The organism is Adlercreutzia muris, assembly GCF_008831045.1.
GTDB lineage: Bacteria > Actinomycetota > Coriobacteriia > Coriobacteriales > Eggerthellaceae > Adlercreutzia > Adlercreutzia muris.
This window is the reverse complement of sequence record NZ_WAJS01000024.1, coordinates 1-44224: the sequence shown is the minus strand read 5'-3', so window position 1 is coordinate 44224 and position 44224 is coordinate 1. Positions and strand designations below refer to the sequence as shown.

General features: G+C 64.4%; 32 protein-coding genes. 8 read left to right on the top strand and 24 right to left on the bottom strand.

All coding sequences use genetic code 11. From position 1 onward, the window contains the following. Window positions 1-170: 170 nt before the first annotated feature. From F8D48_RS08255 to rlmD, 9 genes are all read right to left on the bottom strand, one after another. Window positions 171-2618, bottom strand: a complete 2448-nt coding sequence (locus F8D48_RS08255; RefSeq protein ID WP_170272779.1) for a molybdopterin-dependent oxidoreductase — start codon at window positions 2616-2618, stop codon at window positions 171-173. A gap of 776 nt (window positions 2619-3394) precedes the next feature. Then, the gene (locus tag F8D48_RS08250) at window positions 3395-4366 is read right to left on the bottom strand and encodes a slipin family protein (RefSeq protein WP_151431133.1); all 972 of its coding nucleotides are present in this window, start codon (window positions 4364-4366) and stop codon (window positions 3395-3397) included. Continuing rightward, window positions 4269-4802, bottom strand: coding sequence for a GntR family transcriptional regulator (locus tag F8D48_RS08245; protein ID WP_151431131.1), 534 nt, complete (start codon window positions 4800-4802; stop codon window positions 4269-4271). Before F8D48_RS08245 ends, F8D48_RS08250 begins: the two co-directional genes overlap by 98 nt. Next, the gene (gene nrfD, locus F8D48_RS08240; protein WP_151431129.1) at window positions 4790-5926 is read right to left on the bottom strand and encodes an NrfD/PsrC family molybdoenzyme membrane anchor subunit; all 1137 of its coding nucleotides are present in this window, start codon (window positions 5924-5926) and stop codon (window positions 4790-4792) included. Before nrfD ends, F8D48_RS08245 begins: the two co-directional genes overlap by 13 nt. A 180-nt stretch (window positions 5927-6106) precedes the next feature. Further along, complete coding sequence (gene ftsH / locus F8D48_RS08235; RefSeq protein ID WP_151431127.1) at window positions 6107-8428, bottom strand: ATP-dependent zinc metalloprotease FtsH; 2322 nt, start codon at window positions 8426-8428, stop codon at window positions 6107-6109. Window positions 8429-8443: 15 nt separating this feature from the next. Next, window positions 8444-8992 carry a hypoxanthine phosphoribosyltransferase gene (hpt, locus tag F8D48_RS08230; protein ID WP_151431125.1) on the bottom strand — a complete coding sequence of 183 codons (549 nt, stop codon included), beginning with the start codon at window positions 8990-8992 and terminating at the stop codon, window positions 8444-8446. A 272-nt stretch (window positions 8993-9264) separates the two neighbouring features. Then, window positions 9265-9945 (bottom strand): Maf family protein, encoded by a 681-nt coding sequence (locus F8D48_RS08225; RefSeq protein WP_151431123.1) that lies wholly within the window; start codon window positions 9943-9945, stop codon window positions 9265-9267. A 52-nt stretch (window positions 9946-9997) separates the two neighbouring features. Further along, window positions 9998-11173 (bottom strand): tRNA lysidine(34) synthetase TilS, encoded by a 1176-nt coding sequence (gene tilS / locus F8D48_RS08220; protein WP_151431121.1) that lies wholly within the window; start codon window positions 11171-11173, stop codon window positions 9998-10000. After that, entirely contained in the window at window positions 11170-12729 is a 1560-nt protein-coding gene (gene rlmD, locus F8D48_RS08215) for a 23S rRNA (uracil(1939)-C(5))-methyltransferase RlmD (protein WP_151431119.1), read from the bottom strand. The genes tilS and rlmD overlap by 4 nt, the downstream gene beginning before the upstream one ends. A gap of 44 nt (window positions 12730-12773) precedes the next feature. On the opposite strand from rlmD, the gene F8D48_RS08210 reads away from it, so the two are divergent. Continuing rightward, window positions 12774-13145: a phage holin family protein gene (locus tag F8D48_RS08210; RefSeq protein WP_151431117.1), complete on the top strand. Its 372-nt coding sequence runs from the start codon at window positions 12774-12776 to the stop codon at window positions 13143-13145. A gap of 838 nt (window positions 13146-13983) precedes the next feature. Here the strand turns inward: F8D48_RS08210 and F8D48_RS08205 are convergent. Then, window positions 13984-17211 (bottom strand): ABC transporter ATP-binding protein/permease, encoded by a 3228-nt coding sequence (locus tag F8D48_RS08205; RefSeq protein WP_151431115.1) that lies wholly within the window; start codon window positions 17209-17211, stop codon window positions 13984-13986. A gap of 181 nt (window positions 17212-17392) precedes the next feature. Between F8D48_RS08205 and F8D48_RS08200 the strand changes: the two genes are divergently transcribed. The 3 genes from F8D48_RS08200 (at window position 17393) to trhA (ending at window position 19618) form a co-directional block, all read left to right on the top strand. After that, window positions 17393-17908, top strand: a complete 516-nt coding sequence (locus tag F8D48_RS08200; protein ID WP_151431113.1) for a ferritin — start codon at window positions 17393-17395, stop codon at window positions 17906-17908. A gap of 12 nt (window positions 17909-17920) precedes the next feature. Then, window positions 17921-18769 carry an epoxyqueuosine reductase QueH gene (locus F8D48_RS08195; protein WP_205717361.1) on the top strand — a complete coding sequence of 283 codons (849 nt, stop codon included), beginning with the start codon at window positions 17921-17923 and terminating at the stop codon, window positions 18767-18769. Window positions 18770-18877: 108 nt separating this feature from the next. Further along, entirely contained in the window at window positions 18878-19618 is a 741-nt protein-coding gene (gene trhA, locus F8D48_RS08190) for a PAQR family membrane homeostasis protein TrhA (RefSeq protein ID WP_240806286.1), read from the top strand. Window positions 19619-19865: 247 nt separating this feature from the next. Here trhA and F8D48_RS08185 read toward each other — a convergent pair whose 3' ends face one another. From F8D48_RS08185 to argF, 5 genes are all read right to left on the bottom strand, one after another. Continuing rightward, entirely contained in the window at window positions 19866-20705 is an 840-nt protein-coding gene (locus tag F8D48_RS08185) for a deoxyribonuclease IV (RefSeq protein ID WP_151431109.1), read from the bottom strand. A 113-nt stretch (window positions 20706-20818) separates the two neighbouring features. After that, on the bottom strand, window positions 20819-21802 hold the full coding sequence (locus tag F8D48_RS08180) for an NAD(P)-dependent oxidoreductase (RefSeq protein WP_151431107.1): 984 nt from the start codon (window positions 21800-21802) through the stop codon (window positions 20819-20821). Window positions 21803-21935: 133 nt separating this feature from the next. Next, entirely contained in the window at window positions 21936-22829 is an 894-nt protein-coding gene (locus F8D48_RS08175; RefSeq protein ID WP_201757614.1) for a dimethylarginine dimethylaminohydrolase family protein, read from the bottom strand. 85 nt (window positions 22830-22914) lie between these two features. Continuing rightward, window positions 22915-24471, bottom strand: a complete 1557-nt coding sequence (locus F8D48_RS08170; RefSeq protein ID WP_151431105.1) for a YfcC family protein — start codon at window positions 24469-24471, stop codon at window positions 22915-22917. A 33-nt stretch (window positions 24472-24504) separates the two neighbouring features. After that, window positions 24505-25521 carry an ornithine carbamoyltransferase gene (argF, locus tag F8D48_RS08165; protein WP_151431102.1) on the bottom strand — a complete coding sequence of 339 codons (1017 nt, stop codon included), beginning with the start codon at window positions 25519-25521 and terminating at the stop codon, window positions 24505-24507. Window positions 25522-25827: 306 nt separating this feature from the next. Between argF and F8D48_RS08160 the strand changes: the two genes are divergently transcribed. Next, window positions 25828-27333, top strand: a complete 1506-nt coding sequence (locus tag F8D48_RS08160) for a sodium:solute symporter family protein (RefSeq protein WP_151431100.1) — start codon at window positions 25828-25830, stop codon at window positions 27331-27333. 116 nt (window positions 27334-27449) lie between these two features. Here the strand turns inward: F8D48_RS08160 and F8D48_RS08155 are convergent, their stop codons facing one another. Next, entirely contained in the window at window positions 27450-28634 is a 1185-nt protein-coding gene (locus F8D48_RS08155; RefSeq protein ID WP_151431098.1) for a PucR family transcriptional regulator, read from the bottom strand. A gap of 145 nt (window positions 28635-28779) precedes the next feature. On the opposite strand from F8D48_RS08155, the gene F8D48_RS08150 reads away from it, so the two are divergent. Next, complete coding sequence (locus F8D48_RS08150) at window positions 28780-29724, top strand: AEC family transporter (protein WP_151431096.1); 945 nt, start codon at window positions 28780-28782, stop codon at window positions 29722-29724. An 84-nt stretch (window positions 29725-29808) separates the two neighbouring features. Here F8D48_RS08150 and F8D48_RS08145 read toward each other — a convergent pair whose 3' ends face one another. Next, a complete protein-coding gene (locus F8D48_RS08145) occupies window positions 29809-30936 on the bottom strand; it encodes an aldo/keto reductase (RefSeq protein WP_151431094.1) in 1128 nt (375 codons plus the stop codon). A gap of 363 nt (window positions 30937-31299) precedes the next feature. Here F8D48_RS08145 and amrA point away from each other — a divergent pair, with 363 nt between their 5' ends. Beyond that, on the top strand, window positions 31300-33021 hold the full coding sequence (gene amrA, locus F8D48_RS11995; protein WP_240806285.1) for an AmmeMemoRadiSam system protein A: 1722 nt from the start codon (window positions 31300-31302) through the stop codon (window positions 33019-33021). 34 nt (window positions 33022-33055) lie between these two features. On the opposite strand, the gene F8D48_RS08135 is transcribed toward amrA, so the two are convergent. The 4 genes from F8D48_RS08135 to F8D48_RS08120 form a co-directional block, all read right to left on the bottom strand. Then, on the bottom strand, window positions 33056-34231 hold the full coding sequence (locus F8D48_RS08135; RefSeq protein ID WP_151431092.1) for a galactose-1-phosphate uridylyltransferase: 1176 nt from the start codon (window positions 34229-34231) through the stop codon (window positions 33056-33058). Further along, a complete protein-coding gene (locus F8D48_RS08130) occupies window positions 34228-35631 on the bottom strand; it encodes a galactokinase (RefSeq protein WP_151431090.1) in 1404 nt (467 codons plus the stop codon). The genes F8D48_RS08135 and F8D48_RS08130 overlap by 4 nt, the downstream gene beginning before the upstream one ends. Further along, a complete protein-coding gene (locus tag F8D48_RS08125) occupies window positions 35612-37543 on the bottom strand; it encodes a glycoside hydrolase family 2 protein (protein WP_135969710.1) in 1932 nt (643 codons plus the stop codon). The genes F8D48_RS08130 and F8D48_RS08125 overlap by 20 nt, the downstream gene beginning before the upstream one ends. A 153-nt stretch (window positions 37544-37696) precedes the next feature. Further along, the gene (locus F8D48_RS08120; RefSeq protein ID WP_135969711.1) at window positions 37697-38317 is read right to left on the bottom strand and encodes a TetR/AcrR family transcriptional regulator; all 621 of its coding nucleotides are present in this window, start codon (window positions 38315-38317) and stop codon (window positions 37697-37699) included. A gap of 363 nt (window positions 38318-38680) precedes the next feature. Between F8D48_RS08120 and F8D48_RS08115 the strand changes: the two genes are divergently transcribed. Then, the gene (locus F8D48_RS08115) at window positions 38681-39796 is read left to right on the top strand and encodes an endonuclease/exonuclease/phosphatase family protein (protein WP_151431088.1); all 1116 of its coding nucleotides are present in this window, start codon (window positions 38681-38683) and stop codon (window positions 39794-39796) included. A 67-nt stretch (window positions 39797-39863) separates the two neighbouring features. Here F8D48_RS08115 and F8D48_RS08110 read toward each other — a convergent pair whose 3' ends face one another. The 3 genes from F8D48_RS08110 to F8D48_RS08100 form a co-directional block, all read right to left on the bottom strand. Beyond that, a complete protein-coding gene (locus F8D48_RS08110) occupies window positions 39864-40604 on the bottom strand; it encodes a TorD/DmsD family molecular chaperone (RefSeq protein WP_151431086.1) in 741 nt (246 codons plus the stop codon). A gap of 99 nt (window positions 40605-40703) precedes the next feature. Continuing rightward, entirely contained in the window at window positions 40704-41330 is a 627-nt protein-coding gene (locus tag F8D48_RS08105) for a 4Fe-4S dicluster domain-containing protein (RefSeq protein WP_151431084.1), read from the bottom strand. A gap of 14 nt (window positions 41331-41344) precedes the next feature. Further along, on the bottom strand, window positions 41345-44005 hold the full coding sequence (locus tag F8D48_RS08100; protein WP_151431082.1) for a molybdopterin-dependent oxidoreductase: 2661 nt from the start codon (window positions 44003-44005) through the stop codon (window positions 41345-41347). Window positions 44006-44224: the final 219 nt, after the last annotated feature.

Below are 44224 nucleotides of genomic sequence, written 5' to 3'. Positions count from 1 at the left end.
GCAGCGCCGAGGCCCTCTCGAAGGTGTGGTAGGATGCTCCCGTCGACGAATGCCCCGGCCGGCGCCCTCCAAGGGCAGGCTCCGGGGCCCTCTGGGAGCACCGCTCCGGATTCATGTAACTCACACCACCGCTCTTGGTCAATTGCGAATCCATAATGCATGATATCACCTTACCTCTTCTTTACGTCGACGCGAGTATCGTAGAAATTGAAGGCCACCGACCACTCATCGTTGTGTGGATAGGTGAGCTCCTGATAACCGCCTTCGATGAATTGGTCGCGCTGCCAGCCCTTGGGCATACGGGTCATACCCTTTGGCAGGCTCGGGTCAATGATGGCCTGCACCACCATATGTCCGCGATCATTGAAAACCTCGACAACGTCTCGATTGACGATTCCGCGATCAGCTGCATCTTCGGGACTCATCTTGAAGAGCGGTTCAGGGTCGAGTTCCCTCAAGATGGGAGAGTTGAACCACTGAGAATGAGTGCGCCAGCGCGTGTGCTCCTGAATAAATGTGAGCGGATAGGTCTTAGCGGCCTCGCTGCGCTCGCTTACCTCAGCAGAAGGCTGATAATACACCAGATGCTCCTTGGGGAAGCGCTCTGTGACATCCTGGCCGTACATGACGCGCGGCGCCGGCTTCTCAGTATAGAGCTGAGCCAGGCCAGATTCCGTGGGGAATTTGTCGCGACCGACAATGCCGGGCTTTCCGGGCTCTGTGCGCAATTCGATATAGCCTTCCTCGCGAAGGCGATCGAGGCTAACGCCGAACGCCTCTACTGCGGGACCCGACAACAACATATTTGCGTAGTCGTCGAACGTATATTCCGCAGGAAACGCGTCAGTGTAGCCCAACGCGCGGCCAATTAAGCCCGCGATCTCAACATCGTCCTTTGCCTCAAAGAGGGGATCGATCACCTTGTCCTGATGCACGATATATGGCAGGTTATGAGCCTTTCGGAAGTCCTCGTTTTCATAGAACGAAGCGATGGGCAGAATCATGTCGGCGTAACGGGCGGTGTCTGTCATCTCCATGTCCATGGCCAAAAGGAAATCAAGATTGGGCAGCAACTCCTCAAGATAGTTGGTCTGCGACGGCCAGTTGCTAGCCGAATTGGAGAGAATAGCCACCATAGCCTTAATCGGATATGGCTCGCCGTTGTACTCTTGATCGCGTGCCACCTCATGCAGCAACGTCATCGGAAATGCTGTGGTCATCCCCTTGAATCCAGGCGCGCCCCACAAACCAACGATATTTAAATTAAGAGCAGTGTTCAGATAGATACCCGTGAAACCAGCGCCATCGCGACCCACGTTGCCCGTCAGCGCCATCAGAATGGCGATTGCCCAGCAGGACTGATAGCCGTTATTGTAATGATCCATACCGAAGGAGATGTTCACCGAAATGGCGTCGCCCTCCGCAAACATGCGGGCCAAATGCTCAATGACCCCCTCCGACATGCCCGTTTCCGCGGCGGCATCGGCCACGGTGTATTGAGACAGCTGCTCTTTCAACAGGGTATACGATGTGGTTACCGCAATCCCCTCATACTCGTAAGAGCCCTCAAGTACCGGATTGGCGACGGTGCCATGCAACACGGCCGTCTTCTTCTCGGGATCCCATACGTAGAACTCATCCTCGACACCCTCGGGCAGTTCCTCAAAATCGCTCTTGCGCAAAAGCATACCCGTGTCCTGGCGTACCAGGAAAGGCGCCGTAGTGCGGGCTTCGATGAACTCAGTGTCCTGCAGGTCATTCTCGATAATATAGTTCGACATAGCCAGTGCGAGATAGCCATCAGTCGTGGGCTTAATGGGATAGTACTCGTCGGACTTCATAGCGGTAGCCGATTTCACCGGATCGATGGTGATAATGCGCGTGCCCTGCTCTTTGGCGCGCTGCATCCATCGCCAGTTCTGCGGCGTGCTGTGCACAGGATTCGAACCCCAGACCACGATGTGCGAGGAATCCAGCACACTCTTTGCCTCATTGGCGAAATACATAAGGCCAGTGCCTAGCACGCGATCGATGCCATAGCCAGTGGAGAGATCGTTCATACCCGCAGGCTTCGACACGCCCATAACTCCACCCAGACGATTGAAAATGCCCGTTTGACCCTGAATCTCGCCATAGTTGCCCGTCCCGAAGTCGAAAACCACGGCCTGAGGGCCGTATTTCTCGGCAATGCCGGAAAACGTTTGGGCAATTTCATCGATAGCCTCGTCCCACGTGATGCGTTCCCACTCGCCAGCACCGCGTTCAGTGCCTTCGACACGGCGCAGGGGATACTTGATGCGGTTTTCCCCGTAGATGCGGTGCATATACGACATACCGCGCAGGCAGCTACCACGATAAAGATCTTCACCGTAATCGGCAGGCTCCAAGCGAGTGATCTTACCGTCGCGCACATGGACGGCATAACGACAAGACTGCATGCAGTTGGAGCGACAAACGCCGTAGCCAGCAATTTCTTCTTCGGACGACTCTTCGGCGTTCGCAGTGCCAAAAACACACCCAACCAGATTAGAACCGACAGCGGTAGCGCCAGCAGTCACTCCCGTTGCCTTCAGGAAACCTCGGCGAGTAAGACCAGAGCGTTTTTCGCTTCCAGACATTCTCTCCTCCTCTTCATGCTGAGAGCCCGGACAGCCGCAGATTGAGAATTTCTGCAAGTCCTTTTCGCTCCCCCTTCCCATCCCCCATGGGCGAATCCAGTTGCATGCTCGCGGCACGATTGATGGGATTCCAACATAGTCTTCGAGAATCGGCCGGATTCTGTTGCTGTCAGTTTGTCATACTCTGTCATAGACTGTCAAGAGAAAATATAGGACAAAGTATGACAAAGCTAGAGGGGCTAAGAATTTTCGCAGGTTAATTGCCTATTCTGCTAGCTAAAAATAATTCGATTCAAAATGCACGATTCGGCAATGTCAAGTCTTGAAAACAGAATATTTGTTTGTATTATAGTTGATAAGCGGGGAGCAGGACTCCCTGCATACACCTTCCCTATCACCAATTCTAGATGCGGGAGGGAGGTGATGCAGGTGAGCGTTTTCCTGGCCCTGGTCCAGACTTTGATTGGAGCCGCCACTCTTGGGGTCGCGCTTTTGGCCCTGAATAGCGGAGATCCGCCGCAGAACGGCGGATCCCACTCCAAACAAAGCGAGGACTAGGCACCCTCGCTACCGGGACGTCCTTGCGGCGTCCCGGCCCCTCGGGGCCAAGTTCTCTAGGCGTTGCCCATTGTAGCACGTTTGCTGCTATCCCGCTTTGCCATCGTCCGCCAGAACACTCAGCGGAACCGTTATTTATACTTTTTCCCAAATCGTATAATAACGGTGATTTCGAGTGCTCCTTATTTGTACTTTTCACCCAATTGGATAAGGAAGCGCTACCCCCTTTGTGCAGCTTTTGCCAGGGCTTCGGCGGCGTCGGGGTCGGTGAAGCCCTCGCTGAAGGCGCTGGGGATGACGAGCGTGCCACCGGATTGCTTCACCGACTCGTAGGCCAGATGCATAGTGCGCAGGCGCATGGCCTCCGGATCGCCCTCGTAGTTGGCGCTCGCGTCCTTCAGCATGTCGGAGATGTCCGCCTCGGCCTCGGCCAGGATCATGCGGGCGTCGCGCTCACGGGTGGCCACAGCTGCGGCGGCCATGGAGGCCTGCAGCTCGCGGGGCACCACGATGTCGCGCACCTCCACGTCGATGACGTCGATCCCCCAGCCGTCCAGCTTCTCCTCCAGCGCGTCCTTCAGTTCGGCGTCCAGCTGGTCACGACGACACGCCACCTCGGCCAGGCTCGCGCGGCCGATGGCCTTGCGCAGCGTGGCCTGGGCCATCCACGACACGGCGCTGCCGTAGTCCTCCACCTCGCAGGCGGCCTTCTTCGGCGAGAACACCATCCAGAACACCACCGCGTCCACGTTCACGGGCACCAGATCGGCCGTGAGCGTCTCCTCGGCGCCGAAGTAGGTGGCCGCCACGCGCTGGTCGATGCGCACGGTGTAGAACTCCACGATGGGCCAGGTGAACACGATGCCCGGCCCCGCCACGCGGTTGAAGCGGCCGAAGCGCATGACCACGGCCTTCTCCCATTCCATGACCACGTGCACCGAGCTCGCTGCCAGAGCTCCGGCCACCACAGCGCCCACGACAGCCGCAAGCCCGATGGAGCCTGCGGCAAGCTGCGCCAAGGCCAGCACCGCGGCCACTACGACGGTGAACACGATGAGCGTGAAGGCCACGGCCCCGTTGCGCGAGGTGCGGCTACGCCCCGTTTCCAGTCGAGCGCTCGGCGCTGCTGCTGCCCGTTGCGGGGTCGGGGAACTTGACGAGGCGTCCGCGCCGCGATTCCTGCGTGTCATATCCTGCTCCTTCGCTCTTGTCGCGCTTGGCCTTGGCCGCCACGAGGGCGGCGGTGAACTGCGCGTCGATATCCTCCAGCGACATGCCCAGCTCCTGGCAGCGCTGCAAATACTCGGCCGTCACGATCTCGGCTGTCACCTCGGCCGACACGCCGGGCTTGTTGGACACGTCGGCTACGAAGGCGCCCTGACGGCGCTTCGAGACAATGTAGCCATCCTCCTCCAGGCTCTGGTACACCTTGCTCACGGTGTTGTAGTTCACCTCCACCTCGGCGGCGAGCCCGCGCACCGTGGGCAGCTGGTCGCCCGGCAGGTAGAACCCCGAGGTGATGAGGTAGATGAAGCGGTTCTTCAGCTGGAGCCAGACGGGAATGGAGCTGGCATCGTCCAGCGCGAACAAGTCGCCGGCCGGAATGGTGCGCCCTAGCTCGACCATAGGGAAAGGTCCTCTCTCTTTTGGGAAGATGCCGGGCTACCGCCGAACGCCCCGCCCTCGACTGCCACGGCGGGGGCTTCGTCGGCCGGTCCGGGGCCGATCGGCTCAACCTCCGCGGCATCTCCCACACTCTGCAATTCCAAGGGGCGCTGCGTCCCGGCTTCCACCACAGCCCAGCGCAGCCCCGCGCCTCCCACGAGCACGGCGAGCGCCAAAGCGACCAAGACCGCGGGCGGCGCGTCGAAGGCGGGCGCGGGAGCGGCTATGGAACCGCGGGCCCTGGCTCCGACTGACGCGATGGCCCGCGTGCCGGCGCTCCTCCGCTCGCGCACCCACAGCGCGCCCTCGATGGCAAGGGGCGCCGCAAGGCCGCACAGCGCAAAGCCGCCCCACCAGGGCAGCGCCGCCGCACCGCGCGAGAGGCTCGCGACCGACGCGATAACGCCGGGGTGTCCGCTGGCCGCCGCTTCGCCGAAGAACAACGCCGCCGCGACAGCCTCTGCCACGACGACGGCTGCATCCACCCGCAGAATCGCGTGGCCGAGCGCCACCGTGCGCTCGTCGGCCTCCACGAACAGCGAGCAGCCCGCGAACAGGACGCAGCCGCACGACGCAGCCGACAGCACGAACAGCACGGGAACCCACGGGCTCGCCCACAGGCGCACGCCGGCAAGGCCCTGCAGCAGAAGCCCCGCATACACCGCCACCACGCAAGCCAGCGCCACCGCTACCGCCTCGAGCGCCGCCACTGCGCGGCGGCCGAGCCAGGGCAGGTACGCGAATCGCCCGAGCACCAGGACCGCGCCGACGGCCAAAAGCCCCGCAAGCGCCCACGCCCCCACGTTCATGAGCGTGAACGCCGGTGTGAGGAACAGCGCGAGCACCCGGTCGACGCGCCCCAAGTCGGCCGCCAGGCAGCCGACGCCCATGGCGAGCGCGCCGAACGCTGCCGCGAATACCAAAGACACGAGCCGCTCGGCTGCGGGGGCCTCAGCCACCGAGCTTTCCGCCGCCGCTCCGAAGGGCGCCCGCACGAAGAGCAGGTCGGCCAAGGAGGCGGCAGCTATTCCGCCAGCACCGACGCCAGCCAAAAACAGGTAGGCTGCCACAAGCTCGCCGAACACCGATCGCCCCCTTCTCCGCTTCGCATGCTTTCGCAAAGTATGACACAACCGCGCAGAAAAGTATATGACAGCATGAGACAGAAAGCAGGGGGGTGAAAACGGCAAAGCCCCCACAGCAAGAGAGCGCCCCGCAGGGCGCTCTCTCAACTGGAAGGGGTCTAACCGGGGTCGCGCAGGCAACTAGTCGCGCTTATCGGAATCGGGCGCATCGGCCGAGGAGTCCATCTCGTCCTCGCGGTCGATCTCGGCATCCACCTCGGCCTGGGTGGGCATATCGGCGCGGTCGGCACCCTCGGCGGCGGGCCGGTACGGCGCATTCGGATCCTGGTCGCCCGGCTCCACCGGCTCGGTACGCCAGTTCGGGTCGGCCAAGGTCTCCCCCGCATCGGAACCACCGGCAACCACGGCCTGGGCGCCTTCCCCGTCGCCCTGGGCCGCGAGCATCTCGGCATCCTTGGCGCGGGCGGCGGCCTCCTCGGCCTCCTTCGCGGCGATGATCTCGTCCTCGCGAGCCAGGTACTCGTCCCACTTGTTGTCGAGCAGCGCCTCGCAGGCCTCGCCCTCCACGGTCTCGCGCTCCAGAAGCACGCTGGCCATGAGGTCCATCTGATCGGCATGGTCGGCGAGGATCTTGTGGGCCCGATCGTGGGCCTCCTTCATGATCTTCGCCACCTCCTCGTCGATGCGGCGGGCCGTCTCCTCGGAGTAGTCCTGAGTGTTGCCGTAGTCGCGGCCCAAGAACACCTCGTGGTTGGGCTGGCCGAACACCTGGGTGCCCAAGGGGCTCATGCCGTACTGGGTGACGATGGCGCGGGCCATCTTGCTCGCGCGCTCCAGGTCGTTGGAAGCGCCCGTGGTCACGTCGTCGCAGAAGATCTCCTCGGCCACGCGGCCGCCCATGAACACCGCCAGCTCGTCCTTCATCTCCGAAAGCGAGTTCAGCACCTTGTCCTCATCGGGGATGGACAGCGTGTAGCCGAGCGCGCGCCCGCGGGAGATGATCGAGATCTTGTGCACCGGGTCGGCATGGTCGAGCAGGTGGCCCACCAGGGCATGGCCGCTCTCGTGGTAGGCAATGGTGTGCTTGGTCTTCTCGTTCATCACGCGGCCCTTGCGCTCCGGGCCGGCGATGACGCGCTCCATGGACTCGCTCACCTCGCGCATGGTGATGATCTTCTTGCCGCGACGGGCCGTGAGCAGGGCGCTCTCGTTCATGAGGTTGGCCAAATCGGCACCGGTAAAGCCCGGGGTGATCTTCGCGATCTTGCTCAGATCCACATCCGACCCGATGGGCTTGTCCTTCGCGTGCACGGTGAGAATCTTCTCGCGGCCCTTCACATCGGGGGTGTCCACCACGATCTGCCGGTCGAAGCGACCGGGACGCAAAAGCGCCGGGTCCAGCACGTCGGCGCGGTTCGTAGCGGCGATGAGCACCACCGAGTCGTTGGACTCGAAGCCATCCATCTCCACGAGCAGCTGGTTCAAGGTCTGCTCGCGCTCGTCGTGGCCGCCGCCGAGGCCCGTGCCGCGCTGGCGGCCCACCGCGTCGATCTCGTCGATGAAGATAATGGCGGGCGCGGCGTCCTTGGCCTGCTGGAACAGGTCGCGCACGCGGGAAGCGCCCACGCCCACGAACATTTCCACGAAGTCGGAGCCGGAAATGCTGAAGAAGGGCACGCCGGCCTCGCCGGCCACGGCGCGGGCCAGAAGCGTCTTGCCGGTACCGGGAGGGCCCACGAGCAGGCAGCCGCGGGGAATCTTCGCGCCCATGGACTGGTACTTCGCCGGATTCGCCAGGAAGTCCTTGATCTCCTGCATCTCCTCCACGGCCTCATCCACGCCGGCCACATCGGAGAACTTCACATCGGGGCGCTCCTCGGCGGCCTTCTTCGTCTTGGCCTTGCCGAAGTTCATCTGGGAGTTGTTGGCCTGCTGCATCTTGAAAAAGAAGAAGAACAGCAGTCCTCCGATGATGAGGATGGGCAAAAGCGTGGCGATGATCTCCAGGAAGGGGCTCGGCAGCGTGACCTGATAGGAGATATCGGGGTGCGCCGCCAGCAACTCACCGAGGGAATCACTGCCCACGTAGGTGGACGTGTAGTTGTGCTCCTTGCCCAGGGTGGCCGGATCCAAGGTGGTGGTGCCCACGCCGGCCAGGCTCTTGCCGTCGGCGTCCTTCTCAGTGGCCATAAGGGCGTTCATGGCGTCGAAGGCGCCGTTGAAGGCATCGGCCGCCGTGGCTCCGGCGGTCACAGCGGGGAAGTAGGTGCCCGACACGGTGTAGTCGCCGGCCGAGTAGGTAACCGATTTTACGCGACCCTGCTCCACGGCCTGGGTGAACTCGGAGGTGATAAGCTGGTCGGTGACCGTGGTGCCCATGGCCCCGGTGCGCATGAACTGGCTGCCCACGAAAAACGCCACGGCCAAAAGGATGACGACCATGACCATGGTGGTACGCGACGACGAGGGCGGAGTGGGGAGTTTCGAATTGTTGTCTGCCATAGTGTCTCTCTGTCTTTACTGGTAAATCTCGGGCTTCAGCACACCGATATAGGGAAGGTTGCGGTAACGCTCGGCATAATCGAGGCCGTAGCCGACGATGAACTCGTCGGGGCATTCGAAGCCCACATAGCGGCACTCGATATCGGCCTGGTTCTCCGTGTTCTTCTTCATGAGCGCGGCCACCGTCATGGACGCCGGTCCCCGGGACTGCAAGTTCTGCATGAGGTACTTCAACGTGAGACCGGAATCGATGATGTCTTCGGCGATGATGACGTGGCGGCCGCGGATATCGGTATTCAGGTCCTTCAGAATGCGCACCACCCCGGAGCTCTTCACGCCATTGCCGTAGGAGGACACGGCCATGAAGTCCATCTCGAGGGGCATGTCGATGGCCCGCACGAGATCGCAGGTGAAGATGGCGCCGCCTCGCAGAATGGAGATGACCACGATACCCTCGGGGCCGGCCATCGCGGCGTAATCGGCCGTGATGTTCTCGCCCATCTCGCGCACGCGGTTGGCAAGATCCTGCTCGGAGAAGAGAATCTTCGAAATGTCGTTATGCACGTGAACCACTTTCTTCCCATATCCGGGATGTTTCCCGCGGATAATCCTTGATCGCAGTTCAGTGTACCATTGCCCTCTCCCCCTGCGCCCGCCATGCGAGAACGCAACACAATTGTTTCGTTCGATCTGGGCGCATACCCGAAGGGACTGCCGCAGCGCCCGAGACCCCGCGTCCGGCGGGGCCTCCTTAGATGCGAGCCGGGAGGTGGGGCGGGGCGGCAAGGCCCCCGCGGCGGGCGAGGCGGCCGCGGGGCCCGGCGAGACGCGTTTTGCTACTTCACTTCCGCCTGAAGCAAGTCCGGGAACTCCCGGATGAGGCGGTCGGCGGGCAGGCCGATGATGGTGTCGAGGGCTCCGTCGTAGTGATCCACGAGCGCGGCCCCCTCGCCTTGGATGGCGTAGGCGCCGGCCTTGTCGAAAGACTCGCCCTTGCCAAGGTAGTCGGCGATTTCCTCGTCGGTCAAGTCACGGAAGGTGACGTGGCTTATATCGGCGAAGGTGCGGAAGCCGAGCGAGATGTCGTCGGTCGCGGGCGCGGAGATCATCCACACCGATACCGCCGTGATGACCTCGTGGGTGCGGCCCGACAGCTGGCGCAGCATGTGCTTCGCATCCGACAGGCTGCGAGGCTTGCCGAAGATCTTCCCGTCGAGCACCACCATGGTATCGGCGCCGATGACGATGAGCATGCCCGTGTAGTTGCCGGCCAGCACTTCCTGCACCACGGCCCCCGCCTTGCGCTCGGCGAGCTTCTTCGCCGCTTCCTCGGGGTTGGCGGCCAGGTCGGGCTCGAGGCTCTCGTCCACCGGGGCTTCGGGCGTGTGCACGATGAATTTCACGCCAGCCTGCTCCAGCAGCTCGCGGCGGCGAGGGCTTCCGCTGGCGAGCACCACCTCGAAGGCGGGGGCGGAAGTCGGGGCGGCGGATTCAGACTGAGGCGTTTCTTCGGTCATGGGGACGTCCTTTCGGGAGGGGTCGGATGAGTGCGGGAGTGCAGGCGCCGCCCTACGAGGCGGTCTCGGGGGATCGGGGCGCGACAGCACGTTCGCCGGCCTTTTCCTTGTCGCGCTTGCGACGGGCGCGGAAGTAGGCCATGGGCTCCACGAGCACGCCCTGCTTGTTGGCGCTCACGGCCAAGTCGTGCTGGATGTTGGCCACATACCCGCCGTGCGGCTTGCCCTCGGCAAAGCCGTCGAGCACTGCCTCCACGCTGGCGGTGTCAACCCGGGCGTCGGAGCCGAGCATGGCCTGCAGCAGCTGCAGCACGGCCCGGCGCTGCAGGGGGCGCTGCGCGGCACCGAAGGAGGGGCGCAGGCGGAAGCCCTCGGAGCGGTCGATGCCGAAGGTGTCGTCCTCGGCCACCCACTCGCTGTCGCGCTGCGCCAGCTCGCCGGCCATTTGCTCCAGCATGTCGTCCTCGTCGGCGATGAGGTTCATGGATCGCACGAGCACCTCGGGCAGCGCCTCGTTCCATTCCTTGCACGGCGGCACCACCTTGTGGCGCACATAGGCGCGGAAACGATCGGTGTGGGCGTTGGTGGCGTCCTCGCGCCAGAGGTTGCCGGCCGCATCACACGCGCAGGGCTCGCCGGCCGCCTCGCGGGCAGCCAGGAAGGCCCGCAGCTCATCGCGGGTCGCATCGAGCAACGGGCGCACCACCGGGCCGTTCTCGTAGCGCATGGAGCGAAAGCCCCCCGGACCGGTGCCCACGATGGAGCGCATGTAGAAGTTCTCGATGCGGTCGTCGGCGGTATGGGCCGTGAAGATGCGCGCCTCGGAAAGCGGGCAGCCCTCATGCTGGCACATCGAGCGCAGCGCCTCATTGGCAGCCAGGTAGCGCTCGCGCCGCGCCACGGCTTCCACGTTCTCACGGGAGCGAGCGGCTTCGGCGGCGATGTCGATGGAGCAGATGAACAGCGGAATGCCCAGCAGCTCGGCCAACGATGAGACGAAGCGCTCGTCGCCGTCGGCTTCCTCGCCGCGCAGCTGATGGTTCACGTGCAGCATGGCCACGGGGCCGATATCGCCCGCGTCGCGCAGGGCCGCGCCCAGGTAGGCCAGAGCCGTGGAGTCGGAACCCCCCGACACCATGAGCAGCACCGCTGCATCGGAGGCGGCCAAGTCGCGGGCCGCGATGGTAGCGCGGGCTTTCTCAAGCGTCTTTTCCAAACAGTCGGTCATTTCTCTTCCTCTCGCAGCGGCTCCTCGGTCGGAGCCGCCGGGTATTCCGATTCGCTCAGACAGTCCTCGCTTTGGGAAAGTGTCCACTGGGCGCTTCCCGTCGCCGCGGAACTCGCTCGGCCGGAACACCCGCCGTCTCCTCCGCGCACGGCTCCCACTGTGGTGGAGCGCTTGGCTTCCCGTTCCAACATCACGATGGATTCCACGTGGTCGGTGTGGGGAAACATGTCGACGGGGCGCACGGTGCGCACGACGTAGCCGGCATCCACGAGCTGGCGCACGTCGCGGGCCTGGGTGGCGGGGTTGCAGGAAATGTACACGATGCGCTCGGGAGCCAAGGTTGCGGCGGCGGCGAGGAACGCGGGCGTCGAGCCGGCCCGGGGCGGGTCCATGAGGAGCACGAGCGGACAGGGACGCTCCCCCGACGCGGCGAGCTCTTCCATGAACGCCGTGGCGTCCTCGGCGACGAACGCGGCGTTTTTCACGCCGTTGTGGCGGGCGTTGCCCGCGGCATCGCAGATGGCCGATTCCACCGCATCAACGCCGATGACGCGGGCAGCTCCCCGCTTGGCGGCCACCAGGCCGATGGTGCCCGTGCCGCAGTAGGCATCGATCACCGTCTCCGCCCCCGTGAGCCCGGCCAAGCGGATGGCCTCGTCGTAGAGCACCTCGGTCTGCGTGGCATTCACCTGGTAAAACGACTGGGATGAGATGCGGAAGCTGAGACCGCAGAGCGTGTCCAGGATGAATCCCGGGCCGTAGAGCACCCGCTCCTTCTCGCCGAGGATCACATTGGTGGCCCGCGTGTTCACGTTCTGCACGATGGTGGTGATCTCGGGCACGCGGCGCACGAGTTCGCGGCAGAAGGACTTCGCCGAGGGGAACTCGTCGCCGTTGGTGACCACCGTGACCAGCACCTCGCCCGACTCGTGGCCCACCCGCACCACGGCGTGACGCACGAAGCCAGTGCCGGCGTCCTCATCGTAGGGCTCCATGCCCCAGCGGGCCATGATGTCGCGGATGGCCAGGGTGACGCGCTTGGCCGTTTCGTTCTCGATGGCACAGGCATCGGTGGGAATGAGGCGATGGCTGCCCGGTGCGTACATGCCCGTGAGGATGTCGTCGCGGGTCAGCCTGGCATCGCCGCCCTTCCCCTTGCCGCCGGCCCGCCGCGCTTTCCCCTTGGCGGGCGCATAGGGCGAGATGACCTTGTTGCGGTAGTGGAAGGACTCTTCCATGCCGATAATCGGCAGCATCACATCGGCCGGAGCAAGGCCCTCGAAGAGCGCGGCCACGCGTTGCTGCTTGGCCGCCAGCTGCGCCTCGTAGGGCACATCGAGCTGACTGCAGCCGCCGCAACGGCCGAACACCGGGCAGAGCGCGCAGGGGCGGGCGGCGGGGCCGCGTCCCGCTGGGCGAGCCTCCTTGCACCCTTGCGCATCGCCGCGCACCGCTGCGCGGCCGCGATTGACCCCCCGCTTTGCCCGAGGGGCCTTCCCCACCTTGGCGGGGCGGTTACTGGCGCGTTTCGGCTTGTTGTCATGTTTTCTCGTCATAGTCTCATTTTGACATAATGGGGCCATCGGAAAAGGAGGTAATCATGAACTTCATCATTCGCTGGATCGTGACCGCCATCGCCGTGGCCGCCGCCGTGTGGATCGTGCCCGGCATCGACATCATCAGCGCCGATGCCTCATGGGTGGGCATCGCGCTGTTCGCGCTCATCCTGTCGCTTGTCAACATGTCCATCAAGCCGATTTTGCAGGTGCTGTCGCTTCCGGTGACGGTGCTCACCCTGGGCATCTTCTACCTCATTGTTAACACGTTGCTGCTCTACCTCGCCGCCTGGCTCGCCAACGGGCTGTTCGGCGCCGGCTTCTACATCGCCAGCTTCGGCAGCGCTTTTGTGGCCTCCATCGTTATCTCCATTGTATCGGCCCTCGTGAACGGCCTCGTGGGCAACGATGCGTAAATGCGATTCCGAATTCGCCCAAGGGAGTTGGCGAGACTGATCAGGCCGCGAGAGCGGGGGCTCCGCGCGCAGCTCCGTAGCGACGGGAGGTGCCCAGCGGGCGTCTCCCCAACATGAGGGGCTGCCGAACATGGAGGCATGGTCCGCCCTCGCGGCCGCACACCCCTGCTCGCTGAGCAGGTGAGCCGTTCGTCTCCGCGGTCTCGAAGGGCCATACCGGTCCCGGGGAGGGCACCAAAGAGGGGGCATCCGATCCTGGGGAGGGCACCGAAGAGAGGCCCTGTCGGTCCCAGAGAAAGTGCCAAAGAGGGGCCGTACTGGTCCCGGGAGAACACCAAAGAGGGGTTTTCGGCCCTAGGTTTATCATTTTTTGTCCGAAATGACTTCTTTGGTGTCACTTGCGGCGAATTAGTTCGCCACTGGAGCAGTTTGAACTGGGCTTTCTTCAAGTCCTTGTCCCAAAGAGCCCTTTTGCGGCACGGCCAAAAGCACCAAATCGCCCTTCTCGGACATTTTTATCGTCAGACTCGTCTCAAAGGCCCTCTTTGGTGCTCACCGCACGCCGAACCAGCGCCGAACCCGTCCCAAACCCGCGCCGAGCTCGCGCTGAATCCGTGCTGAGCCCACGCCAAACCGGACTTTGGCGACTAGAAAAACCTTCTGCGCTCGTCGCAAACCCCGTTTGGTTCCCGGGTGTCGGAGAGACAGTCCGTTCCGAGTGCAAGGCCCGCGCCGCGTGCCGCACCTCATGAGCGGCCGCGCCCGGGGCCGCGCCAGGGCTCGGGCGCAAGGCCCGCGCCGCGTGCCGCACCTTATGAGCCGGCCCCGACGAAACGGCCTATTCTGAGCGCAGGGCCTCCACCGGGTCCTTGCGGGCGGCGGCCATGGCGGGGAACAGGCCCGCTACGAAGGACAGGAACACACTGATGCCCACGAGGATGGCCGCGGCAGTCCAGGGCAGCAGCGCCACATCGGGCACGTCGAGCAGCGAGTACACGAGCGCGTTCACCGGAATGCACACCAGTGCCACGAACCCGACGCCGATGAGGCCCGCCACCAAACCCTCGATAATGGTCTCGGCGTTGAACACCCGGGAGATGTCGCCCTTGCTGGCGCCGATGGCCCGCAGAATGCCGATCTCCTTCTTGCGCTCGAGCACCGATATGTAGGTGATGATGCCGATCATGATGGACGACACCACGAGCGAGATGGCCACGAAGGCGATGAGCACGTAGCTGATCATGTCCACGATGGTAGTGACCGACTTCATGAGCGTGCCCACGAAATCGGTGTAGGAGATCTTCCGATTCTCCTGGCCCTCTTCGATCATGCGATCGTTGTAGCCGTCCAGGATGGCGATGACCCGTTGCTTGTCCTCGAAGTTGTCCGGATAGATGGCGATCTCGGAGGGCTTGGCCAGATCGGCGTAGCCCAGCTTGGCCAAGTTGCCGTCGAAGGAGCGCGTGCCGTCGGTCATAAGCGACAGGATGAGCTCGCGCAGCTCGTCCTCGGTCATGGCCATCTGGAAGGCGTTCTGGAAGGCGTCGGCATCCACGGACATGGCCAGGGGAATGTTCGCCTGCAACTGTCCGATGACCCCCTGAACCGCCCTCTCAGTCTTGGATCCGATGATGCCCATGGCCTCTTCCATATAAGAGCCCATGGATTGCTGGACGGCCGCCGAGATCTTTTCTGCCAGCTCCTGCTGCAGGGCGTTGGCATCCACGATCTGGCCGGCGTACTGGCCCGCGAGGGCCTGGAACTCGGCACTGCCCATGTAACTTTGCAGGGTGTCCTGGGCCAGCTGCTGGAAGTCCGGCGGCGCGGCGCCCTCGGCCATGCCGGCCATGGCCTCCTGGTAGGCCGCGCCGAGGGCCTGGGCGTAGCCGGCCATGGCGGCGGCCATCATCTCGCCCATGGCCTCCTGGCTGAACGCCGAGGCCATATCCACATCGAGATCGCTCGGATCCAGGGAGGGCGGAGATGGCAGGTCGCTGGCGGAAAGCCCCCCGCTGATGGAGCTCGTGTCCACGGCGATTTTCGACTCGTCGAACTTAAAGGCATCCTGCAGGGCGTCCTCATCGACCGTGAACAGGGAATCCATATTGAAGCCCGAGGCGTCTTCCTCGTCCTCGGCATCGAATTCCCGGCCGTTGAACACATCGACGGCCGGATCGGCCAGCTGGGCCTGCACGATGGCGGTCTCGCGAGCCTGGTCGATGAGGTGGCGGGTCAACTCGGGCGTGTAGTAGATGCCAATGGACAGCGCCGTGGCCTTCGCGTCGGGCCTGGGCTGCACGACGCCCACGATCTTCAGATCCTCGCCGGCATCCACAAGGGCGCGCATGTAGTCCTCGTCGTCGGTCTTATCCACCCACACCGCATTCTCCTCATCGTAGGTGTAACAATCGGCGGCGGCCACCATCTTGAGCGGCACAGCCATGAGTTCCTCGTAGGTGAACTCCAGCTTGTCGTCGGGGGATACCACCTCCTCCTCGTTCATGAACTGGTCGATCATGTCCTCCAGCACGGCGTGATCCCGCAGACCGAGGGCGTAGGTGACCAGATCGGGCAGAGTGCCGCGCGAGGTGAGCACGATGACGCACTCGTCGTAGGCCTCGGGCCATCGGCCGGCCTTCACGTCGTACTGGCCCTCCACGATGGCGGAATTGCCCATCATCTCGTTGAACACGTTGGTGCTGTACATCGTGGACATGAGCGAGTTGGACGACGAGCCGCCGCCCATACCGAAGGCCTCGAAGGTGGTATCGGGGTTGATCTGGCGCACCTCTCCTTCTGTGTTGCCGGAGAACACCTGGGGCGTCACGTTGTAGCGGTACTCGATGGAGCTCACATAGTCGCCGATGCCGTCACCGCCCTCGTCGAAGAACTGCTTGAGCGCGGCCAGGTCGTTGTTCTCCAGACTGGCGAACATGTCGGTGACCATGCGGGTCTCGGGCACCGTGGTGCGGGCCGCCGGGTCGTTCTCGTCACCGTAGGTGCCCCCTTTCACGCCGGCAGCGGCCAGGGCAGCGACCCCGTCGCCACCGGCGCCCGAGGCGTCGTCGGCAGCCCCTTCCCCGTCATCCGCATCGCCGCCCGTGGACATAGTCATGAGCGCGCTCATGTCGAAGCCCGTGGACATGATTTGGAGCGGGTACACCGACAGCGTCTCCTCCTCGGTCTTCTCGATGTAGTTGTCCACGCCGTTGGCCAACGCCAGAATGGCGGCGATGCCCATGATGCCGATAGAGCCGGCGAAGGCCGTCATGATGGTGCGGCCCTTCTTGGTCATGAGGTTGTTGAATGACAGGGCGAGCGCCGTGAGAAAGCCCATGGAGGTCTTGCGGATGGGCTTTTGGGACAGGTGCATCTCCTCTTCCGTGGGGAGGTAGGGGTCCGAATCGCTGCGGATGACGCCGTCGGCCAAGTTCACCGTGCGCGTGGCGTACATGGCCGCGAGCTCCGGATTGTGGGTGACCATGATGACGAGTCGGTCCTGGGCGATCTGGGTGAGCAGCTCCATGATCTGCACCGAGGTCTTGGAATCCAGGGCGCCGGTGGGCTCGTCGGCCAGCACGATCTCCGGGTCGTTGATGAGGGCGCGGGCGATGGCCACGCGCTGCATCTGGCCGCCCGACAGCTGGCTTGGCCGCTTGTTCACGTGGTCGGCGAGCCCCACCGAGGCCAGGGCCTCCTTTGCCCGGCGCGTGCGCTCGGTCTTCCCCACGCCCGACAGGGTGAGGGCCAGTTCCACGTTCTGCAGGATAGTCTGGTGGGGGATGAGGTTGTAGCTCTGGAAGACGAAGCCGATGCGGTTGTTGCGGAAGGTGTCCCAGTCGCGGTCCTTGTACTTGTGGGTGGAGATGCCGTCCACGATCATATCGCCGGAATCATAGTGGTCCAGGCCGCCCATGACGTTCAAAAGCGTGGTCTTGCCCGAGCCCGAGGGGCCGAGGATGGCCACGAACTCGTTATCGCGGAACGAGATGGACACATCGTCGAGAGCTACTTGGGTGAAGTCGCCGGTCCGATAGGATTTGCAGATATTCCTCAGCTGCAGCATAGGTCGCACGCTCCCTCTTCTCAAAAATTTCACCCATGGTGCCACAGCGGCGGAGCATGGCCCCAAATAGGACGGATTTTCTCATCGAATTACCGCTTATCTTCACATGATTGAAGCGCTTTGGGGTATCCTGATTGCCGTTTATCAGACCGACCAGCCCTCGGGCTCAGAAAGGACTCCCATGGACGCCAAGGTGTACGAACTCATCAACGACCAGATCAACAAGGAGCTCTACAGCGCCTACCTGTACCTCGCTTTCGCCGACTACTACGAGGAGGAGGGCCTGTCTGGCTACGCCAACTATTTCGAGATCCAGGCCGCCGAGGAGCGCGACCACGCGCTGATCTTCCGCAAGTACCTGCACGAGAACGGCGAGAAGGTGCGCTTGCTGGCCATCGACCAGCCCGAGGTGACCTTCTCGAACTTCCTGGAGCCGCTGGAGGCTGCCATGGAGCATGAGCAGTACGTGACCTCGCTCATCCACGACATCTACGCCGCGGCGCTCGAGGCCCACGACTACCGCGCCCAGAAGTTCTTGGGCTGGTTCATCGACGAGCAGATGGAAGAAGAGGACAACGCCGACACCATGATCACCAACATGAAGCTGTTCGGCGGCGACCCGAAGGGCCTCTACGACCTGGATCGCGAGTGCGCCGCCCGCATGTACTCGACGCCGAGCCCCCTGGCCGCCGAGTAGAGCCGGGCACTCTTGCAGCGCATCCTGCTACATGCCTGTTGCGGACCGTGCTCCTTGGAGCCGGTCCGCATTTTGCGTTCGGAGGGCATCGAGCCTGTCATCTTCTACGCGAACTCGAACATCCACCCCGCTGAGGAGTACGCTCGGCGCCTGGCCACCCTGCGCGCATGGGCTGCGGAGGAAGAGGTAGCGGTGGCGGAAGGTGCCTACGACGCGAAGGCCTGGGAGGCCGCGGTGGGTCGCATCGGAAACGCGGCCGAAGCCAAGTTCGGCGTGATCTGCGACGAGGAGGGCGACGGGAGAGGCGAGACCGACTCCGAGGCCCGGGCGGCCCGGGAAGGCGACGGGGCCGCAGCCGACGGCCCCTCCGAAGCCCGCATTGCCCGAGAGGCCCGCTGCCGCGCCTGCTACCGACTGCGCTTTACGGAGGCGGCCCGCTACGCCGCCGAGCACGGTTTCGCCGCCCTGGGCACCACGCTTTCCGTGAGCCCCTACCAGTACACCCGCATCATTCGGGAGGAATTGGAGCGGGCCTGCGCACGCGAAGGCATTGAGGCCCGGTTCGTGGACTACCGCCCCTTCTACGACGAGGCCACGCGCCGCTCGCGGGAGGGCGGCATGTACCGCCAGAACTACTGCGGCTGCCGCTTCTCCGAGGCAGAGGCCGCCGCCGAGCGGGAAGAGCGCGCCGCCGCCCGCCGCGCCGCCCGCGAGGCCGCGAAGGCGGCCCGGGCCGATGAGCGCGCCGCCGAAGAGGCCGAGCGCGCCCGCAAACGGGCCGAGAAGCGGGCCTACGCCGACAGGCAGGCGAGAAAGCGAGCCGCCCTGAAGGCCCTGCGGGGGCAGCGAGGGGACGAGTAGGACGAGTGGGGGCAGCCCACGCCTTTCCCCTGCGGTTTACCAATCGTCACCGCGAAAACCGGCCCGCTGGTCTATGATGCGAGGATGCCCCTGCGCAAAGGAGTTTCCATGCCCAACGTCGCCCTCGCCCACCCCCAACTCTCCCCCAACGCCTCGGCGGCCGGAGCCAAAGTCGCCCCTGAGATTCGGGATCTGCTGCGCCGCTCCGGCAAGAAGCCGGTACGCGAGTACACCTTGGGCGAGGAAATTTTCAACGCTGTCACCCATGGCATCGGCGCGGGCCTGGCCGTGGCGGCCCTCGTAGTGCTCATCGTGAAGTCGGCGGCCGACGGCGGCGGCATCCTTTTGGCCGCGGCCCTGGTCTACGGCATCGCCCAGCTGGTGGAGTACCTCATGTCAACCCTGTACCACGCCCTGGCGGCCGATGCGGCCAAGCGCGTGTTCAAAGTGCTCGATCATGCGGGCATCTACCTGCTCATCGCCGGCACCTATACTCCCTACTGCCTCATCACTCTGGGTCATGTGGGTGGTCTATGGCTCGCCGTGTTCGTATGGGCGGTGTCCCTCATCGGCATCGCCTGCGAGGCCTTCTGGACCTACCGTCCCCGCTGGATCTCCTCGGTGCTCTACGTGGCCCTGGGCTGGTCTATCGTATTCTTCCTCCCCACCCTGTACGCCCAGCTGCACCCCGTGGGCTTTTGGCTTCTGGCCGCAGGCGGTATCAGCTACACCGTGGGCGCGGTGTTCTACATCTTCAAGAAGGTGCGCTACCTGCACTCCATCTTCCACCTGTTCGTGCTGGCGGCCAGCATCCTGCAGTTCTTCAGCGTGTACTTCTTCGTAATTTAAAACCCGCGACGCTTTTCAACGATGTGACAGGGCGCACCGTGGAAAAGCGTCGCGATCTGCGGCCCTGGGACCTTCTCACCCTTCTTTTCTGCCCCTTTTCTACGATGTGACCGAGCGCATCGTAGATTTGCGGCAGCAGGAGCGCCCCACGCCTCCGCAAACCCTTGCAGCCTGCCCCATATCAGCGATGCGACCGGTCGCATCGGGAAAAAGCGGCAAACAAACCGACGCGGGGAGGCAAAAGCTGTTACCCCCTGGTGCGGGCCGTGCGCAGGGCGACGATCTCGGCGCCCCAGCCGGCCAGATCGTCCTGGGGCGTTTCCAGGAAGAAGGGCAGGTCGCGCAGGGCCGGATGATTCGTCACCGCGGAAAGGGCCTCGAAGCCGATGTGCCCCTCGCCGATGGGGGCATGGCGATCCTTGTGGGCACCGAGCGGGTTCTTGGAGTCGTTCAGGTGGATGGCGTGCAGGCGATCAAGGCCGATCACGCGGTCGAACTCCTCCAGAACGCCGTCCAAATTGCCGGCGATGTCGTAGCCGCCGTCCCACACATGGCAGGTGTCCAGGCACACGCCCACCTTGTCGGAGAGCTCCACCCCATCGATGATGGCGGCCAGCTCCTCGAAGCGACCACCCACTTCCGTGCCCTTGCCGGCCATGGTCTCCAGCAGAAGCGTGGTGGACTGATCCGGGGAAAGCACCTGGTTCAGGGCATCGGCAATAAGGGCAACGCCCGCTTCTGCGCCCTGGCCCACATGGCAACCCGGATGCATGTTGTACAGCTGGCCGGGGGTGTTCTCCATGCGCATGAGGTCGTCGGTCAATAGCTCGATGGCAAACTGGCGCGTCTCGGGCTTGGCCGCCGCCGGGTTCATGGTGTAGGGCGCGTGAGCGAGAAACGTCGCGATGCCGTGGTCGGCCGCAAAGGCGTGGAAGGCCGCCACATCGGCCGGATCGATGGCCTTGGCACGACCGCCCCGCGGGTTGCGCGTGAAGAACTGGAAGGTGTTCCCGTCGATGGACGCGGCATCCTCGGCCATCTTCAAATACCCCTTGGCAGACGACAAATGACAACCGATGGTGAACATGGCCTTCCTTTCGACGGGGCTAACGCAGCGGCCGCCTAGTATACGCCCTCCACAATGCCGCACATAAAAAGAGCGCGACTTCGTAGCCGCGCTCCGTTGCCCCGTCGCACCCGCTAGTTCACCAGCTTGAACACCTTGTCCTTCTCGCCTTTCAGGTAGTGGACGATATTCTGGCAGGACAGGCGCTCCAAATCTTCGATGGACGACGAGGAATAGAACGCAGAATGGGGTGTGAGCATAACGTTGTCACGGCCCACAAGGGGGCTTGAGGCCAAATCCGGCGTCTCATCATAGAGCACATCGGCCCCAAAGGCTCGCAGCTGACCGGCATCCAGAGCCGCTACCAGAGCTCCTTCGTCCACGCACAAGCCGCGCCCCAAATTGATGAAGATAGGACGACGCTCCATGGCGGCGAAGGCGGCCTCGTTGAAGTAGTAAACGTTGTCCTCGGTGAGGTTCATGTGGTTCACGATGATGTCGGCCTGGGCAAATAGCCCCTCGGGCGTCACCCGTTCCACGCCCAAGGCCCTGAAGGCTGCATCGTCGCCCGCAATGTCGGTGGCAATGACGCGACCGACCAGACCCGCCGCCTTGCGAGCCGTGCACTTCCCGATCTTTCCGAAGCCCACAATGCCCAGTGTCTGATCCTGCAGGCGCGGCCACTGGGGGGCGGCAGCGTAGTCCCATTTGTGGTCGTCGTCAATTTCGCGCTGGTAGAATTTGAAGTGCTTGTTCAGCGCGCACATGTAGGCGATGGCGCTCTCGGACACGTCCCAGGTGCAGTACTCCCCCACCGGGCACACGCCGATGCCCCGAGCCGTGGCCGCCGCCAGATCCACGTTGTCGTAGCCGGTGGCGTTGATGGAGATCACTTTCAGGTTGGCCGCGGCCGCCTGGGCCTCGTCGTCCATGGGAATGAACGCGGTGAGCAACGCATCGGCATCGGCCAGATGCGCATAAAACTCCGCCCGGGCGTCGTCGGCGTATGGCAAGATATCGATAACCGTATCAGGCCCAAGGCCTTCGACGAGAGTGCGTATCTCCAGCGTGTGATCGGGCATCATGGAGTCGGGGTAGTCGCTGATGAGAACCTTCATGGGAAATCCTCCTGGGAACAAAGGGTGGCAAGGGCGGCCCGGCGGTCGGCGGCGCGAGCGGAGGGCCCGCGCTCCTTCACCAGGCGAGGCCAACAGCCGGCACAAACCGCAGGCCTCGCCGAAGGTGCGTCGGTTACGGACGATAGATAGGCTGGGTCAGGCAGTGAGGGCCACCGCCGGCGTGCAGGATCTGATCCAGCGGCACGTCGATGACATCCAAACCGAGTGCGCGCATCTTATCGTTGATGTGCTTGTTCTTCTGGATGGCCACCACCTTGCCATCGCCGATGCACTGCACATTACAGCCATGTTTGTACATGTCCTCGCTGGCCACGGGAATAAGCTCGAAGTTGCGGCGCTTCAACATCTGCAGGAAGTTGTAGGGCAGCTGGTCGATGCAGGCCAGGGCCACCTGGGGTGCCACGATGTTGAAGATCATGTCCAGGTGCAGGTTATCGGGCGGGCAGGGCACGCCCACCACCGTGTAGCCAAACTTCTGCAGCTGGTCGCGCAGGTTGTCGACGCCAGCCTGGTCGGTGCGGTCAACCTGGCCGAAAGCTAGAGTGTGATCGTCGATCATCCAGAAGTCGCCGCCCTCCATACAGCCAGCGTTCACTCGGGCCACGATGGGCACGCCCATCTCCTTCAACTTCTCCTCGTAGGCCACGGTCTCCACCTGGCGCACCGGATGGCGGAACCGGCCGATCACGGCGCCCTCCTTTACCATGCAGCCATAGTCGCGGGCGAAAGTCATCACCTCGAACTCGGGTCGAGGTTGCACCTGCACCACCTCGATGCCGTTGGCCTCGTAGGCATCCACAAGCATCTGCCACTCGGCCACCATCACATCGTTGCGCTCCTCATCGCCCTTGCGCATCCACTCAGCGGTAATAACGTTGATGCCGTTGAACTTGTAGAAGCGCGGCGAGCACATCATCACCTTCTTCAAGGGATTGGTGGCGTTGCGCACGAACACCTGCTCGCCGGGCTCGTCGAACACGGTCTCGGTCTTCTTCTCTTCAGTCATGGGTTTCTCCTTTCGGGGGGCTGCGACCGCGGAAGTCGCGGTTCGAAGCCGACAAAACAGCAGTGCAAAGCGAATGGGTGAAGGACTACAGAATCACCAGCACGCACAGGAACACGCAGCAGAATGCGAACAGCACGCCGAAGATGGGCAGTACCTTCTTCACCCAGTCGCCGTAACTCATATGGGCCGCAGATGTGCAGGTCATCACCACAATAGAACAGGGGGTTATCATCTTCGCGAGCCCCAAGGCCATGCAGTAGATGATGACCATAATGTACACCTCCACGCCGGCGAACTGCGACAACGACGCCATGATGCCCATGGTAGCCGCCGCCAAGCCCGTGGACGAGGGAATGAGGCAGGCGATGAGCGTGTACAGAACCAGAGCCACGATGACAAAGGCGATGGGCGGCAGGGCCGAGAGGGTGGACTCGCAGGCGTTCAGGATGCTCGGGGTAATCTGGCCGTTGTCCATGACCACCTGTATGCCCCGGGCGAGCGGTACCACGAAGGCCGTGGACACAAGGCCGGCCGCCCCGGCGATAAGCGTGTCGATGATGGTGTCGGCGTCGTAGCGCATGACTAGGCCGATGGCGAGAGTTGCCACCATGACCAGCATGGAAATCTCGGGGAAGTACCAGGAGCCGAAGGGCACCATGTCGCAGCCGAGCAGCTCGCGCAGCACCGGGGTAACCCCCACCCAGGCGGTGAATTGCTCGAAGAACGTCCAGTCAGGGTTCAGCGAGGTCCAAGGCACCAGGCCGACGATGAGGACAACCCAGGTGAGGCAGAATACCACCAGGGCGCGCTTCTGGCGCGGCGACAGGGACAGGTCGCCTTCCGCGGCCGCCGGGAATTCCAGCAGATCCTGCTGGCGACGGAAGAACTGCACCGACTTCTCAGGATGCGCCTTCACCTTGTCGGCGTAGCGGCAGATAATGAAGATAACGAGCGCCGTAGAGACGGCGAACAGCACCAGGCGCACGATCATGCCCTCGCCGGCGGAAATGCCGCCGATACCCGAGGCAATGCCCACGGAGAACGGGTTCACCACCGAAGACAGACAGCCGATCTGTGTGCCCAGCACCACAATGAGGATGGCAGTCACCGTGTCGAGCCCCAGTGCCAGCATGACCGGCACAAACATGAGGAAGTACACGATGCCCTCCTCGTAGGCCCCTTCCAGGGTGCCGAAGAACGCCATAATAACGACTAGGATGGCAATGAGCAGATGCATGTTTTCGGCATGCTTGGTGGTGATGCGCTTGATAGCGGTCTTCAAGGCGCCGGTGCGATCCATCATTTCCAGGAAGCTGCCAAACAGCAGGATGGTGAGCGAGATGGAAATGGCGCCGCTGATAGCACCCGAACCCAGCATGCCGGTGATGGGCGCCATGAACACGTCCCACAGGCCCTGGGGGTTCGATGCCACTGTGTGGTAAGTGCCAGCAATGGCGTCGCCGTCTTCGGTTAGGTCGTAGGCGCCGCCGGGCACGAACCATGTGAGCACAGCGATGAGGCAGATCACGCCGAACAGGATGACGTAGGTGTTCGGCATCTTAAACTTCTTTTTGTCCTTCTCGGGCTCGTCGAGCGTCTGGGCCGCCTCAGGCTCGGGCTCGATTACGACAGTTTCGGACATGGGACACGCCCCTCTCTTCCGGTGCGGCGAGGCCTACACGCTGGGCACGTACAGATTGCCCAGGGTAGCCGCCATAATGGCCTTGATGGTGTGCATGCGGTTCTCAGCCTGCTGGAACTGACGACCGTGGTCGCTATAGAACACGTCGTCGGTCACTTCCATGGCCGAGATGCCGTGCTTGGCCTCAATGTCGGCGGCGTAGTCGGTCTCGGCGTTATGGAAGGCCGGCAGGCAATGCAGGAAGATCCAGTCCGGGTTCTTGATGTGGCTCACAAGCTCAGCGTTCACCTGGTAGGGGCTCATGAGGCGCACGCGCTCAGCGAACTGGCCCTCCTCGCCCATGGCGGCCCACACATTGGTGTACACCACATCGGCGTCGGCGACGGCCTCCACAGGATCGTTGGTCACGGTGATGGTGGCGCCGCTTTGCTCGGCCAGAGCCTTCGCCACAGCCAGAATCTCGGGATCGGGCTCCAGTTCGGCCGGGGTGGCGTTCACATAGTTCACGCCGAGGATGGCGCTTGTGATCATAAGGGAGTTCTGCACGTTGTTGCGGCCCTGGCCGATGTAGGCCAGCGTGACACCTTCCAGGGTGCCCAGGTTCTCCTTGATGGTCATAAAGTCGGCGAGCATCTGAGTGGGGTGCTCCTTGTCGGTGAGCCCGTTCCACACCGGCACGCCGGAGTACTCGGCCAGTTCTTCCACGTTGGACTGCTTGAAGCCGCGAAACTCGATGCCATCGAACATGGATCCGAGCACGAGCGCAGTGTCGCGCACCGTTTCCTTCTTGCCGAGCTGGATGTCGCCCTTGCCCAGGTACTCCGGGTGCGCGCCCAAATCGATGCAGGCAGTGGTGAAGGCGGCGCGGGTGCGGGTAGACGTCTTCTCGAACAAAAGCGCGATGTTCTTGCCCTCCAGGTAGTGATGGGCGATATTCTGCCGCTTCAGGTCCTTCAAGTGTTCGGCGAAGCCGATGAGCCACATCAGCTCGTCTTTGGTGTAGTCGCGAGTGGAAAGAAGGCTGCGACCCTGGAAGACCGAATCCGTCATGGTGATGCTCCTTTTCTTTGCTGGCCGAATCCCCTCCGACGGCCCTCGCGCCTCGACGGAGCGGCGGAGGGGAAGTGAACGCTGCCATGGTACGAAGAGGACGAGGTGACACCCCCTGGACGCGGTGACAAAACCTGCGAACCCGTTTTTGTTCCGCGGAACAACAGCGCTGCGGTTGGCGCGACCTAGCATAGGTGGCGCTGGAACTGCGGCCTTCGGGCCGTCCCCTTCTCCGAGGGACTCGATGTACGGCCTCTGCTCCAGTGCCGGCCCATCATCTTTCAATGGAAGGATCGGAGGCACACCATGGCCCTCTCGCCCATCGACTACGCGATCATCGCCGTGTACTTCATCGTCATCGTAGCCATCGGATTCATAGCCCTGCGATTCACCAAAACCAAGGAGGACTACCTGGTGGCCGGCCGCCGACTGTCCTTCCCCCTGTTCTTCGGCTGCATGGCCGCCCTGGCCCTGGGAGGAGGCTCCACCGTGGGCAGCGCCGAGCTGGGCTACCGGTACGGCTTCGGCGGCGTGTGGCTGAACGTGAGCATCGGCTGTGGCCTCATTCTGGCCGGGCTGCTTATTACGAGCAAACTGTCAAAGTTGCGGGCCCTCAGCGTGAACGAGGTGGTGGAAGGCAGCTACGGCCCTACAGCGCGGCTATTCAGCACCGTACTCACCCTCGTGTACACGGTGACGTTATCGGTGGTGCAGGTCATCGCCATCGGCACCATCATCAACGGAGTGCTGGGGCTCGATGTCACGTTTTCCATGATTGCCGGGGGTGGCATCGTTATTGCCTACACTTTCGCCGGGGGCATGTGGTCGGTCACCATGACCGATATCGTGCAGTTCGTGGTGAAGACCGTGGGTATTCTCATTCTCGCGCCCATCTTCTGCTTGTCGGCCGTCGGCGGCTGGGATGCCTTAACCTCTCAGCTGCCTGCCGACTTCCTGTCCGTGGGCAATATGGGCTTCGACCAGAGCTTCGCCTATGTTTTGCTATACGTGCCGGGGCTCATCATCGGCCAAGACATTTGGCAGCGTATCTTCACCGCCAAAAGCGAGCGCGTGTCGAAAGTGGGAACCATCTGTGCCGGCGTGTACTCTATCGCCTACGCCTTCGCCACCGTCGTCATCGGCATGAGCGTGGCAGTACTCATGCCCGCTATGGCCGACCCCCAAAACGCCTTCGTGGTGGGAGTGACCACATTTCTGCCCGTGGGCGTACGGGGGCTCGTGCTGGCCGCCGCCATGGCTGCCACCATGTCAGTGTCGAGCGGCACCATTCTGGCCGCCTCCACCATTGCCTACAATGATCTGTACTGCCGGTTTGCGCCAAGCCGTCGGAGTCTCCGCGCCCCCAGTACAGAGACGCAGGGCGCCGACGAGGATGCGGGCGGGACGAGCCAGCGCCGCGGCCTATCGGAAGTGGCCGTCACGCGGCTGTTCGCGGCCCTCATCGGAGTTGTGGTCATGGTGTGCGCTCTGGCGATCAACGACGTGCTGGTGGGCATCGATATTAGCTACGGTTACCTGTCCGGCTGCGTGTTCGTACCCCTGGTTGCCAGCTTCGTGCTGAAGCGGTTCAGCCCCAAAGCCGGCCTATACGCGCTGGGATTGTCGGCGGTGACGGTTACGGCGGCCTTCGTTTTGCTGGGTACGGCCAGCTCGCTGCCCATTCTCATCGGCATGGCCACGGGACTTGCAGCCTACGTCACTGCGAGTCTCATCGACAAGACGCGTACCGATTCCCAATTCATCGACGCGGCTGCCGCAGCCTTGAAGGATCGGGAGAACGGGGGCCAGTAGCACCGGAAAACCCCAACAGCGAAGACGTCCCGCGGGCCGGGAGATCACCTGGTCAAGGGCGTCCGCTAACCTCCGGAGCCGGTCCGCAGACCGCAAGGCCCAGCAACCTGGAAAGCTCAGCAGGACGGAGCCTCTTCATCAAGATCGCCCAGCTCCGGCAGAAAAACGAGTCCCAGATAGCTGATGAACAGCCGGTCCGACATGCCTTCCATGGCCATGAGCGCCTTGGCCCTCCGCAGTCGGTAGCGAATGGTGTTCGGGTGCTGGAACAGGTGCTCGGCCACTTCGCGCACATCGCCCTGGGTACGCACGAGGGCCCGCCCGGTTTCCACCAAGTTCGTGCCATGCTCCTCGTCATAAGCCGACAGCTTCCCCTTACAGTCGTCCACCATGCTCTGGTACAACCGGTCAGCCCGCACGGCCTGGGAGGCGGCCGCAAAACGCATGTCGCACCACCGCTGCACCGGAACGCCGCTTTCAAGGGCGGCATCGGCCGCGGCCAGAGCCTGGCGCACAGCCACGTCACCGTTGTCGATCCACAGGGTATCGCTCATGCCGCAGTGCAGGGAATGCACCGTGGTCAGCAGCTTCGAGCAGCGCTCTTCTAGTGCCTGGCGCTTCTCCTCGTCGGAGGACACGCAAGAGATGAAGGTCAGGATCACGTCGCCGTAACGGCAGGTACTCACGGTTTCCACCAGGCGACGATCGTCGCACACCACCGACAGGGTACCGTCCACCACGTTCATGAGCGCGTAGAAGGAACCCGCATCTCGGGACACCGGACGGCAGGCGACGCACAGCAGCGTAGCGCCGGTAGCACCCGTCAACTCGTAGAGGGCGCTACGCACAGCCGCACCGCCTCGCAGGGCCAACAGGCCGTCCACCGCCCGACTCTTGTCGGCAGCGGCGCGGTCGCGCTGGATGAGATCGAGAGACTCGTAGGCCACGCGCTCGTGGTAGGCACCATCGTAGATAAACACCGGCACTCCGGCTTCGGTGCTGGCCGTACGAACCACCTCGCTCACCGGAGCTTGGTACACCGTTTTCACGGCGATTGCGGCAACGTTGCGCTTTATCATGGCGAGAAGCGACTGCTCGGCCAGAAGCGGATTGGCGTAGGCAAACCCGAGATTGGTCACAATCAGCTCGCGCGGCCCGTACACATTGTAGTTGTTGTAGTCAGGAGGGCAGTCCAGGATGCCGACGTTGCTCACCTCCCGCTCCCCGGCCCCCGGGCACGGAGCCGCCAGCTCCACGGTCTCGAAGGCGGGCAGCGCGAGAATGTCGTCGACGGTAATCACGGGAGCTCCTTGGAACGGTGGGCTAGGACGCGGGCGCCCCTTTAACGTGCCTATAGCGCCGCGAAGCCAGTATACGCCATGGGAACGGCCACACTAGCGTACACTGGCATCGTTGAACATGGGAGCAGGAAGGGTAAGTCCGACCATGGACGCGGGAATGCTGACAATCGTGCAGGAACTAGTGACGCTGTTCATCATCGTGGGTGTAGGCTACGGGGCGAAGAGGACCCGGTTCATGATCGTGGAATTCGATCGCATGCTCTCGCGGCTCGTCATCAACCTGGCGCTGCCGGGACTCATCTTGGGCTCGGTACTCACCGCCGACGAGCTTCCAGGGCGTCGTGAGATTCTGCTCACCTTCGCCCTGGCCTGCGCGAGCTACGTGGTGCTGGTGGCCGTAGCCTACGCCTTCACCACCCTGCTGCGCATACCAGCAGGACATCGGGGCGTGTATCGATTCATGCTGTGCTTTGGGAACGTGGGGTTCATCGGATTCCCCGTCATTTCCGCTATTTTCGGCCCCGAGGCCCTCATTTACGCCACGGTGTTCAACTTGCCCTTCAACTTTCTCGTGTTCTCGGTGGGCGCCTGGTTCCTCACCCAGGACACCGACGGCGACGTGAGGGTGCGGCCGAGCTGGCGCACCTTTGTCACGCCGGTCATGCTGGCGTGCATTGCGGCCATCGGGTTGGCCCTGGGCGACGTCCACAGCGTGCCCGTGCTAGGAGACGCACTATACACACTAGGATCTATCACCACACCGGCGGCGCTGCTCATCATCGGCTCGTCGCTGGCGAACATGCCCATGCGCGACCTTTTGGGCGGGCCGCGTCTGTGGGCCTGCGCCTTGTTCCGACTGCTGGGCATGCCGGTGATTATTTGGGCAGTGTTCCATTGGTTCGTGCCGTCAGGACTTCTGTTCTCCATCATCTTGGTGCTGTCGGGCATGCCCGTGGCCACCAACGGCACCATGCTCTGCTACCAGTACGGCGGCAACTCCCGCGTCATGGCCCAGGGCACCTTCGTCACCACCGTGCTGGCCCTGCTGACGATTCCCGTGCTGGCCGGATTCGTCGGCATGGTAGGCTGAGGGCCCATGCGCGAACTATCTCTTTCCACAGCAGTCGGGAGGGCCACCGCAGCGGCCCTCCCGACTGCAAAGCGCGCGCTCCCCCTACCCCTCGAAGTGCTCGACGGCCTCGGCGAGGCGGGTGATGACGGGAATGGACTGGGGGCAGGCGGCCTCGCAGGTGCCGCACTGGATGCACTTGGACGCGGGGCCCTCGGCGGCCTGCCAGGAGTACAGCCCCTTAGCGAACGAGCGGTCCTCGGTGGTCTTCTCCAGGTTCAGCAGGTTCAAAGCCACGGGGATCTTCACGCCCTCGGGGCAGTCCTTCACGCAGTAGCCGCAGTTGGTGCACGGGATGAGATCCACGCTGCGCAGGGCGGCCACCACCTCGGCGATAGCATCGCGCTCAGCATCGGTCAGAGGCTTGTGGGTTTGGAAGGTAGCCATGTTGTCCCGCATCTGCTCTAAGGTGGAGGCGCCGGCGAGCACTGTGAGCACACCGGGCAGATCGAGACAGAAGCGGTAGGCCCAGGAGGCCTGGCTCGCCTCGGGGTTCGCCTCGGCGAGCACCGCCGCTCCGCGCTCGGGCAGATTCGCCAAGCGACCGCCGCGCACCGGCTCCATGATGATGACGGGCACGCCGTGCTTGGCCGCCACCTCCATACAGCGGGCAGACTGGGTCACCGGATCGTCCCAATCCAGGTAGTTCACCTGCAGCTGCACGAAGTCCACCTCGGGGTGCGCCGTGAGCAGCTCGTCGAGCACGTCAGCACCGTCGTGCATGGAGAAGCCGACATGGCGGATGAGGCCGTCGGCCTTCGCCTTCGCCACGTAGTTCCACATGTCGTATTCGTCGAACTTGGCCGTGCGCGCGCCGCCCAGGTTGTGCAGCAGATAGTAGTCGATGTAATCGACCCCGAGGCGCTCCAGGGAGGTGGGCAGGCACGCCTGGGCCTCCTCCTTGCTCGCGCAGGCCCAGGCCAGACACTTCGTGGCCAGGGTGAAGGCCTCGCGCGGGTAGCGCTCTACCAGAGCCTCGCGCAGGGCCGTCTCAGAAGCGCCGTTATGGTAGACAAAGGCGGTGTCCACATAGGTGCCGCCCCGGGCGATGAACTCGTCGACCATGGTCTTCACGGACTCGATGTCAATGGCCGTGACATCGTCGGGGTCGGTCAGGGGCAGGCGCATGGCGCCGAAGCCCAACTTGGCCACGGCCTCGTAAGATGTGGTCATGAATGCTCCTCTCTGATTGCTCTCACCGAGGAGGGTAAACCTTGGAGTCGACTTCAAGTCAAGGAGGTCGCGCGAAAACCCGGCGAGCCTGGGTGAGCGGCGCAGCATTCAGATGCTGGCAGCGGGCAGCGCACCGGGGCGGCTCGCCGGGGCTCAGATCGAGCCGGAAAGGATCGTGCAGGCGAGCCGGCGCATCTTTCGCCTGGCACAGGGATCGCCGCGCGAACCCCGCCCTCCTGCGCAGACGGGCTAACGATCCCGTGACAGTTCGCTGATGGGGAGGCTCATCGCAGGAGCTTCCCTCACCATAGGGCTCGCTGAAACGCAGCCTATTCGCTCCCCAGCAGAAAGGGAAGGTGTCCCATGGGCCTTCTTGCCGCCTATGCCGTGCCCCATCCGCCGCTCATCGTGCCCGCCGTGGGTCAGGGCCAGGAAGAGGCCATCCCCGAGACCGTTGCCGCCTACGAGGAGATCGCCCAGCGCGTCGCCGCGGCCGATCCGGACATCATCGTCATCGCCTCGCCCCACGCGCCGCTCTACCGCGACGGCTTCTTCATCTCCAATGCCGACGAGGAAACCGGCTCGATGGCCCCGTTCGGACAGCCTCAGACCACGATAGCTACCCGCGGCGATGGCGAGTTCGCCCAAGCGGTGGCCGACCGCCTCGCCCGACGGTCCATTCCCGCGGCCGCCGCACCTGCAGCCCAGACCGAGATCGACCACGGCGCCTTCGTGCCGCTACATTTCCTCGCCCAGACGGTGGACTTGGAGGAGGTGCCCGTACTGCGCGTGGGACTCTCGGCGCTCTCACCGTCGGACCACCACTTCCTGGGGCAGTCCATCACCCGGGCGGCCGAGCGTCTGGACATGCGCTGCGTGCTCATCGCCAGCGGGGATTTGTCCCATCGCCTGAGGGAAGACGGTCCCTACGGCTTCGACCCGGCCGGCCCCAAGTTCGACCGAGCCGTGGAGGACGTGTTCGCCCGCGGGGCCCTGCAGGAGCTCTTCGCCCTGGATCCGGTGATGTGCGAGAGCGCGGCGGAGTGCGGGCTGCGCTCCTTCGAGATCATGGCCGGTGCGCTGGAGGGACTGCCCTTCACACCCCAGCTGCTCAGTTACGAGGGGCCCTTCGGGGTGGGCTATGCCATCGCCGCCTTCGAAGTGGAGGCCGGCCCCTCCACTACCGAGGAGGAAGTGGGAGCCGAGATTCGCGGCGCCCATGCCAAGGCGGCCCGCGAACGGGAGGAGACGGCTGAAAAACCCGCTGACGGCGCACGACCCGATGCCAGGCGCAGCAGCGAGCGGCATGGCCGGTGCGAGGATGGAGAGCGCGGTGATGCCGATGGGGCGGCTGCGGGCAGCGGGGCCACGAGCGCACACGGCCCATCGGCCGGCGTTGCCGGCGCGACACCCGAGGTGCCCCATGCGGCCGCCGAGCCAAAGACGGGGCGACGGCACCCGCTCGCCTGGGATCGGGATGCCGAGGCGCCCCTTGACGAGGACGAGCGCGAGGAAAACAACGCGATCCTCTCGCTCGTGCTGGATCCCGCGGTGGACCCGCTCGTGGCCCTTGCGCGACTGAGCGTGGAATCCATCGTGGGAAGCGGCGAGGTACTGGCCGCTCCCCAGGGGCTGCCCGATGCCATGACCAGACGACGAGCCGGCACCTTCGTCAGCCTGCACAAGGAGGGAAAACTGCGCGGGTGCATCGGCACCATCGCGCCGGCCCAGTCGTGCCTGGCCGAGGAGATCATCATGAACGGCGTGGCCGCCGCCACCGAGGATCCGCGCTTCCCGCAGGTGCGCCCGGACGAGCTGGACACCCTGTCCTACTCGGTGGACGTGCTCGGCGAGCCGGAGCCGGTAGATTCGCTGGAACAGCTCGATCCGGCGCGCTACGGCGTCATCGTCACCCGCGGCTTCAAGCGCGGGCTGCTGCTGCCCGATCTGGAGGGCGTGGACACGGTGATGGACCAGATCGCCATCGCGAAGCAGAAGGCCGGCATCGCCCCCGACGAGGACGCGAGGCTCGAGCGCTTCGAGGTAGTGCGCCACACCCGAGGCGGCGACGCCCGCTGCGCCTGACCGAGCATCCGGGCATGCGCGGAAAACCTCGCCCCTACAGGGTGGCGATCAGGGCGTCCCAGCCGGCGTGGCCGCACTCGTCGTCCTTGAACACGCCGGTGGCCTGGAGGATCTCATAGTAGGCGGCGTCACACACCGGACGCACCTCGGGCAGCTCGGCGGCCAAGCGCCCCGGCAAGATGGCGCGGCCCATGATCTCGATGAGGCCGATGTTCTCCTTCTTGATGTGGAAGAGATGCTCCGGTACGTGGAAGAGGCCGTAAGGACGCTCCGGCGTCGTGCGGTTGTTGCGCAGCACGAGATCCATCACGTAGTCGCCACCCTCGCGCCACAGGATGGGGTTCACCGTGTTGTGGGGGATAACGGTCGCCGCCGGCCTTTGACCGACCCGGTCCGGGGCTTTTCCCGGGCTGCCCCCGCTAATACCGTTCGGCGAGAAGGCCCGGATGCCGCGCGGCTCGAAGGAGAAGGAGCGCCAGGCATCCATGAGGCGGCAGGCGGCCTCGCCGAGGGCCGTGCGGTCCGACGCACGCAGGCGCACCACCGACGCGGGCCAGTCCACGATGCCGGCTTCCACCCCGCCCAGGCCCGGCAGGGCGAAACGCTGCCTGACAGGCCGCTTCATGAGGGGGAATCGGTAACCGCCGCCCTGGAAGTGGTCGTGGGCGAGGATGGAGCCGCCCACGATGGGCAGGTCGGCGTTCGACCCGATAAACCACTGCGGGTAGGCGTCGACGAAGTCGAGCAGCCGATCGATCGTCCCGTGGGTGATGGCCATGGGCCGGTGCGCCGGCGCCGACACGATGATATGCTCGGGGAAGTACCCGTAGGGAGAGAACCACCAGGCCCATTCCTCGCCGGCAAGCTCCACCGAGAGCACGTCCCCGCCGCCGGCCCCCGCGCAAGCAAGGCTTCCGTCTGCTGCGCGCTGCCAGCAGAGGACGCAGTCGTCGCCAGTGACGGCCAGCGGTGCCGAGCCGTGGCCATCCGCGCGGAGGGAAGTCGCAGCGGCATCCGAGGCTGCGCCGTTGCCGCGGGCATCGGAAGAGCGCCCCGCCTTCTCGGCGATGGACCCCTCGCTCGCTGCGCCCTCGCTCGCAGCCCGGGCAATGGCCCGCGGATCCTTCTCGGGCTTGGCCAGGTTGATGGTGATCTCCAGCGGCCCCGCAGGAGAGTCGGCCACCCACACGGGGTTTTCCACCGCGCTCACGGCAGGCGCTCCGCCCGCACCCCGGGCGCCCCCAGGGTCACCTCGCGGCAGGCATCGTAGCCGAGCAGCCCGTCCATGGCCCCCATGAAGCCATCGGCCTCCGCGCACGGCACGAACGCAAGCACCGAGCCGCCGAAGCCGCCGCCGTGGATGCGCCACGCCCCGCGCTCTCCGAGCAGGTGCGCCGCCAGGCTCTGGATGACCATGGCCGGCTGGCGTGCCTCGCTGCCAGGCTCGCGCAGCGAGACGTTCTGCAGGAACTGGGCCGACGAGGCGCCCGACAGGCGCACCTCGCGCAGGAAGAGCCCGAAGTCACCGGCAGCCAATGCCGCGCGCTGGGCGTTCACCCGAGCCACCTCGTCGTAGTAGTGCAGCGCGCGCATGGCACGGCGGTCCCCCAGCTCGGTGCGCACGCGCTGTAGCTGGGCCAGAAGCGTGTCCACCGGCGCATCGCCCAGGCGGGGCACGCCGAGCAGGTTGGCCACCATGCGCATGTCGGCGGGAATGGCGGCGAACTCATCCTGGTGCAGCGAGTGATCCTGCCGGCTGTCGATGAGCACGATACGGTAGCCCTCGGCAGCCGCATCGAGCGTCATCGGCTCCACCACGGGCACCTTCGGCGCGAAATCGATGGTCACCACGCCCCCGCAGGCGCAGGCCAGCTGATCCTGGGCTCCGCAGGGCTTGCCGAAGTAGCGCTGCTCGCACTCCACCGCCGCCAGGGCCACGGCCACGGCACCGAGGGGCACCGCTTCGCCCCCGCTGCTCGCAACCCCGCCCGCGCCCTTCGCGACCAGCGCCCGGCTCGCGGCGCCCCCGGCCGCCGGGGCCGCGAAGGGACCGGGGCCGAACAGGCCCTCCAGGCACGCGCCGATCATGACCTCGAAAGCGGCCGAAGATGACAGGCCGCAGCCCGGGGGCACCTCGGAGCCGGTGACGAGATCGAAGCCGCGCACCGCGCCCCCGCCGGCAGCGTAAGCCGCGGCCATGCCCCGCACCAGAGCTACGGACGTGAGCGCCTCCACGGGATGGGGCTGCGCCCACTGCGGGTCGGCGAGATCGACCTCCACGGTGCCGAATCCCTCCATGACCGCGCGGATGCGCCCCAGGCCGTTCTCGGCCGCAAGTCCCCAGGTACGCTCGCCGATAGCCGCCGAGATGACGCGGCCGCCCTGATGGTCCACATGGTTGCCGGCCACCTCCATGCGACCCGGGGCCGAGGCCAGCACAAAGGCGCGCCCTGCTGCCGCCGGCGCACCACCGTTGCCGGTCGGGACCCCGTATGGCGATCCAGCACCGGCGACCTGCGCGCCGGCGACAGGGGCACCGAACACATCCTCGAACAGGGCGCGCAGAGCGGCGACTTTCGCCGCGCCGCCGCTAGCCGTCGCAGATCCCATGGGCCTCCTCCTTCAGCTTGTTCACCCGCCGGTCGTAGGTGAGGATGCCGTTCACTTCCTCCTCCACGTCCGACAGCTGCGTGTACACATAGCCCGCCAGCCCGTCGCCCTCGAGGGCCGCGGCCTCCTCCAACGTGCGGCGCACCGCCGCCCTCCAGGCACCCAGATCATCGAAGCTGTCGTAGCCGTAGCTCTCGGCGAAGGCGCTGTGGTCTTCCACACGGAAGGTGGCCCCGCCGAACTCCGAGATAGCGAAGGCCCGCCCTCCCCGCTCGGCCGCCCGGCCCCGCAGGGCAGCACCGTCCGCATACACCTTGAGCTTGCGGAAGTAGTTATGCACCGAGAGGAAGTCGCCGCAACCCTGGTCGTACCAGCCGCTCACGGCGTCGACGACCCGCGTAGGATCGGCCCGGCGCACCGCCTCGGTGGCCAGGGCCGCATCGAACTGGCCCCAGCCCTCGTTGAACAGCACCCAGCAGACCACCGAGGGATGGTTGCGTAGATGATCAACCGTGGCCCGGCAGGCGCGGCGCCACTGATCGCGGTAGCGCTCGCTCCCGGCGCCGAGCTTCGCCTGGTGCTCTGGATCGCAGTCGTCGTAGTCGCCCCAGCTGCCGCGCCACAGCGTCGGCCTGAAGCTCGTCTCCCAGGATCCGTAGGCGCCGCCCCCGTTCACCATATCCTGCCACACGAGCATGCCGAGCCGGTCGCAGTGGTAGTACCAGCGGTCGGCCTCCACCTTCAGGTGCTTCCGCAGCATGTTGAAGCCGGCCTCGCGCATAGCCTGGATGTCGAAGGCCAAGGCCTCGTCGGAGGGGGCCGTCATGAGGCCGTCGGACCAGTAGCCCTGGTCGAGCACGCCCCGCAGCAGCAGCGGCTCCCCATTCAGCAGGAAGCGGAAGACGCCGTGCGCATCGGGGGCCACTTCCACGGTGCGGAAGGCCGTGTAGCTGTGCACGGCATCGGAGCCGTAGCGCAGGGTGAGGTCGTAGAGGTGGGGGTCGTCCGGGCTCCAGCGGCGCGGCCGGGGCACGGGAACGGTCAGGCGCACCCGGCGGCGGGCAGGACCGGCCGGATCCGCGCCCTCGGGCACCGCCCCCTCTTCCACGGCCACGGCCACCGATCCCACCTGCACGCCGTCCCCATCGGAGACGTAGAGGCGCAAGAGCCCCGAGGCGCCCCGCACGTCCACGTCGGCGACGAGAAGCTCCTGGTCGCAATCGGGCCGCAGGGCAACGGCCTCAATGGAGCGCTCGGGCACCACCTCCATCCACACCGGCTGCCAGATACCGCTCTGGGCCGTGTACCAGATGCCGCCGCGCTCGAGCCGCTGCTTGCCCCGCAGCTGCACCCCCGTATCGCTCGGATCGCGCACAGCCAGGGCCACCACGAAGTCGCCGCCCTGCTGCCAAGCCAGGGCCGCCTCGCCGTCGGTAGCGGTGAGCGCCTCAGTGATGTCGAAGGCGAAGGGCAGGTAGGCGCCCTCGTGGGTGCCCACGACCCGGCCGTTCACGCAGCAGGCGCAGGCGAAGTCCACGGCCTCGAAGTGCAGCAGACAGCGATCTCCCTCGCGCAGCGTCGGCCGAGGCACCCGGCGCACGTACCAGAGCAGCTCATCGGGGGCCAGCTGGCGCCCCACTCCCGATAGCAGTGCCTCAGGCGAGAAGGGCACGAGGATGCGCCCGTCGAAGCGCTCCGGCTGACGCAGAGTCGGGCAGGCACCCACGGGCACGATGGCGTAGTCCCACCAGCCGTTCAGCGAGGTAAACGCCTCCCGTGCGAACTGAGGATGGGGATGCTCCGAGCGCACCGAAGCCGGATCGAGGGCCTCGCCCCAGGGGGTGAGCAGGGGCCGTTCGGGGCCCAGATCGTGTTTACGGGGAGCGCTTGCCAGCACGCGCCTGATATCCATGGGAGGCCGGTCCTCTCGCAGGTCTGTCCCCCGGCGCGCCGCGGGCCGGGAGGGACGCCCCTGGCGCCCATTTTCCTTACAGCCCGATAATAGCTAACTTGAGCGGCCGGGCAGCAAACGTAACCGATTCGCCACACCGCCGCCGATAAGCTCCTAAGCCGGCTGCTCCAAGTGCAGCATCTGGGAGACGATGGCGATGAGCATCTCGTCGTCGGCATCGGGGTGGGAGCGCAGGTAGCTCACGAGCCCCACAATGAGCACGTAGAAAGTCTCGTAGAGGTGATCGGATCCGTCGCCGTACTTCCCCTGGCCGGCCAGGGGGTGCGACACCATAAACTCAGCGCCCTGGGCGGCAAAGCGATTGAGGAAGTCCAGGTAGAGCGCCGCATTCTCCTGGGTCGAAAGGGCCATGCGGAACGTGTTCTTCTCGAAGAGCACCATGCGCATGATCTTCACCATGGTGTGCAGCGACTCGTCGGTCTCCTGCACCGCACGGCTCTCGCTCCAGTGCTGCATGGCCTCGATGAAGTCGGTGATGTACTGATCCAGCACCGCCGAGGTCACTTCCTCCTTGTTCTGGAAGTAGTGATAGAACAGCGAGCGCGTCACTCCCACATGGTTGGTGATGTCCTGGATGGAGGTGTGGGCCAGGCCCTTTTCCTCGTAGAGTTCGCGGGCAGCCACGACGATCTCGGCCGAGCGCTTGGCGGTATCATTGCTGCGGAGGACCTCGCGGGTGGCGCCGACGCGCCCATTCTTTCGTACCGATTGCATGGATCCTCCTCCGCGCATGGCCCGCCGAATCAACCGGGCTTATTGAGTCTTAGCTGCGAAACGACTATACGTCTGCACAAATTTGTGCCACCTCTTCGTAAGTTCTCTGTTACCGCACTGTCATTAACTGTTGACAGACTGTGCAAAAACATCCATAAAAGACAAGGGCTTTTCCCGACCACCTTGGATCGAGGTTCAAGAATCAGCGCTCGGGGCCCATGCCGTTGAATCGGGCCGGATCACCCACGCATTTGTCCCCTTTTCAGCACCGCGAGAGTTCCCAGGGGTTAGAATGGGGTTCCCAACTACGACGATTGCCCGCCGAGCGCGTCGTTGTGCAACTGCTCAAGAAGGGAGCATCCCATGGCCCCAAAGATCCTCAAGGCCGTTGCCGTCGTCCTGGGCGCCCTGCTGCTGGCCCTGGCCGCCTACGTTGCCTATGTCGTGCTGAGCTACGAGCGCCTTGGCGACGAGCTCTCCCTTGCGGTCGAGGCACCGCCGGCCGCCGACGAGAGCCCCCGCGGCACCGTCGAGGTCGGTGCGGAGCTCACCGTTGTGGCTGCGAACATCGGCTTCGGGGCCTACAACCGCGACTTCGACTTCTTCATGGACGGCGGCACCGGCTCGGTGGCCGCCAGCCCCGAGGTGGTGCGCGAGGACGTCGTCGGCACGGCCAAGGCCGTTCGGGAGACCGGCGCCGACTTCGCGCTATTCCAGGAGGTGGATGTCGACGGCACCCGCAGCCACCATGTGGACGAGTACGCCCTCTTGCGCGAGCAGTTCCCCGCCGATACGGCCGTTTTCTGCCAGAACTACGATTCTGCGTTTCTGGCCTGGCCCCTCTACGCGCCCCACGGTGCCAATCGCGCGGGTCTGGTCACATTCTCCGCCTTCCCCATTGCCGATGGCACGCGCTACCAGCTGCCCATCTCCGAGGGCTTCGGCAAGTTCCTCGATCTGGATCGGTGCTTCTCGCTGTGCCGCATCCCCACCGATGACGGACGGGCTCTGTCCCTCATCAACGTGCACCTGTCTGCCTACGGCGCCGACGAGTCCATCATGGCGGCCCAACGCGCCAAGCTCTACGAGGTCATGGTACGCGAGCGGGAGGCCGGCAACTACGTCATCGCCGGAGGCGATTTCAACCACGACATGATCGGTGTGTCGGGCGAGGTGTACGGCAACGAGGTGCAGGTGGTAGAGAGCTGGGCGAAGCCCTACGACTTCGACGGCGTGCCCGCCGGGTTCACCGTGGCCGCCAAGGCGAAGCTGGACGAGGTGGGCATCGAGGCCTTCGCCGACGCCGCCACCTGCCGCGATGCGGGCCGCCCCTACGACGGTACCAACGACCGCTGGATCATGGACACCTTCATCTGCTCCGACAACGTAGAATGCCTGGAATACACCACCATGGACCTGGACTTCGCCTACTCCGATCACAACCCCGTGATGATGCGGTTCAAATTGGGCGCGGCGTAAGAATGCAACGACAGGGTGGCGCAGCCAGGCGACGCTCCGTCATGCGAATCGCTCACTCGGCAAGATATCAACGCACCAGCTCAAACCGAGGATGCTCTTCCTCGTCCACATAGCGAAAGCCAAAGCGAGCTGCATAGGCCCGTACGAGCCCGAACACCATGCCGCCCGCACCGCGGTAGAACTCCGTGCGGGCAAATCGCTCCACCGACCAACGCCATGAGGGCAGCCACGGCAAAATGAAGCGCTGCAACAGCTGAGTCTGGCACTGTGCCACGGCACTTTCTCTCGATCCGCCAGAAGCGTCACCAGGCCCGAGGGCGGCCTTCGTAGGCTCATTCCACTCCCGTTGGATGAGCAAGGAGATGAAGCCGAGCATGAGCCCCAGATGATCGTCGGGCTCTCGGTTCTGACGCTCGACCTCGAAACCATACTGCCGGTACAGCCGGCGCACGGCCAGGGAACTCTCTCCCAGAATGGCGCTGCCGGGGTTCAGGTAGTAGCCGGCCCAGCTCGGAGCCTTCGGCTCTCCAGGACCCACAAGCAGATTCAGCCAGTCACTGCGCAAGTCGGCCGCGCGGTCCTGCAGCACCAACGGGTCGCACTTCACGGCTGCCGCCGTCTCTCGACACCACCCGTCCATCGCTGCTAGACCCGCCCGAACGACATCGTCCTCCATGCCGAAGGGAGCCTCGGCGAACAGTCCCGGCTGCATATAATCGACCACGTCGTCGTCAGTCGGCTCGTTGTACAGCAGCCGGGCCGCCAGACTGAGGGCCACCTGCGCCGCCTGCAGCTCTTCATCGGTCATAGCGACTCCTTTCACGAACGGCACGGGCCCACCTCAAGAGCAGGCCCGCGACAGCAGATTGGCTGGGGCGGGGCCCAGGAGGACCCCGCCCCAGATGCCCTAGGCCTCGTCGACGATGGTAATCACCGAGCCGGTCCCAGAGCCCGTCGCCTGGGCGGACGGGTGCGGGTCGATAATAGTGGTGGCGCCGGTGGCGTTCTTGGGCAGCGGCTCCGTCTCTATCTGGCCCTCGCCGTAGGTGGCCACCAACTCGTCGCGCTCACCCCAATCCAGGGCGCGCATCGGGCAGGCCATCACGCAGACGGGCTTGCGGTCGAGCGTCAGCTCGTCGCGGCACATGTCGCACTTGATGGAGTAGCCGGCGTCCTCGTTCAGCTGGGGCGCCTCATAGGGGCAGGCCGACACGCAGGTGCCGCAGCCGATGCACACCTCGTGATCGGTCCACACGATGCCGGTCTCGCCATCCTTCTGCATGGCGCCCGTGGGGCAGTTCTCCACGCAGGCGGGGTTCATGCAGTGGTTGCAGGCCATCGACATGAAGTAGCTGAACACGCCGTCGGGCACATAGTGGCCAGCCTCCGTGGGCTTCCACGAGCCGCCGCCGTAGTTCACCACGCGGCGCTGCAGGTTCGCAGCGGGCAGGTGGTAGTACTCCTTGCAGCCCACCTGGCAGGTCTTGCAGCCGGTGCAGGCGGCGGAGTTGAAGTAAAAAGCGTACTGAGTCATGAGTCAGCTCCCATCTATTCCGCGATGCCCACCGGCGTGACCACCGGACGCGCCCAGTCGGCCTCAAGGGTGAGCGGGCCGTCGTACTTCTCCACTTGCAAAAGCGTGCCCGTCCACGCCTGGCAGCCGCCGCCCGAAGACTTCGGCGCCTGCAGCACGTTGGGGCAGCCGCCCAGGTCGATGCCGGTCTCCTCGTCGATCTCGAACCACGCGCCGTCCTGCATCGCCACGGCACCGGGCACGATGTAGGGAGTCACCTTGGCATGGCGCAGCACCTTGCCGTGGGGGCTCGTCATCAGCACGGTGTCGCCGTTCTTGATGCCGCGGGCCTCGGCGTCCACCACCGACATGAAGCACTCCTGGGGGAAGGCCTGGCGCAGCGAGGTGACGTTGTCGTTCACCGAGTGGGCACGACGCAGGGAGTGCGGCGTCCACAGCAGCAGCGGATACGCATCGGTCTGCGTGCCGGCGCCCTGCTCGGGGTCACCGATCTGGTACATGCCGATGGGCGCGATCTGCGAGTAGCCTACGGAGTTCACCATGTAGGCCAGCGTCTCGCAGTAGATCTCGAACTTGCCCGATGCCGTGGCCAAAGGCGAGCCCTCGGGATCGTTGATAAACGCCATCCAGGGCTCGGGCACGAACATATCCTCGGTCAGCGGCGCCTTCAGGATGCCCTTCTCGCGGAATTCCTGGAAGGTGAACTTGCCCTCCTGGGGCTGGCCGGTGGTGCCGGGGAAGTAGGTGTCCACTTCTTCCTGGGTGATGGTGAGCAAAGGCGAGGTCTCATAGGTGGTGCCGTCCATGAAGATGCCGTCGCGCACCGTGGCGTAGGTACGCTCGGCGTCGGTCATGGTGTTCACCACCTTGGGGTCGAGGCCCAGACGGCCCGCCAGTTCCTCGGCAATCCAGCTCTCGTACTTCGCTTCGTACAGGGGCTCGAGGATCTGATCGAACCACAGCACGGAAGAGGCATCGCCGAAGAAGGCCTTGTTCGGCTTCTCCCAGAAGGTGGCACAGGGCAGTACCACGTCGCAGTACTGGCGCGTGGAATCGAAGAAGGGATTCACGCCCCACACGAAGTCGAAGCCACGCACCACTTCGATACCGGTCATGGTGTCGGCAATCTGGTTCAGCGTGCTCATGTGGCCGCCGAAGTAGGCCGCATGGATGTCGAGCTTGATCTTGCCGCCGGGCCAGCAATCGCGGCCGTACTCGCCGGCCTTGATGGAACGCCAGCACTCGGAGGGCTCCAGGTTCAGCCACTCCTTGTCGCCCAGCTTGTCGAACACGGGAATGGGATAGAACATGAAGACGGGAGCGCCCTCGGGCATGAGCGGGTTCACCGGGTCGGCATCCACGGGGCAGTAGGCGCCGGCCATAACCATGCTGCTCGTGAAGTCCTTGATGCCCGACCAGCCGAAGTAGTGACCCGGGGTGCCCACGCCGCCGTGCATGAGCGCCATGGTGTAGAAGCTCTGCACGAACTGCTCGCCCGCGGGGATCTTCGACGTGGACTGGCTGGCGAAGAAGTCCACCTTGTCCACAGCCGCGATCTCGGCGGCAAGCTCGCGGATCTTGTCGGCAGGCACGCCGCAGATGGCCTCGGCCCACTCGGGGGTCTTGGGCGTCATGTCGTAGCCCGTGCCCATGACGTAGTCCTTCCACGAGGCATTCGCGGGCGCGGCGGCGGGCATGGTCTTCTCGTCGAAGCCGACACAGTACTTGTCGAGGAATTCCTGATCGAAGGTGCCCGCATTGATCCACTCATGGCAGATAGCGATCACGAGCGCGGTATCGGTACCCGGCAGAATCGGAATCCACTCATCGGCGATGGCCTGGGCCGTCTGGTTGAGCCACGGGTCGATGATGATCACCTTCGCCCCGCGCTTGCGGCACTCGTGCATGAACCACGTGTGGTTGCCCGCCTTGTTGGCCGCCCAGTTGCAGCCGAACATCACATGCAGATCGCTCGTCACCATCTGGAGATGGTGCGGTGTGTTGGTCATATTCAGGCTGCCGCCGAGAATATGGGTATCCGCCACGGCCCACGAGCCGTAGGACACAGTGCCGGCCTCGTGGTGCACCGAGCCGCCCAGAGCATCCAACAGGCAGACGTTCTGATCATAATAGCCGTCGGAAATATTGGTGGAACCGCCGCAGAGAATGCCCTTGGAGCCGTATTTGTCAATCATCTTCTTGATACCCTCGGCCACCAGATCCAGGGCATCTTCCCAGCTCATGCGCTCCCATTCGTCGCGTCCGCGCAGCTCGCCCTGGGGGTTGTCCAGGCTGAAGTTCTTGCGCTTCATGGGATACTTGATGCGGGCCGGCGAGTACACCTCGCCGATCTTCGCCCGACCGCGCAGGCAGCTGCGGCGCTGCGGCACGGCATAACTGTCCTCTTCGGCCTCGTCGGAGCGCATCTTCAGTGGCACGCCGTCTTCCACGTACACGCGGTTCAGGCATCGCGAGCTGCCGCAGCTGCAATTGTTGTAGCAGGGCGCGTTCTTCCACTCGCCGGTTTCGGTCAGGCCGGTCTCGGCGAGGCTATCTCCACCCTCGCCGGCGCCGTCGCCCGAAGCGCAGGCCACCAGGCCCGAGGCGCCGATGGCGCCTGCGCCCAGCGCGCTCCACTGCAGGAAGCTGCGTCGTGACAGAGATTTCTCAGACATGAATCCTCCCCTATCTCATTGCCGCACGCTTTCGGCGAATCTGAAGGCCGACGTCAATTCCCCCAGCGTCACCCTCACTCGTGCGAGCCCTCGAACGCTCCTCGGCGTTCACAGGTGTCATAATATACCGATTCACCGATTCGGTCAAATAGATTCTCGCAAGAAGCGCGAGTTGGTCGCTCCCCATCGGCCCCCATCGGGCCCCATCGTTCCCCCTCC

What these genes read in the sequence shown, in the direction of transcription:
- F8D48_RS08185 (WP_151431109.1), bottom strand. Translation starts at nt 20,705, where the DNA reads ATGTTCACCATCGGTTGTCATTTGTCGTCTGCCAAGGGGTATTTGAAG.
- F8D48_RS08200 (WP_151431113.1), top strand. Translation starts at nt 17,393, where the DNA reads ATGGACGCCAAGGTGTACGAACTCATCAACGACCAGATCAACAAGGAG.
- F8D48_RS08210 (WP_151431117.1), top strand. Translation starts at nt 12,774, where the DNA reads ATGAACTTCATCATTCGCTGGATCGTGACCGCCATCGCCGTGGCCGCC.
- F8D48_RS08180 (WP_151431107.1), bottom strand. Translation starts at nt 21,802, where the DNA reads ATGAAGGTTCTCATCAGCGACTACCCCGACTCCATGATGCCCGATCAC.
- ftsH (WP_151431127.1), bottom strand. Translation starts at nt 8,428, where the DNA reads ATGGCAGACAACAATTCGAAACTCCCCACTCCGCCCTCGTCGTCGCGT.
- F8D48_RS08205 (WP_151431115.1), bottom strand. Translation starts at nt 17,211, where the DNA reads ATGCTGCAGCTGAGGAATATCTGCAAATCCTATCGGACCGGCGACTTC.
- F8D48_RS08100 (WP_151431082.1), bottom strand. Translation starts at nt 44,005, where the DNA reads ATGTCTGAGAAATCTCTGTCACGACGCAGCTTCCTGCAGTGGAGCGCG.
- F8D48_RS08105 (WP_151431084.1), bottom strand. Translation starts at nt 41,330, where the DNA reads ATGACTCAGTACGCTTTTTACTTCAACTCCGCCGCCTGCACCGGCTGC.
- F8D48_RS08115 (WP_151431088.1), top strand. Translation starts at nt 38,681, where the DNA reads ATGGCCCCAAAGATCCTCAAGGCCGTTGCCGTCGTCCTGGGCGCCCTG.
- F8D48_RS08160 (WP_151431100.1), top strand. Translation starts at nt 25,828, where the DNA reads ATGGCCCTCTCGCCCATCGACTACGCGATCATCGCCGTGTACTTCATC.
- rlmD (WP_151431119.1), bottom strand. Translation starts at nt 12,729, where the DNA reads ATGACGAGAAAACATGACAACAAGCCGAAACGCGCCAGTAACCGCCCC.
- F8D48_RS08175 (WP_201757614.1), bottom strand. Translation starts at nt 22,829, where the DNA reads ATGACTGAAGAGAAGAAGACCGAGACCGTGTTCGACGAGCCCGGCGAG.
- F8D48_RS08130 (WP_151431090.1), bottom strand. Translation starts at nt 35,631, where the DNA reads ATGGGATCTGCGACGGCTAGCGGCGGCGCGGCGAAAGTCGCCGCTCTG.
- argF (WP_151431102.1), bottom strand. Translation starts at nt 25,521, where the DNA reads ATGACGGATTCGGTCTTCCAGGGTCGCAGCCTTCTTTCCACTCGCGAC.
- F8D48_RS08110 (WP_151431086.1), bottom strand. Translation starts at nt 40,604, where the DNA reads ATGACCGATGAAGAGCTGCAGGCGGCGCAGGTGGCCCTCAGTCTGGCG.
- F8D48_RS08170 (WP_151431105.1), bottom strand. Translation starts at nt 24,471, where the DNA reads ATGTCCGAAACTGTCGTAATCGAGCCCGAGCCTGAGGCGGCCCAGACG.
- F8D48_RS08225 (WP_151431123.1), bottom strand. Translation starts at nt 9,945, where the DNA reads ATGACCGAAGAAACGCCTCAGTCTGAATCCGCCGCCCCGACTTCCGCC.
- F8D48_RS08145 (WP_151431094.1), bottom strand. Translation starts at nt 30,936, where the DNA reads ATGACCACATCTTACGAGGCCGTGGCCAAGTTGGGCTTCGGCGCCATG.
- F8D48_RS08255 (WP_170272779.1), bottom strand. Translation starts at nt 2,618, where the DNA reads ATGTCTGGAAGCGAAAAACGCTCTGGTCTTACTCGCCGAGGTTTCCTG.
- amrA (WP_240806285.1), top strand. Translation starts at nt 31,300, where the DNA reads ATGGGCCTTCTTGCCGCCTATGCCGTGCCCCATCCGCCGCTCATCGTG.
- tilS (WP_151431121.1), bottom strand. Translation starts at nt 11,173, where the DNA reads ATGACCGACTGTTTGGAAAAGACGCTTGAGAAAGCCCGCGCTACCATC.
- F8D48_RS08245 (WP_151431131.1), bottom strand. Translation starts at nt 4,802, where the DNA reads ATGGTCGAGCTAGGGCGCACCATTCCGGCCGGCGACTTGTTCGCGCTG.
- F8D48_RS08120 (WP_135969711.1), bottom strand. Translation starts at nt 38,317, where the DNA reads ATGCAATCGGTACGAAAGAATGGGCGCGTCGGCGCCACCCGCGAGGTC.
- F8D48_RS08125 (WP_135969710.1), bottom strand. Translation starts at nt 37,543, where the DNA reads ATGGATATCAGGCGCGTGCTGGCAAGCGCTCCCCGTAAACACGATCTG.
- F8D48_RS08250 (WP_151431133.1), bottom strand. Translation starts at nt 4,366, where the DNA reads ATGACACGCAGGAATCGCGGCGCGGACGCCTCGTCAAGTTCCCCGACC.
- F8D48_RS08150 (WP_151431096.1), top strand. Translation starts at nt 28,780, where the DNA reads ATGGACGCGGGAATGCTGACAATCGTGCAGGAACTAGTGACGCTGTTC.
- trhA (WP_240806286.1), top strand. Translation starts at nt 18,878, where the DNA reads ATGCCCAACGTCGCCCTCGCCCACCCCCAACTCTCCCCCAACGCCTCG.